This window comes from uncultured Tateyamaria sp. (assembly GCF_947503385.1).
Lineage (GTDB): Bacteria > Pseudomonadota > Alphaproteobacteria > Rhodobacterales > Rhodobacteraceae > Tateyamaria.
Window position 1 is genome coordinate 452,940 of record NZ_CANNDO010000001.1, and the last position, 55,795, is coordinate 508,734.

Sequence of the window (55,795 nt, forward strand, 5' to 3'; positions counted from 1 at the left end):
GCGGCAAGCTGCGCCCCGAAGCCAAGCTGGACCTGCACGGTATGACGCTGGACCGCGCGCACCCCGCGCTGACGCGGTTCATCCTGTCGGCACACGCACAGGGCAAACGGCTGGTGCTGGTGGTCACGGGCAAGGGCAAGGACCGTGACGAAGGTGGGCCGATTCCCGTCCGGCTGGGTGTGTTGCGTCATCAGGTGCCGCAGTGGTTGTCGGTCCCGCCCCTGTCCACGGCTGTGTTGCAGGTAAGTGCTGCGCACAATCGCCACGGCGGCGGCGGCGCCTACTACGTCTATCTACGCAAGCGTCGGTAGCGCGCTCCGGGACCGCGAAATCCCGATCCACATCATCACGGATGTAAAGATGAAAAAGGCTGCGACGCCGATATACTGCGTCTCCAGCCCCACGCCCGCGTCGATCAGAACACCGGTCAGCCCCGGCCCGATGGCCGAGCCAAGGACCATGACCGCCGCCGCCATCGCTTTGATCGACCCGATGTGTTGCGTACCGTAAAATTCGGCCCAAAAGGCATTGGGCAAGGTGCTGTTGGCCCCTGTCGTCAGCGCGAGAAAGGCAAGGCCAAGCCCCGCCACCCAGAACCCGTCCGCCACGGCAAAAGTGACAAAGGCCGCAACCAGCGGCAACTGGAACCACGGCATCAGCCGCGCGGTGCCCAGACGGTCCAGTGCGATGCCAGACAGGAACATCGCGCCGATGGACACCACCGTGTAGATCGGGAACAGGGACACAAGGGCGATATGGCTCAACCCTTTGATCCCGGCGAAATGCACCTGCTGAAAAAAGAATGCGGTGTTGAACGCGGATGGCCCCAGCAGCGCAGGCACCATGAACCAAAAAAGCGGGTGGCGCATCGCCTGCCCCCGCGTCCAGTGTTGCCCGCCCATCCCGAGGGACTGGTTTTCCTGCGCCATGGATTGCGGCGTGCGTTCCTGCCGGAGCAGCGACATCAGGATCGGGATACCCCCCAAGGCTAGCCCCGCGGCAACCACCCACAAGACGCGCCAATCAAGGATGGTGAGCAACGCCACAAAGGTGATCGGCAGCACCGCCTCTCCGACAGAAAACCCGAGCGTTGCAATCGACAGGGCGCGGCCCCGTGTGGCGACGAACCAGCGGCTCATTGCAACAACGGCGATATGGCTGGTCATCCCCTGCCCGGTCAGCCGCAGGGCAAAGATGATCGCGGGCAGCAGAACGGCATAGGGGTTCACGGCCATGGCAAGGCAGGACAGCGCCAGCAGCGCCAGAACGATCACACCCAAACTGCGGGCACGCCAACGATCCGTCAGCCCGCCGGCCCAGATCATCACCGCTGCGGATGCCATCGTGCCGGTGGCATAGATCATGCCCCACGCGCCGTGCGACAGGTCAAACGCGCCCTGCACTTCGGCCGCAAAAAGCGAAATGAAAAAGGTCTGTCCAAAGGATGACAGCAAGGTCAGCAACGCGCCCGCCGAAAGCCAACGCGCGTTTTGCCTGAGGAACGGACCCCAAGGCTCAATGACGCGGCGCGTTGTCACTAGCGGCTGCGGCGCGACGGAGCGGTAAGCTCGATCTCGGTTGCGCGGGTCAGGATACGACGCTGGCCCGGAATGACGAGGGTCGCGCCCGTGCGCCCGCGCACAAATTCGCGGTCCAGATCGGCGCTGCGTTTCAGGATCTGGATCAACGCGGGCGACCCTGCGGCGATAAAGTGGTTGCCGGATTGTCGGTCCGAAAAGGCGGAGACATCCAGAACCGTGACCGGCAGATCACCGATATCTTCGGCGTCGTTTATATTGCCCAATTGCGAGCGTTCCCCCCGCAACCGCGCGGACAAGCGCAGCACGATATCCTTACGCGACACGACAACGACAAAGGGGTCCGGCACCGTCTGGAACCGGGCAATCTGGGTGCGGAACAGGTCGACGTTCAGGTCAGGCGACATCAGGATCACACCGCTGAGCGACCGTTCCGCCCAACCGGGTTCCGCGATTTCCAGTTGGCGCAGGGTTTCCATCACCAAATAGCTGCCCATGGAATGCGCAACGAGAAGGATATCGGGATTGCCTGCCGCCTCTACCGCGCGCAGCAAATCGGCCAGACCGTCGCGCGCAAACAGCGCGCTGTCCTGATCGTATTCGTAGCCCAACGGGTTGGCGCGGCTGGGCCAGGAATAGCTGACCAGCGCGCCGGGGACCTCAAGGTCATGGCCCAGCTGCGCCATACGAAAGGCCGAATCGGCAAAGCTGTTGTTGAAGCCGTGCACAAACACAGTGACCTCGCGCCGCCCGGTCGAGGATCGGGTGATTTCTTGGCTGAGCGCTGCGGCAAAAGACTGTGGATTGCGGTGCTGATCCAGCGACGCAAGGGCAAAATCGCGCTCCGGTTTCGGCTTGTCGAACCCGTCCGACACGGTGCCGACCTCACGTTCGGGCGGGATCGACACCTGACTTTGCAACAGGGTCAGTGACGGGCTACGGCCAATGCCAAATTCACCGGCATCGTTCATGGCGCGGGTTGTGCCGATGAACACGGTGCGGTTGATGCCGACGTTCAGCGCTTCGGGCACGACGGGGGCTGCGGTTCTGTCGCTGCACCCAATCAGCAGGATCATCGTTAACAGCGAAAGCCAGCGCATGTCGGTTGTCCCAGTACATTACTGAACTGAGGCGTACGCCAATTGTCTGCGCGAGGCTAGAGCACGTAGCGGCTCACATCCGCCGATTTGACCAATTCTCCCAGATGCATGTCCACAAAGGCGGCATCGACCGTGATCTCTTCGCCGCCGCGGTCGGGGGCGGTGAACGACAGTTCCTCGAACACACGTTCGAGCACGGTGTACAGACGGCGCGCGCCGATATTCTCGACGCTTTGGTTCACCTCGGCGGCGATGCGGGCGAGCGCCTGAATGCCATCGGGGTCAAAGGTCACGGTGACCGCCTCGGTTGCCATGAGGGCGGTGTACTGCCGGGTCAGCGCATTGTCCGTCTCGGTCAGGATACGGACAAAGTCCTCTTCGGTCAGGGCGCGCAGTTCAACCCGGATCGGCAGCCGGCCCTGCAATTCGGGCAACAGGTCCGACGGTTTTGCGATATGGAACGCACCAGACGCAATGAACAGGATGTGGTCGGTTTTGACTGCGCCGTGTTTGGTGCTGACGGTTGTCCCTTCGATCAGGGGCAGCAGATCGCGCTGCACCCCCTCGCGACTGACATCCGCGCCGCGCGCATCCGACCGGGCACAGACCTTGTCGATTTCGTCCAGAAAGACGATGCCGTTTTCCTGCACCGCCTCAAGCGCGGCCTTGGTCACAGTTTCATCGTCCAACAGTTTGTCCGCCTCTTCGCCGATCAGCACCTCATAGCTTTGGGCGACGGTCAGCTTTTTCTTAACAGTGCGCCCGCCCATGGCTTTGCCCAGCAGATCACCGATATTCATCATGCCCATGTTGCCGCCGGGCTGGCCGGGGATGTCCATCATGGGGAACGGGCTGGAGGTGTCGGTCACCTCCAGTTCGATGATTGTGTCGTCCAGCTCTCCGCTTTTGAGCTTCTTGCGGAACATCTCGCGCGTGGCGTCGCGGGCGTCGGTGCCTGCGATAGCCTCGATCACGCGGTTCTCGGCGGCGGCGTGGGCGTTCGCCTTGACGTCTTCGCGCATATGCTCGCGGGTGTCGATGATAGCCGCGTCCACCAGATCGCGGATGATCTGTTCCACATCGCGGCCAACATAGCCCACTTCGGTAAACTTGGTCGCCTCGACCTTGAGGAACGGCGCGCGGGCCAGTTTGGCAAGGCGGCGGCTGATCTCGGTCTTGCCCACGCCGGTGGGGCCAATCATCAGGATATTCTTGGGATAGACCTCGTCCCGCAAATCATCGCCCAGCTGCTTGCGCCGCCAACGGTTGCGCAGGGCCACAGCCACGGCGCGCTTGGCGTCTTTCTGTCCAATGATGAACCGGTCAAGCTCGGATACAATCTCGCGGGGGGTCAGATCAGTCACTGGCAGCTTCGCTTTTGTTACAATGTGCCGCTGATACCTAGGCAAATTCGCAGCAAACGCAACCTGAGCGCCGGATTTCGCGCGCAAACCATCACGTGCGCGAGAGGTCGGGTTCTTTTGTCGCACCTCTGGCGTACCTTGGCCCCGTCACACGCAACGGAGATTCCCCGATGACCAACCGCCGCTCATTCCTGATCGCCTCGTCCGCCTTGCTGGCGTCCACCGCCCTGCCCGCCTTTGCCGGTGGCCATGGCCGCATCGGGGAATTCACCGGGGCCAGCAACCACGTCACCAAAGGCCGCGCCGAGGTGGTGACCAAGGGCGGCATGAGCGAGGTGATCCTGCTGGATGACTTCTGGTTCGATGGTGCGCCCGATCCCAAGGTTGCGCTGGGCCGCGATGGTTATGACCCCGCAACGCTCATGGGCAAATTGTCCAAGAACGCGGGCAAGCAAAGCTATGCCGTGCCCGCAGGCATTGATGCCGCGCAATACAACGAGGTCTGGATCTGGTGCGAAAAGTTCAACGTGCCGCTGGGCGTGGCCAAGCTGAACTGAACCGTCTCTAACACGCGACATTTCAGGCCACCCTGTTGCCGGGGCGGTCTTTTCCATTGCCGTCAGGCGCTGATCGTTTCGACGGTCAGGTTTCCGTTGGTGTAAACGCAGATGTCGGCGGCGATGGCCATGGCATCGCGCGCGACCGCCTCGGCATCGCGGTTGCTGTCCATCATCCCGCGCGCGGCCGCCAGCGCGTAGTTGCCGCCCGAACCAATCGCCGCCACGTCATGTTCCGGTTCCAGCACGTCGCCCGCGCCGGTGATGACGAACATATCGGCACCGTCCGTGACAATCAGCATAGCCTCCAGCTTTTGCAGGTATTTGTCGGTACGCCAGTCCTTGGCCAGCTCCACGCTGGCGCGGGCCAGTTGGCCGGGCGTCGCTTCCAGCTTGGTCTCCAGCCGTTCCAACAAGGTGAACGCATCCGCTGTGGACCCGGCAAACCCCGCCACGACGTCATGCCCACCGGGTGACAGGCGGCGCACCTTGCGGGCCGTGCCCTTGATCACGGTCTGACCCAGCGACACCTGCCCGTCGCCCGCGATGACGACTGTGCCGCCTTTTTTGACGCCGATGATCGTGGTGCCGTGCCATCCGGGAAAGTCTGTGTTTGCCATGTCCGCCTCATATTCTGATCTTCGCCTATATGCGCCTTTGCGCGGGCGGCTTCAATCCGAGGGCGGGATGTGGTCAGGTGCCGTCATGGGCATCGGGCGAGATCCACGGGTAAAGCAGGCGCTGGCGGCATGGGCCGACATTGCGCCATCGCTTGATCTTGATCCGGTTGCGTTTCGGTCCAAGCTGATCTGGCAAAAGGATGAACCGACGCGCAGCCACGTTGTTTTGCGACTGACCGGACCGCGCCGGTTGATCCTCAAGATGGTGATCCGTGCCCCCGCAGCCGATCCGCTGGATGCCGCCGTGTCCGCGTTGCGCGACGCGCATCAGCGCCTTGGTGATCAACCCAAGGCCCATGCGCCCGAAGTGTTGTTTGCCAGTGACAGTGTGGTGTTGATGACCGAGGCCAAAGGCAAAACGTTGGAGGATCATCTGACCACAGGTCGCGCGCCTGCCCCGCTGTTGCGCCGCGCTGGCGCGTGGCTTGCCGCCTTTCACGGGACGGGGCCGGTGGAACACCGGACCTATCAGCCACGCTTTATGCTGGAACATGTGGGCAGAATGGCGCAGGCCGTCCGCGCGGGCGACCTAGACGTGGCGGAGCCTGATCTGTTCCTCGGCTGTTGTGCCGCCCTGCCCACGCGCGCGGTCGAGGGTGCGCAGACCATCTCGGCGGCCAAGCACGGCGATTTCAACATCCGCAATCTGTTGCTGGGGCCCGACGGTGAAACCGGTCTGGATTTCAAACCACTGTCGACTGCCCCAGTGGGTTTTGACATTGCAAGGCTGCTGATGGATTACGCCGAGTTGCATCAGCCGGGCGACGCTGTGCCCGCCGGTGCGGTACTGTCACCTGCCACCTGTGCTGCGTTTTTTGAGGGGTACACGCTGGTCGGTCAGGATGATCCGGCGGTGCAGTTCCTGCCGCATGTGCAATTGCTGAATGACTGGCGATTGATCCCGGCGCAGCCATCGCGCCGCAGTTGGCGGCAGGCGGCGCGGATGGACGCGATTGCCGCCTTGGCCCGAAACGTCTTGGCCCAAACGTAAAAAAGGCCCCGCGACGGGGGCCTTTTCATCACCATCGGTTAGCGGCTCAGATCGACTCTTCGATCCAGCTTTGCAAGGTGGATTTGGGTGCAGCACCAGCCCTGTTCGACACGACTTCGCCGTCTTTGAAGATGAACAGCGCGGGAATGCCGCGCACCCCCATCTGGGCAGGTGCGTTCGGGTTCGAATCTACGTCGACCTTTACGATCTTGACCTTGCCTTCCATCTCGTCGGACAGCTCTTCGAGCATTGGACCAATCTGTTTGCAGGGTCCGCACCATTCTGCCCAGAAATCGACGACGACCGGCAGATTGGACTGCCTCACTTCGCTGTCGAACGTGTCGTCTGTAACGGCCATCGTTGCCATGTCTATGTCTCCAGAAAGGGGCATCAAGCGTTGGACTGGCAAGGTAAGAACCCCACTAGCTGGCGTCAAGATATGGCGTGTCTCTCAACGTCTGTGTCACGATATCGTGCGGCAGAGGCATCAACGTGGCCGTATGGGTCCACAGGATCGCACAGGTGATCCGCCGGTCCGGGTAAATCTGAGCTATCGCATGGACATAGGCGCCCATCTGGCGCAACAGACCGTCCGGCACGTGTACCGGTCCAGACGGAACCACGCGGTTGGACTTGAAATCAATGATCTCGATACTGTCCGGGCCGACAATCAGCCGGTCGATCGTGCCGCGCAAAACGTGATCCCCCAGTTGCGCGACAAACGGCACCTCTGCCAGCGTTTCGGGATGAAATACCGGGCCAAGGTCGGGGGTGTTGAGGACGGTCAATGCCTCTGCCCGCGCGTCCGCAACCTCCGTTTCGGGCAAAACGGTGCCCGCGCAGATCCGGTCCGCGACTGCGACCTGCGCAGCTTGGGACACGCGCGGCAATTCTTCGAGCAGGGCGTGAACGAGAGTGCCATAGGCCGTTGCCGTCTCTGCGTCGCGGCCATCGCCGGGCAAAGCCTTTGCCCCGCCAAGGTCGGATGGCGACAGCGGTTCGAGTGCTTTGACCGGTGCGGGCGCTGGCCGGGCAAAGAGGTCGGGCAGCGTCACAGGTGCGGCGGATTGATCGTGCCTTTGCGGGGCTTTGACCTCTGGCCATGTGCCATGCGACAGGCGCAATCCCTGCCCCATCGGCGTCTCCAGCGTCACCGCGCCGCCTGACTGCATCCCGGTTTCGACCCGTTGCCACCAGTCGCCTCCGGCCTTGCTCAATTCACCGGATGCGGCCACGATCAACCACTTTTCCGCCCGTGTTAGAGCCACATATAGCAGCCGCAGCGCCTCTGCCTCCTGTGCGGTGCGCATCGCATCCAGCCGGTTGCGCATCGCTTCGGGCCGTTGTCCGTCCGGCATCCGCCACACAGGTGTTGCGCCGATCTGGATCAGCGGGTCGTTGATACGCACCGTGCGCTTTCCACATTCGGGCAGGATCACGATTGGCGCTTCCAGACCTTTGGCGCCATGCACCGTCATCACCCGGATTTGGTTAGAGGCACTGTCGATCTGACGCTTGATCTCAAGATCGTCCGTTTCCATCCATGTCAGGAATCCGGTCAGGCTGGGGATCGACGCGCGTTCATAGGCCAGCGCCTGTGACAAAAGCGCGTCGATGCCATCCTCTGCCTCGGTGCCCAGTCGCGCCAGAAGGTTTTGCCGACCCCGGTGCCGGGTCAGCATCCGTTCGATCAGGTCGTATGGTCGCAAAAAGTCGATCTGCGACCGCATATCCTGAAGCACGGCAACGGTGTCGGTATGGGCCGCATCCGTCCGCAACGCCTGCCAGAGAAATTCTGTGTCGCGGTGATGCGCGAGCGTAAACAGCGCTTGCTCCGTCCAGCCAAACAGCGGCGACCGCAGCGCGGTGGCCAGCGACAGACTGTCTTCTGGCGTGGCGAGAAACGACAACAGCGCCCCCAGATCGCGCACGGCTAGTTCCGCGCCAACCTTGAGCCGGTCCGCCCCGGCGATGGGCAGCTCAAGCTCTTTGCAGGCGCGGATCAGATCGCCAAAAATGCCGCCACGCCGCTGGACAAGGATCAGGAAATCGCGCGGCTCTACTGCGCGCACCATGTCTCCGTCCGGGATCGGCGTCCGGTCATCCAGCATCCGCTTGATCTCGCGGGCGATGCTGTGTGCCAGCACCTTCTTTTCGTTCTCGGGGCCGCGCCGGTCCACGGGATCATACCAATCCCGCTCCGTCTCTGATTCTGGTTTTGGCACCACTGGCCAAAGATCGACACGGCCGGGCATGTCCGTGTGAAAGGCGATGTGCCTGCCATCAGCGGGAAACCCGGCGTCCGCGTCCTGTTCGAACACCATGTCCACCAGACGCAGGATCGCAGGGGACGACCGGAACGAATAGTCCAGCGTCAGCGGATGCAGTTTTTGACCCGAATCCGCTAGTTTAGAGCCGAATTCATCCTGCATCCGGTCAAATTCCTCGGGGTCCGCACCCTGAAAGGAATAGATCGACTGCTTTTTATCGCCCACAACGAAAATCGTCCGCTCGACCCCGTCACGTGCGCCGGTGCCGCTGGAAAATTCTTCGGCCAGTTTGCGGATCACGTCCCATTGCGTCGGGCTGGTGTCCTGCGCCTCGTCCACAAGGATGTGGTCGATCCCACCGTCAAGCCGATACAGCACCCAGGCGGCCACGTTGGGATCCGACAAAAGCTGGCGCGCCTTGAGGATCAGGTCGTCAAAGTCGAGCCACGCGCGCGATTGCTTAGCGTCGGCATAAGCATCGGCAAACCGCGCGGCAAAGCGGTGCAACTCAAAAGCGTGCTGCGCTGCGACCAAGGCCAGATGCGCCTCGCGTGCGTCCGCAATGCGCTGCATCAGCGCGTCAAGATCCGGCATCAGATGTGCGGCGATAACTTGCGTTGCCTTGGTCGGAAAGCTGCCGGTTTTTGCCTGACCCGCCTTTTGGCCGGAGCCAAAGGTGAACACCGGTGCCAGCGCGGGGATCGCGCCGATGTCCAGTGCTGTGATCATGGCGAGCCGCTGTGCTGCCTTTTGGTCGGCTGCCGATCCGGCGGCAAGCAGGGGGATCAGGCCCTGTATCAATGCCGCATCCCCCGGGCCAAAGGTTTCGGCCACCAGCGTGTCGGGCGTCATGTCGGCAGGCAGGCCAAAGACCTGCATCGCCTCGCCCAAGGTTTTCAGACCAAACTGACCTGTGTTAGAGACGATTTGCCCCGTGATCTTGACGATTTCATCCCCGCTGTAAATCTGCGCAAAGGATGTGAGCAGCGCTGCATCCGGCCCCTCGGCCATTTGGTCCAGCAACTCGCCCCGCAGCAATTCAGCGGCACGATCTTCGATCTCGGTGAACTGTGGGCTTACGCCAGCCTCAAGCGGAAAACGGCGCAGCAACGCCGCGCAGAACGAGTGGATGGTCTGGATTTTCAGCCCGCCCGGCGTTTCAATCGCGCGGGCGAACAGGGTGCGGGCGCGGCGCAGGTCGTCGTCTGCCGTCGCGCCTGTGTATCCCAAAGCCTGCAAGGCCGCGCGCAGGGCATCGTCGTCCAGCATCGCCCATTCGCCAAGCCGTTTGAACAGACGGTTCTGCATCTCTGAGGCGGCGGCTTTGGTATATGTCAGACACAGGATGTGCTGCGGCTGAACCCCGCCCAGCAACAGCCGGGCCACCCTGTCGGTCAATACCCGCGTCTTGCCGGACCCGGCATTGGCAGACAGCCATGTTGAGTGTTTGGGTTCTGCCGCGTCATGCTGGCGGCGGCTCGCCTCGTCCAGCGGTGTCATGTCAGGACCTGCGGAATAGGATCGTCCGTGACGTCCCATTCGCCAAATCGTGCCAGTTGATCAAAGTCCCGCGTTTCCCGATCCTCATACAGGGCGCGACGTGATGTGTAGCCCTTATAAGGCTCTAAATACGCGGAAAGCAGGCTGACAAGATCGGCCAGCACCTTTGTTGGCGGCTCTTCGTCCAGCGGTACGTCAGCGGTTTTCTGACCGCTCAGCCCAATGAACTGTGCGGCGACAACGGGCCGCGGGCCAAGCGTGGCAAAGCCGCCCGCCTCGACCATCGCCGCCTCAATCAGCAATTGTTTGTCGAAAAAGCGCTGTTGCACAGCGCTGGGTGGCAGACTGCTTTTGTAGTCGTAAAGGATGGCGTTGCCGCCCGGATCAAGGTCGATCCGATCCGCGCGCCCTTCGATTGTTGTGGCGATGGCGGGCAGTTCCAGTCGACCTATGGCGTCTTTTTCCATCGCGACGGGGGTGCCGCGCGATTGGCGCAGCCCTTCGGTATCGGTGATCCATTGGGCCGCACGGGCAATGCGGGCGTGCCACAGGGTGCGGGCAGCGGGCCATGGTACGGCACTGGCCAGAACCTCTTGCGCGTGTCGCATCAGCACGTCGGCGCGTCGGGCATCGGGTGCGTCCACCGTTTCACGCACAAACCGCTCCATCACGTCATGCAGCAGAATGCCCCGCAGCAGCGCGTCTGCCGAAGGCACCAGCGGGCGCAGGGGCCGCAGGCGCAGACTGTGCTTTGCATAGATCGCGTAGGGGTCGCGGATCAGCGTCTGGATTTCTGTGACGGTCAGGCGGCGCGGTCGCGCGGCAACCGGCGGGCACGGGGCGGGGCGGGGTGCCTTGGGAATGCCGGGTGCCGCGTCCAGCACGCGCGCATGAGCCAGCCATGCAGCACCCCGGGTCTGCATATCCTGCCAACAGGTGGCACCGATGCCTTGCGGCAAGCCCGTCATCAGATTGCGCAGCCGGTTGATCCAGCGTGAAGGCACAGTTTCGGCATCATCCGAGCGGATAGCGCGCGTCAGCCACACGTCGGGCGCGGCGACCGCCTGCTGAAAATCGTGCGCCGACAGGCCCACCCGCCGTTCCGGCAACAAAAGGCCCGCATCCGCCCGCATCTTGCGGTTCAACCACGGGTCGGGCGGCGGCGCTTCGGGCCATGTGCCGTCGTTCAGCCCGGCAAGGATCACGAGGTCAGCGCCCTGCACCCGCGCCTCCAAAGTGCCCCAGATCATGATGCTGGGATGCGGTGCATCCGGGTTGCGCACCTCGCCACCGGCCAGCAGCCCTGACACCAATGCGCCGTAATCGCGCGCTGACAGGACCCCACCATGTTCCGCCTGCGCGGCAAGGTCCTGCATCATGGCAAGTGCCGCTTCGCCCGCGTCCTTTTGCCAAAGCTCCGACGCTCCGTCCGGGGTTGGGCCATCGGCGAGCGCCTCTGCCAGCGACAGGTGGCGGGCGACCCAGTCGGTCAGGGGGCGCGCAAGGTCGTCATGGGCTGTGTCGAGGGTCGTGGCCAACCATGTGGCCCATGCCTCCATCGCGGCGCCGTCACGGGGCGCTGCGCGGGCCGCGCACGCGATGAGCAACGGGCCAGTCGGGTAGGGCAGCCCATCCCTGCGCATCCGCAGTTCGAGCCGCTGCGCGTTGATCTGGTGATCAGGCCGCCCACCGGCCGAATGGGTGAGCGGATGTTTGAGCAGGGTGATCAGCGTTTCGGCATCCAGCGGTCGCTGCATCAGGTCGGCCACGTGGCGCAGGAACCGACCCGGCGGCGACAGGTGCAGGGGCACGCCTGCACTGTCATCCGGACGAATGCCCCAGCGGTCCAGCGCCGCCGTAACCTGCCGGGTCAGCATCCGGTCGGGGGTAACAAGGGCGGCGCGCTCGCCGTCCTCTGCTGCTTGGCGCAGACGCAGGGCGATGGCCGTTGCCTCGGCGCGGGACGTTTCCGCTTCGATCAGGGTGACGGCTTGTGTGGCGTCGGGCAATTGCGTCTCTAACGCGGGGCCTTCTGCGCGCCAGGCGTCGGTGATCGGCGCAGGCCGCAGCGCCAGCGACACGAGCCGGTTGCGTGCGGGGGCGGGGGCGGCAATGCCCGACCACGCGGCGATGTCGGCGCGACTTACGCCCATGGCGTGCATCATCTGAGCAAAGCGGAACTGCGGGTGATCCTCGTCCCGTGACAAATCGGGATCGGTGATGCTGCGCGTGAGCCGCGCCCAGACGTCATCCGGGCTGTCAAAGTCGAACCCCGGCAGGATCAGCGCGCCCTGCGGCAGCCGCGCCACCGCCTCCATCAGCAATTGCGTGGTGCCCCGCGATCCGGTCGAACCGGCGATCAGGATCGGATCGCGCGGCGCGTCATTGGCCCAATGCGCGGCAAGTCGCAGGACCGTGGCGCGTTGGCGCGCCTCGGGGTCGGGGGCATCGCTGGTCGCGTTGATGTAATCCTGTGCGATGCCAAAGAACTTCTGTGCGCGTGCCCAATGACCCGATTGGTCTGACACGTCCAGCCCCATGATCCGGTCAGCGCTCACGCCTTCGCCCTGCATTTCGTCCATCAGTTGGGCAAGGCTGCGCGCAAGGTCAAAGCTGGCACTGCTGGTGTTCAGGTCGCGCTCTTGTTCGATCAACTTGGCCACCAGCGGCTCCAGTTCCAGCAGACGGCGCAGGGCGGGGGTGGCCGGGGCCAGAGGTGCGTCCGGCAACAGCGTATCAAGCTGCGTCAGCAACCCGATGCGCGGCAGCAGGCGCGGCGGTCCCGCCTCGAACAGATCGCGCAGGCGACGGGCCATGCGCTGTGTGTTCACAAGGATCGTGACGCGTGCCATGGCATCGGGGGACGTACCCACCATCCGCGCGGTCAGCCCATCCAGCAGGGCGCGGGGGAAATCGACGCCGGGGGCACAACCGAACAGGCGGGGCTGATCGCTGGGCTCAAACATTGTGATCCGCCAGCATGGCCTCGGCGGCGGCGATGCCGTCGGGGTGGCCGACATCGCACCACAGGCCGGGATAGGAAACGCCGTGCAGACGCCCGGTGTCAGCCATCGCATTCCACACGACGTTGAGGGAAAACGCAGCCTCGGCCACGTCGTGCAACCTGTCGGTCTTGAGGATATGCGCCCCGGCATAGACCGGCCCGCTGCCGCGCACGATCTGCCCGTCGTCCTGTAGGGCAAAGTCACCAGTGCCGTTATAGCCGCGCGTTTGATCAACCGGCACACAGAGCAGCAGCGCATCCATCCGGGCGGGGTCCCATGCGTCCAGCAATAACCTCAGCGGGTTGGGTCCGGCCCACACCGCGTCGCTGTTCAGGGTCATCACCGTGTCACCGCCAAGCAGCGGCAGGGCGTGGCGCAGCCCGCCGCCGGTTTCGAGGATGTCTGGCACTTCGCGGATCGTCTGCACATTGCGCCCCGCCAGATGCGCTTCGATCATCTCCGGGCGGTAGTGGGTGTTGGCGACGATGCGGGTGACGCCCGCGTCGTCGGCCAGCGCAAGGGCGTGGTCGATCAGCGGACGGCCTGCGACCTCGATCAGTGGCTTTGGCCGGTCCTTTGTCAGAGCGCCCATACGGGTGCCGAACCCGGCGGCAAAAAGCATGAGGGGCAGGGTCACAGCGTCACGCTCCCGCATTTGTCCTTGAGGCTGGCAAGGACAGCAGGGTCCGGGGCAGGGAGGTGGTCTGTGATCAGCGGCGCGACGGTCGCCAAGGCGGGATGCGCCAGCGCGGTTATTAGGTGCCCCCAGACGCGCGGTATCAGATCCACGTAATGCGGTTTGCCATAGGCCATGGACAGCCGGGCAAAGACACCAAGGATGCGCATGTTGCGCTGCATCCCCAAGCAGGCAAAGGCGGCGCCAAAGGCATCCGCATCCGCGCCGGTCGTCGTCACATAGCGTCGGACCATCGCGACAGCGAGGGCAGGGGGCACATCCCGGCGGGCGTCCTGCAAGATCGACATGAGGTCATAGGCGCGATGCCCGCGCATGGCGTCCTGATAGTCCAGCAACCCAACCCGCGCGACGCCGGTCCGGTCCGGCAGCCACAGCAGGTTTTCCGCGTGGTAGTCCCGTTGGATCAGCACATCCAGCGCCGGATCAAGCGGGGCCAGAACCGCATGGCAGGCGCTGTCAAATGCCGCCTTGGCACCGGGGTCAGGCGTGCCGGTGGCGCCGGGCAAGTACCAGTCAAATGCCAGCGCGGCGAGCGGTGTCGCCGTGGCGGCGTCATAGGGCGGCAGGCTGGGGGGCGGCGCAGTGTGCAGATGGACCAGCAGGTCCACCGCTGCCTCGTATAACGGCTGTTCCAGCGCCGGTTTCGCCTGCACAACCTTGGCAAACAGATCGTCACCAAGGTCTTCGAGCAGGAGAAAGCCGTGGTCGTCATCCTCTGCCAGAACCTGCGGCGCGGACAGACCCAGATCGCGCAGCGCATGGGTGATCCGGACAAAGGGGCGGACGCTTTCGCCCTTGGCTGGGGGCGCATCCATCAGCACGGCAGTGCCGCCATCCGCATCACGCAGCCGATCATAGCGCCGGTTGGACGCGTCGCCTGCGATGTTCACCCGGTGCGCAGCGCCCCATCCCGTCGCGGCAAGGAAGGCCGCCGCCAGATCGGCGCGCGTATCAGACATCATTCAATCCCACCTGCACCCGGTCTGCCCAATCGCCCGCCTGCCATTCCATCGTCACCTTGCGCCCATCACCGGCATCCGCAAAGCGGAGCAACAGCGCCTGCGCGGGCGGCGTGCCCAGACGGTCGGGCCATTCCACGAGGCAGATCGCCGTTTCAAAGGCTTCGGTCAAGCCCAGCTCTTCGATCTCGCTGCTGTCGCTGAGCCGATACAGATCGGTGTGCCACAGCGTGCCGCGCGTCGTGTCGTAGACTTGCACCAGCGTGAATGTGGGCGATGGCACGTCTTCGGGTTCGCTCAGGATGGATTGGATCAGCGCGCGGGCAAAATGCGTCTTGCCCGCGCCCACGGGACCGTCCAGCAAAAGCGTGTCGCCGGGCCGCAAGATGTGTCCAAATGCGACGCCCAAAGCGGCTGTCGCATCGGCATCCGGAAGGTCGAGTTCGAAGGGAGAGGACAGCATGGGGCCACCCTATCGGCCCCTGCGCCCACCGCAAGCGAATGGTTACGCCGCGGGGGTCGAAACCGGCACAGGCTCCGTTACGGTGAAACGGATCATCGTGGCGCCTGCGACGACCGGCGACAGGTACACCCGCATCCGGCGCCCATCGATTTGCTGAACCTCGGTGTCCCATTGCGCCCGCTCGCCAATCCGCATGACAAAGTCGCGGATATCGGCCCAGGCCGGATCGGGTGTAGACCGTTCCTGCCACACGCGCTGCGAGTCGATGATGGTGATGTCGGCAAAGGTCTTGTCCGGGTCCATTTTCCACATCTCGCGATAGGCCGCGTTGCAAAACGTCAGCACACCCGTGGACGAAAACACGACCAGCGCGTCGTCAAAGGAATCCATCATGGATTGCCCCAGTTCCAGCTCTGCCCGGAAGTTGCGGGTCAGCGAAATTTCGGCGGTGATATCCTCGATCAAAAAGGCGACCGCACCGTCGGGGTGGGGCCTGCCGCTGACCCGGTAGGTGTGTCCGGTGTCGAGGCTCCATGTTTCTTGGTAGCTGCTTTGCGTGGCGGCGGCGATGACGTCCGAAATCTCGTGCCGCCACGAGGTGTAATTCTTGGGCTCCGGCATGACGCGATTGTCGCGCAGCTTGTCAAAAAAGGACAAAAGCTGTGGGCGCGCAGACAGGAACTCGACCGGCAGCGAGGTCAGGTCAACCAGCGCCGGATTGAACAGCGCCAGCTGGCCGTTGCGGTCGAAAATGGCAAGGCCAATGGACAGTTGGGCAAAGGTTTTGGCCAAGGTCTGGACGAAATTGCGCTGGGCAATTTCCGCCTGGATCACGGCGTTGATATCGACCGCGTGGCAGATGGACCGGTCGTTCCGTTTGGTGATGGTCACGTCGTACCACGTTTCGCGGTCTTCACCTGATGACCGGATGGATGCCCGCGCCGACCCGGACCCGGTGTGGTCCAGCGACGGGATGTCGAACAGCGGTTCTGCGGCATCGGTCGCGCCATGTGTGCCCAGCAACGCGCCATAGCGCGGATTGTGCCATGTGACGGCACCGTTTCCGTCCAGCATCCAGATGGGGTAGGGCGCGGCCTCTGCCGCCAGTTCCAGAACCTCGTTTCGTGATTGCAACGCGCGGATCGTATGGATGGTGGACACGTCGCCCGGTTCGCTGTCGGACACTTCAACATGCACCATTTCGTTCTCGCGGGACAGGCGGACAAGGCCGGTGTCCGAAGGCGATTTTGCCGGGATGACAACTGTGCCGATGTTGCGCAGCGCGTCTTCATCCGGCAGGTCGGGGAACCGATAGGCCAGCGACGCGCGCAGGGCGTGCCAATCGGTCTCGGCGGTGTTGGTGGACAGCAGGGCCGCACCCGCCGGTGTGGCATGTTGCAGGTCGCAGTCGCGAAACAGAAAAGACACATCGGCCTGACCCATATCCGCAACCGGCGCTGGCCTGCGTCGGCCCGCACCCACAAATGCGATCCCAGCCGTTGCAGCAAGTGCGGCGCAGGCCAGTACAATGACAAATTCGAAAACAGACACGCCGGGATTCCCTATCACTCGGGCAATCCGCACGCTCTCAGAAACCGGTTAACAGGTTGTTAATACAACCGGTCAAATTGTATCTTTTTAGACGGTAATGGGTTCGTTTTGCCCCTGCGCAACCGCATTTTCACCTTCGCGCGCATCAATTTTGACCCGCGGCCAGCTGACTTCGACAATTGCACCAACATGAGGTAGTTCGGTGTTTTCGCGCGCAAACGGGTCAGCGCCATTGGCAAATGTCAGTTCAGCGCCAGAGCGTTCCAGCAGTGTTTTCGCGATGAACAGACCCAGGCCCATGCCCTCGTATTCGGGGCGTTGCTGGCGGTCGTCACGGGTCTTGCGGCGGCGCACAAACGGATCACCGATCCGGCCAAGCAATTGCGGGGGAAATCCGCGCCCGTCATCCATGATGCGCAGCGTGATGGTGTCCGCCGTCCAATGCGCCTCGATCCAGACATTTGCAGCAGCAAAATCCACCGCGTTTTGCACAAGGTTGCGCAGGCCGTGGATGATCTCGGGTTTGCGCAGAATGGCGGGTTGATCAATTTCGTCACCGGCGTCTGGATCGTGGGTGTAATGCACGTATTTGCCACGGTGGGTGTGTGGCTCTGCCGCCTCTTGCACGACGGTCATCAGCGGGGCTTGGCGCAGGTGCAGGTCATCTTTGCCCGCGCGCCCCATGTCGCGCAGGATATCGCGGCAGCGGTCGGCCTGTTCCCGGATCAACGCGGCGTCCTCTCGCAATTCGGGGCGGTCGTCCAGTTCTTCGATCAGTTCGGCGCTGGTCAGTTTGATCGTTGCCAGTGGCGTGCCCAGTTCATGCGCGGCGGCGGCGACCACGCCGCCCAGATCGGTCAGTTTCTGTTCGCGCGACAGGGCCATTTGCGTGGCTGACAGGGCGTCGGACATGGAGTGAATTTCGGACGTCACCCGCCGCGAATAGGCTCCGAAAAAACAGATGGCGATCACCAGCGCAATCCAGTTGCCAAACACGAAAAGATCCGGGATGCGCAGGATAAAGCCCTGTTGCGTGCGCAACGGCAGGTGAAATTCGCCCAACAGCGTTACCAGCACAATTGCTGTGCCGCCCACCAGCAGGGTGGACCGCGTGGTCAGCACCGCCGCCGAGATCGACACCGGCCCAAGCAGCAAAAGCGCAAAGGGATTGTGCAGACCGCCCGTGAGGAACAGCAAGAATGCAAGCTGCAACAGGTCAAACATGACCATCAGCAGGTTCTCGGTCTCGGTCAGACGCTTGTTCTCTGGAAAGACAAAGATGGCGATCAGGTTGCCGATCACCGACACGCCGACGGCCAGATAGCACAGGCCCAGTTCCAGTTGCAGGCCATAATATCGCTGGGCCACGGTCAGCGCGACAAGCTGTCCGCAAATGGCGACCCAGCGCAGCAGGATCATCGTCCGCAGTCGGATCCAATTGGACCGTTGTTGCCCGGTCAGCAGGCTGATGTCTGGTTGCGCCATTGTGTCACTTTATCGTTGGTTGAACTGGGGCGAGGAATTGATAGCTAACACATAGTTCACCACGTCCAGAGGTTTGTCATGATGCGCTATGTCGCCCCGCTTGCCGCCATTGTCGTTGCCCTATTTGTAGGGGGCATCTGGTACGTGTCGCAAGGCGGAGGCGAAGAGACCGGCTTTGCCCAATGCGGAGCCACGCAGATTGCCGGCGATGGCAATCAGATTGGCGGACCCTTTGAACTGGTCAATGCCGACGGCGAAACGGTGACGGATCAGGATGTCATCACCGAGCCGTCGCTGATCTATTTCGGTTACACATTCTGTCCCGATGTCTGTCCGCTGGACACCGCGCGCAATGCCGAGGCGGTGGACATTCTGACGGAGCGCGGGCTGTCGGTCACGCCGATCTTTATCTCCATTGACCCGGAGCGGGACACGCCAAAAATTGTTGGTGAGTTTGCCTATAACCTGCACGAAAAGATGATTGGTCTGACAGGTTCGCCGGAACAGACGGATGCCGCCAGCAAAGCCTATCGAACCTACTACAAGGCGCATGACAAATCGGACGAATTTTACCTCGTGGACCATTCGACCTTTTCCTATCTGGTGCTGCCGGAACACGGCTTTGTCGAATTCTTCCGGCGTGATGTTTCGGCGGACGTGATGGCGGAGCGGGTCGCCTGTTTCGTTGAAAACGCCTGATTTTTTAGCAAAAGTTTGACGCGTGGGGGGTCGCGCGCCATAGTCTTCTCCAGCCAATGAAAAATGGGAACTGGAGAATTGCATGGCGGACGCCGCAGTGAACGAGATCGGCGAAGACCGGTCGCTCTTGCTGGTAGACGATGATGAGCCGTTTTTGCGGCGCCTCGCCAAGGCGATGGAAAAGCGCGGCTTTGAGATCGAGACAGCCGACAGCGTGACAGCGGGAAAGGCCATCGCCACAGCACGGCCCCCGGCCTATGCGGTGGTGGATTTGCGGTTGGAAGACGGCAATGGCCTCGACGTGGTTGAGGTGCTGCGCGACAAGCGGCCCGATGCGCGGGTTGTGGTGCTGACAGGCTACGGCGCGATTGCGACGGCGGTTGCGGCGGTCAAGATTGGCGCAACGGACTATCTGTCCAAGCCCGCGGACGCGACCGACATCACCAATGCGCTGCTGGCCACCGGTGATGATTTGCCGCCCCCGCCCGAAAACCCGATGAGCGCCGACCGCGTGCGCTGGGAGCATATTCAGCGGGTTTATGAGCTGTGCGACCGCAATGTGTCCGAGACGGCGCGGCGGTTGAACATGCACCGGCGGACATTGCAGCGCATTTTGGCGAAACGCTCGCCGCGCTGAGGTGTCGACTGGGGGCCAGCCCCCAGACCCCCGGAGTATTTTGCAAGAGAAGAAGGGCGCGGTTTTGGCCGTGCCCTTTTTGCGGCGTGAGGCGCGATGTCAGAGGTCGTAGCGTTTCAGGATCTTGTCGACGGTTTCGCCATTGTCCATCACGTAGTCTTCGATCCGGCCATAATCTTGAAAGCCGCGGGATTGGTAGTAGATCAGCCCGCCTTCATTGTCGGCGCGGATATTGGCGTTGATCCAGCGATAGCCAAAAGCCTTTGCCGCCTGCCGGGTTGCGTTAAAGAGCTTGGATCCGATGCCCAGACCCGTTTGGCCAATTTGGACAAAGGTGGCGATTTCAGCCGCGTCGTCGGGCAGATAGTCACCGCCCGGCGCGATCCATTGGAAGCCGACCACCTCTTCGGCATCATTGACGGCCACATGCCATGCCGTTTTGCTGTCATCTGCGTCCATACGCTCTTGGATATCGTCGCTGGTGACGGGTTTGGTGATGGCGGTTGTACCGCCTTCGCTGATGATGTCGTTCAGCAGGCGCGCCATGGAGGCAGCATCCAGTGCGATCGCGGGGCGGACGTTGATCATAACTGTTCCAGAAGAGCGTTGTGGCGGGCGGTATAGGCGTTGCGGGTTTCGACAGGTGGGCGCAAGACAATCTCGAGCCCATCCATCAAGGCCGGGTCCGGTTTGCCGAAAAACCGGTCTGCTTCGGCTTTGGTAAAGCCCGCGATCTGGGTCGCCTCCATCCAGGCGCTGATCTTGTCGGCTTTCTTGATCTGCCGTTTGATCTGCGCGGGCACTTTGGCGGGCAGGCCAAACCGGATATGCACCGCCGCCTCAAGCCGTTCATCCAGCGCGCCATAGCCGGGACCAACCGCGGCCTTGACCGGTGAGATCATGTCGCCGATCACATATTCCGGTGCGTCATGCAGAAGTGCTGCCAGCCGCCACTTGGCCGGAGCCTTGGGGGCCACACGGCCAAAAAGCGTCTCTACCAAAAGGGAATGTTCCGCCACTGAATAGGCGTAGTCACCCATGGTCTGCCCGTTCCAGCGCGCCACAAAGGCCAGGCCGTGGGCGATATCCTCGATCTCGACATCCATCGGGGTCGGGTCCAGCAGGTCGAGCCTGCGGCCCGACAGCATCCGTTGCCATGCGCGTGGTTGTTTCATGGCGCGACGGATACTAGGCGAGGCTGGGGCGGTAAACCGAGTTGTGGTCGAGCCGGCCCACGTGCATGTATCCCGCCGCTGGCGCGACCTCGTTCAACGTGTTGAGGTAGCCGCGCACCTGAAACGGTTTGGCGCCTTCGAGCACAACGATGGGCTTGGATTTGGCGAGGATGCGCGCGGACCCGCGCAAGGCGTCGGCCTCGAACCCTTCGACATCGAGGTGCAGCAGGCTGACATTGCGCGTCTTGGGCAGCAGGTCGTCGATGGGCATGATGGGCACCGTGATCGTGTGCAGGTCCGTGTCCGCGTCCCCGGTGATGTGCATACCCGCTGCGAGGCTGGCATTGCTTTTGCCCCGTGCGACGGCAAAAGCGGCTGAACCCGCTTCCTTGCCGACGGCGCAGCGGTGCAGGGTTACCCGTGTGAGGCCGTTCAACGCCATGGTGTAGGCGCAGGCATCAAAGCTGGTCGGGAAGGGTTCAAAGCTGTGGATACGGGCCTTGGATTGCAGCACCTCGTGCAGCGCGGGAAAGAAGTCACCGACAAAAGCGCCGCCGGTCACGATATCGCCTGTGCCCACGTGGCGGCGCAGGAAATCCAGCGTATCGGCCTCGTAGACCTGCCCGGCGCGCAGCAGCTTGGGCACTTCGCGTTTCTTGAAGTCATTGGGAATGCAATAGGTGCCGTAGCGGTTGGTGGCCAGCATATGCGGCATATCTGCGACCTTGCCGGTCTTGATGGTGATGTGTTCTGCGACGGTACTGCTTGGGTGCACGTTCATGGGCCTGATGCTCGCGTTTTTGACGGCTGCGTTTTTCTTGGGACGCAGGCTGCCACGGACGAACGCACAAAGATAGCCATGACAGCATTCGGGTTCTATCGTCGCACCCGTTGTCCCGGCGCGGTTGCGGTGCTATCTGCCCGCCTAACCCGGAACAAAGGACACCCGTTCAGATGGCAAAAGACTATATCGTCAAGGATATCGCGCTGGCCGATTTTGGCCGCAAAGAGCTGGACATCGCCGAAACCGAGATGCCGGGGCTGATGGCCCTGCGCGAAGAGTATGGTGAGACCAAACCGCTGGCGGGCGCGCGCATTGTCGGCTCGCTCCATATGACGATCCAGACTGCCGTTCTGATCGAAACGCTGGTGGTGCTGGGCGCCGATGTCCGCTGGGCCTCGTGCAACATCTTTTCAACGCAGGATCACGCCGCGGCGGCGATTGCTGCAGGCGGCACGCCTGTCTTTGCGATCAAGGGTCAGAGCCTTGAAGAGCATTGGGATTACCTCGACAAGTCGTTCATGTTCGAGGACGGACCGAACATGATCCTCGACGATGGCGGCGATGCGACACTGTACGTCCTGTTGGGCGCTCGCGCCGAAGCGGGCGAGGATGTGATCCCCGTGCCGCAATCCGAAGAAGAAGAGGTGATCAAGAAGCAAATCGCCAAGCGTTTGGCAGAAAGCCCCGGCTGGTTCACCAAGGTGCGCGACCAGATCAAGGGCGTGTCCGAGGAAACCACCACAGGTGTGAACCGCCTGTATCAGCTGGTGCGCGATGGTTTGCTGCCCTTCCCCGCGATCAACGTGAACGATTCTGTCACCAAGTCGAAATTCGACAATAAATACGGCTGCAAGGAATCGCTGGTCGACGGTATCCGCCGCGCCACCGACACCATGATGGCGGGCAAGGTGGCCGTGGTCATGGGGTACGGTGACGTTGGCAAAGGGTCGGCGGCGTCGCTGGCCGGTGCCGGTGCCCGCGTGATCGTGACCGAAGTGGATCCGATTTGCGCCCTGCAGGCCGCCATGGACGGGTTCCAAGTGACCACGCTCGAAGATGTTGTGTCGACCGCTGACATCTTTGTCACCACCACCGGCAACAAGGACGTGATCCGCATCGAGCACATGCGCGAGATGAAGGACATGGCCATCGTCGGCAACATTGGCCACTTCGACAACGAGATTCAGGTGGCGAACCTGAAGAACCACAAGTGGACCAACATCAAGGAACAGGTGGACATGATCGAGATGCCGAATGGCAATCGTCTGATCCTGTTGTCCGAAGGGCGTCTTTTGAACCTTGGCAATGCCACGGGCCACCCGTCTTTTGTGATGTCTGCCTCCTTTACCAATCAGGTGCTGGCGCAGATCGAACTGTGGACCAAGGGTGAAGACTACAAGAACGAGGTCTACATCCTGCCCAAGCACCTCGATGAAAAGGTCGCGCGCCTTCACCTTGACCGGATCGGCGTCAAGCTGACCCAGATGGACAGTGAGCAGGCGTCTTACATCGGCGTGAAACCCGAAGGCCCCTACAAGCCCGAACACTACCGCTACTGAGCCGGTTCACATTCTGACGCAAAAGGCTCCGCTGTGCGGGGCCTTTTTGTTTGGCGATTGCCCCGGTGGACTGCCGATTACGGTGCAATTCAGTACAACCGGCGCTTGCAATTCCGGTGGCGATCATATGACCTGTAGGCTCTGTCCCACTTGTCACTTGGGGTGCGATGTCACGACATTTGCCTGTTCATGCGGCCCTCGCCCACGCGGTGCGGGATCAAGGAACCGACACGTTGTACGGCCTGATGGGCGACGCGAATCTGTTCCTGGTCGATCACTATGTGCGGGCCTGTGCCGGGCGCTATGTCCCCGCTGTTCACGAGGCGGGCGCGGTTCTCATGGCGCTGGGTCACGCGTCGGTCACAGGCGGGGTGGGCGTTGCGACAATCACCCAAGGGCCAGCCGTATCCAACGCGACCACCGCGCTGATCGAAGGGGTCAAGGGCAAACTGCCCATTGTGCTGTTGGCGGGCGACACGCCGGAGGCCGATCCAGATCACCTACAGGCGGTGGCCCAGCAGCCGATCATTGAGGCGACGGGCGCCGGGTTTCAACACCTCGGATCGCCGGACACGGCTGTCCGTGATCTGACAACCGCATTTGACCGGGCGCGCGCAGAACGTCGGCCCATCGTTCTCAACATGCCATCGCCCTTTATGTGGGAACAGACAGAATATGCCGGGGTGCAAGACCCGGAGGCGGTTCACGCCACGGATCCCGTCGAGGGGACGGCGCTGGACGACGCGATTGGCATACTGGCGGCCGCCCGTGCGCCACTGATCCTCGCCGGGCGGGGCGCCATTCATGCCAAAGACAGCCTGACAACACTGGCCGACCGGATCGGTGCGCCAGTGGCCACCACGCTCAAGGCCAAAGCGCTGTTTGACGGCGCGCGTTACGATCTGGGCGTATTCGGCACCCTCAGCACGCCCGCCGCGTCCGACGTGATTGGTGCAGCCGATTGCGTGGTCGCCTTTGGTGCCAGCCTCAACCGGTTCAGCACTGCCCATGGCGGATTGCTCAGCGGCAAAAGGCTTGTGCAAGTTGATGACGATGTACGGCAACTGGGCCGGTATCAGGCGGCGGATGCCGCGCTGGCTGGTGATCCGGCAGCAGTGGCCGACACCTTTGTGCATTGGCTCGACGCAGCCGAGATTCCATCGTCACAATTTACCGATACCATTGACGCTGATGCCCTTCGCGCCCCGTTGCCCACGCTCAAGCTGGCGCATGAACCGGGGACGCTGAACTATTTCGATGCGCTCGACCGCATTGACCGCGCACTGCCTGCGGACCGCATTTTTGTCACCGATGGCGGGCGTTTTATGACCGAAGCGTGGTGCCGCATCGGCGTATCCCAACCGCTGAACTTTGTGCAGTCAGTGCATGTCGGCGCGATTGGCATGGGCATGGGATATGCCATTGGCGCATCCATCGCGCGACCTGCGCAACAGACGTTGTTCCTGTGCGGGGATGGCGGCTTTATGATGGGCGGGCTGGCCGAATTCGCGACAGCGGTGCGCGAACGTCTGAACATGGTGACGGTTATCTGCAACGACTCGGCGTATGGTGCGGAATACGTGCAGTTTGAGGATCGGCAGATTGACCCGGCCCTGTCGACATTTGCATGGCCATCCTTTGCCGCGATGGCGGACGCAATGGGGGCAACCGGTCTGCGCGCCACCAATACAGACGAATTGCAAGCCGCGTTGGAGGTTGCAACGGTGACCCAAGGCCCCGTTCTTGTGGAGCTTATCCTTGATCCCGCGGCCATGCCACGGATGCACCTCTAGGCCATTCGCGGGCAAGCCACGTTAGAACGCGCTTGGGTCTGACCCTGTGCCCGGTACTGACACTTGACCCACAGAAAACGATCGGGCGGCGCTAGTCCCCGGTGACAGCCCGGCTGACACCAACTGCCGCACCGATCAGGCCAAAGACCGTCCGGACCGAGTTGACCGGGCTTTCCGTGGCAACCACCAGATCGCGCGGGTTCACCTGAAATTTGTTTGCGGCAAACAGACCGTCGGCGGATGTCAGGTCGATGGTGAACACCACCTGCCGCTTGTCCGGGCCCGAGCCATCCGTGCGCAACTGCTTACCGCTGTATTCGCGCAGGATCAGAACCCCTTGTGGGTTGGCACGATTGTCCGAAATGCCACCCAGCAGGGCCAAGGCCTCGATTGCGGTGATGCGTTCGCGGTTGAACGGCACGATGGTTTCCGTCCCTGTGGCCCCAAGCGCCACAAAGTACCGTTCGTCCTCTTCGACGATGATCTTGTCACCGCCGCGCATGACAACATTCGTCGATGCACGTTCAAACAGGGTGTCGGCGCGAATCTCAAAGGTTTTGCCCTCGCGGATCACACGGACCAGCGGATTTTGCAGGCTCTCCGAAATCCCGCCGGCGGCGGATATCAGGCTGAGCAGGGAATAGTTGCGATTGGGCAGCGGGTAAGTGCCGGGGCTGGCAAACCCGCGCACCGCGTCAATCGAATTGTCCGGTCCGGGGGACACCGACAACTGTACCTGTGCCGCAGGCACCACCAGCTCAAGATCGGAGGCGATCCGGTCGCGTGCAGCTTCGGGCGTTTTGCCACGCACCGGCACCTCGTTCAGATAGGGCACAAAAATCGTGCCGGTGGACGACACGGTCAGACCCGTCATTTCGACGCTCTTTTGTTCCGCCGAGGTCAGCAGCGAGTTTTGCTGATTGTCCCAGATCACAAGGTCGATCCGGTCGCCGGTGCGGATCAGATTCGACTTTGGACCGCGCGGATTGCTGAACCAATGGTAGTGCCCGGCCCAACCAGTCACTGGCCATTCGCGCAGCGACGCGATGTTTTCACGGTTGATCGGCACAACGGAGAATGGCGCGTCTTCGGCGTTCTTGTTGCGGGTGATTTCGCTCTGGATTGCGGCGCCGCGCGGCAAAGTACACGCTGTCAGCGCAGCACAAGAAACGCAAAAAAGAATGATGCGGAAAAATCCGTGCACGATATGTCCCCCGAATGGCCTTGCAGCTTTGGCCTTTGATTGGTGTTTATCGGGAATTGCGGCGCAGACCTAGGGCGAATTTTACCTGTCCGGGGTCTGCGCTGGTGTTTTTTGCGTCCAAGCCCGCTCTTAGGCAGATTTTTGCGTGGGATTGCCAAGATCTTCGGCCTCGATAACGTCGCTGTCGGCCTGTGTCATGGGCACAACGGCGTCGTCGTCGGCCTGGTCAGCCTTGGTGCCGATCAGCAGCGGCAGCATTTCCGATCCGCCGGGCATCGCCACCTCGCTGTTGGGCGGGCGGGTCCATGCCATGGTGTCGAACGCATCGCAATTGCTGCAAGTGGGGGACCATTCAGCGTGGATGCTGTGGCAATTGTCGCAGACCCATTGCGGGCCGCGCGGTGCCGTGACAGCCCGCGCCAGCCAGCCTTGCACAACCGCATCACTGGCACCCTCGCCCCGTTCGATGGCGGCCATCAATGTGGCGGAACGTGTGGTCAGATCGGTCTCAACCAAATCTCCCAGCGCGCGTCGTGCCGCCGGGAAATCTTCTGCGGCGAGGTTCAATTCGGCCAGCAGCATCTTGGTCTCTGCATCGTCGGGCTTGGCCCGGGTCAGCGGTGCAAACCGTTTGATCCGTGCGGACGGCGTCTCGTCCGGTTCGATCTTGGCAAAGGCGGCGGCCACATCCGGGTGCGGCTGTGCCTCCCATGCTTTCTTGAGAACGCGGGTCGCGTATTTCTTTTGCCCCTGCTCGATATATCCCTCTGCGGCCATGATCGCTGCCGGGATCAGATCGGGCGACAGGCGGTTGGCTTCGATCGCAGATTCGCGCGCCTCGATGGTTGACCCTTCGGCAACCACCGCCTTGGCTTGGCTGAGCGCCAAAACGGCATCGCGGCGCTTGTGGACGTCGCGGGGCAGGCTGCCATGCTTCAGCTTGGCGTTGAGCGTTTCGCGGGCACCGGTCCAGTCTTCCTTGTCCGCTTGCAGCTTGAGCAGGACGTCCTGCGTTTCTTCATGTTTGGGCTTCAGCGCAAAGGCCTTTTCCGCCAGTTTCAAAGCGGTATCGGTTTCCCCATCCGCCAGCTTTTGCTTGAGAATGCCGCGCACGCCCACAAAGCGGGTCGCGTCGTTTTCCACCAGTTTGCGATAGGTTTCCTCGGCCTTTTTACGGTCGCCCGCCATCTCTGCGGCCTGCGCCGTCAACAGGTTCGTCAATTCTGGCCGATCCAGATAGCGGTTGGCCTTTTCCGCCTTGGCCAGCGCCAGACGCCCCTCGCCAGAGGCCAGCGCCATCATGCCCTGCGCCAGAGCATCGAACCCTTTGGAGGCGCGATTGCGGTCGAAATAGCGCGACATCGCTGTTTCATCGCCGTTCAGGAACTTCCACGTTGCAATCAGCAGGCCCAGCAGCTTGAGCCCGATCCAGACCGCAATCACCAACAGCGCAAGCCCGATGACGGATTGCAGTGGGCCAAACGGGTATTCCGTGCCTGCGATGACAACCGTGATGCCACCGTCGCTTTCCAGCAGCCACCCGGCCCCAAGGGCCAGCGCCGCGACAACGACGACGAAAATGACGATTTTCAGGAGTGACCAGATCATGAACAGGGCCCCTTTCAGAGTGCCGACAGGCGTTGTGCGAGTGCGTTTGTGGCCGTAATGGCCTCGTGACGCTGCCGCGCCTGATTAAGCCATGTGTCCATGGCTTGTTGTGCTGCGTCCGGTAGGGCGTCGGCTTCGCTCAGCGCGGTGCTGAGGTCACCGGTCTTTGCGGCGGCTTCGACACGCGACAGGACGGCATCGGGGTCCGACCCTTCACGCGGGACCACGGACCGGCCACCCAACTGACGTTCAAAGAATGCGCCCAAACCACCATCATCATTGGCCGCACGTGCCGCTCTGAGCGCGGATCGGGCTGCATCGGGAATTTGCCCCTGTAGTTCGGACAATTGCGCCACGCCGTCGCTTGCAACAGTGCTGATCGCATCGGGCACCTCAACCAGACCGGTGTCGGTCAGTGTGGTCAGCGCTTCGTTGAAACCGGCGCCGCTGTCGAGTGCTGCAACGATCTGCGCCACCGCAGCGCGGGCCAGCGTGGCCTTTGCGGCGGTCTCATTGGCCGCGCGGGCCGCTTCGGCCTCAGCGATGAGTGCGTCGATTTCCGACTGTTGCGCCTGCGCCGTGGCGCGCAATTCACCCAGCGCTGCGTCAAAGGCGGCTGCGGGCAGGGTCCCGTCAGCGGCGGGCTGGGTGGCCAGCGTATCGACGCGGTTCGACAAGGACGCAATGGCGTCCGCCTGTTCCGAAAGGGCAGTTTCGACAGGTGTCAGGTCCACGGGGTCGGGAATGTCCGGCATGACCGGTTCCGGCAGGTTCTCCACCGTCTCTTCGAGCGTTTCGATCCGGGCGAGAGCAGCGTCAAGCGCCTGCGCGGTGTCAGAATTCGAATCAAGGGCCCGCGCGGCGATAAAGCCCAAAGCCGCCGCAATCACCCCGCCGATGAGCATCGGGATCACAACACTGCGTTGTTCGGGCTGGACAGGAGACTGCGTGACCTGAGCCTTCTCTGGCTCTGGCTCTGGCTCTGGCTCTGGCTCTGGCTCTGGCTCTGGCTCTGGCTCTGGCTCTGGCTCTGGCTCTGGCGTTTTGACCGGGGACGCGTCGGTACCAGCCTTAGCGTCTTCCGCATCGGGCGTCACATCTGTCGCCACACCATCTTTTGTGGCGTCCGGCGCATCGCCTTTGTCGGTGTCGGCCAATTTGTCCGCATCCACAGACGGCTCGGGCACCACGACGTCTTCGGCAATCTTTGCGTCGTCGGTGCCGGTGTTGTCTTTCTGCGCGGAGGGCTTATCCGAGCGTGTCTTTTTGGCCAAGGTCATCCCCTCCGATTCTCGCTGGGCGCGACATACCGGGCAACTCTACTCTGCCCCTACTTGCCCCTCAACCCGCTGCCAGCCGATCTGCTGTATCTTCCAAGGCTTTAGCCATCGCAGACGCATTCGGTGCTGCCGAAACAATCACCGCACCGCGTATGGATGCGGGCGCGCAATCCGCCACCGCATGGCTAAGCGCCAACAGGACGGCGCGGTCCAGTCTGGGCGCTTGCGCAAAAAACTGCGTCGCGGTGCGCGGTGAGAAAAGGGGAATGAGCACATGCCGGTCCCCATCCAGCGCATCGCGCGCCGCATCGGTAAGATCACACCGCGCCTGATCATAAAGCGCCACGCGGGTTATGTCCGCACCGGCCTTGCTCAAGCGTGTCACGATATCGCCACGGGTGTGGGTGCCCGACAGGTGAAACAGTCTCTGTTCCGGGGGATTTGCGGCGAGTGTCTGAGCAAGCTCATCCGCCGTCTCACCGCATTGCGACGCAGCCCAGCCGCAGTCACGCGCGGCTTGTGTAGTAGCCGGACCCACACAAAATGCGATCCGACCGGCCCCGTCCTGCGCCCACCGCACGCCATTGGCCGATGTGAAAACAGCGGCGTCTGACGGGCCCAATTCCGCAGCCGCCCCGGTTGGCTCAACCCGCAAAAGAGGCGTTTCGATGACCTCGATCCGGGCCAGAAGGTGATCCGGCAACGCAGCGACAAAGCGTTGGCCCGCCGCCAGCGGTCGGGTCATCAGCAATGGAAAGCGGGGCGGGGATGGATTGTTTGACACGGGCCATGGTGATACCCCGCCCGGGTCCCCAACGCAACGCAAGCGCCCCATGACCCGTCCCGTTACCATCCTCGGCATCGAAAGCAGCTGCGACGACACCGCAGCCGCTGTGGTGCGCGGCGTGCCGGGCGACATGTCGATCCTGTCGTCTGACGTTCACGGGCAAACGGATTTGCACGCCGATTTCGGCGGTGTCGTGCCCGAGATTGCCGCCCGCGCCCACGCCGAACGGCTGGATGTGACGGTCAAGGCGGCGCTGGACGCGGCGGGCGTTGCGCTCACTCAACTGGACGCAATCGGCGTGACCTGTGGTCCGGGGCTGATCGGCGGTGTTGTGTCTGGCGTAATGACGGCCAAGGGGCTGTCGGCAGCAACGGGCCTGCCGCTTTATGGAATCAATCATCTTGCGGGGCACGCGCTGACCCCGCGGCTGACCGACGGCGCTGCGTTTCCCTATCTGATGCTGCTGGTGTCGGGCGGTCACTGCCAATTCCTGATTGCCCATGGTCCGACCCGATTTACGCGGTTGGGCGGTACCATAGACGACGCCCCCGGCGAGGCGTTCGACAAGGTCGCCCGCCTGATTGGCCTTGGCCAGCCCGGTGGACCAGCGTTGGAGGCTGCCGCGCGTGCGGGCGATGCGACGCGGTTCGCCTTTCCCCGACCCTTGTTGAACAAGCCCGATTGCAACCTCAGTTTTTCCGGCCTCAAAACTGCAGTGCTGCGCGCGCGTGACGCGGTTGTCGCTGAACATGGTGGATTGCCGCGTCAGGCGCAGGCGGATCTGGCGGCAGGATTTCAGCAGGCCGTGGCAGACAGTCTGAGTGGCAAGACGCGGCGCGCGCTGGATTTGTATCTGGCCGAAGAACCTTCCCTGCCGACCCTGTGCGTCGCGGGTGGGGTGGCGGCGAATATGGCAATTCGGGCTGCATTAGAGACTGTATGTGCGGATTTGGGCGTGGCTTTTCTCGCCCCGCCGCTGGCGCTGTGCACCGACAATGCGGCGATGATTGCCGCCGCGACCATCGAACAGATGCCGTATCGTGATCCCGATGGTATGAGCCTGTCCGCGCGTCCCCGGATGCCACTCGATACGTCAAGCGCGCCTATGATTGGCTCCGGGAAAAAGGGGGCCAAGGCATGAGCATAGCCGTTCTCGGGGCTGGTGCCTTTGGCACAGCACTGGCAATCGCGCTGGGCAAAGCGGGAACCGTGACATTGTGGGCGCGCGACAGCGACCACTGCGCAGAGATGTCCCGCGACAGGCAGAACACGCGCCGCCTGCCAGATTGCCCTTTTCCGCCCGATCTACGCGTTTCCGCCCATTTAGAGACTGTTTTGGACACCCAAACCCTCCTCCTCGCGCTTCCGATGCAGGCGCTTGCCGGGTTTGTCCAAAGGCATGATCTGCACGACAAGACCGTCGTTGCCTGTTGCAAGGGGATGGACCTGACGACGGGGTACGGCCCTTCGCGCATCCTTGGCGGTGCCAGCCGTGTCGCGGTTTTAACCGGCCCGAGTTTTGCCAGTGACATTGCCCGGGGCTTGCCCACGGCGTTGACACTGGCCTGTGCAGACGCGGCAACGGGCGTCGCGCTGCAAGAACAGTTATCGACTGGGACATTGCGTCTTTATCGCAGCACGGATGTGACCGGTGCGGAACTGGGCGGCGCGTTGAAAAACGTGATCGCCATCGGCGCAGGTGCGGTGATGGGCGCCGGTCTTGGCACCAGCGCGCGCGCGGCATTCATGACGCGCGGTTTTGCTGAGATGCAGCGCGTCGCCGTGTCGCGCGGCGCGGAGGCGGAGACGCTGATGGGGCTTAGCGGCTTTGGTGATCTGGTCCTCACCTGCACGTCGGACCAGTCGCGCAACTATCGGCTGGGTCACGCATTGGGTGCCGGTCAGCCCTTTGACGGTGCGATCACGGTCGAAGGCGCGGCCACGGCACAGGCCCTCGTTGAACTGGCCGCCGCGCACGCATTGGACATCCCAGTCTGCGCAGCCGTTGCGGATTTGGTGGCAGGACGCATAGATGTACAGGCGGCGATGGCCCGCCTCTTGGCCCGCCCGTTAAAGGAGGAATGAGATGTTTTATGCCCTGATGGCTTGGGACAAGTCAGGCGCGCTGGACCTGCGGATGGCACATCGGCCCGATCACCTTGCCTATCTGAAGGACAGCGGTGTGGTCCGGCAGGCGGGCCCATTCCTTGATGCGGATGAAAAACCGTGCGGGTCGCTGATCGTGCTGGATGTGCCGGACATGGCGGCCGCCCAAGCGTGGGCCGATGCGGACCCCTACGCCAAGGCAGGCCTGTTCGACACAGTGCGCATCGCGCCGTGGAACCGGGTGTTGGACGCATGAAGTACTGGCTGTTCAAATCCGAACCCTCCACCTGGAGCTGGGACGACCAAGTCGCCAAGGGCGACGCGGGCGAAGAGTGGGATGGCGTGCGCAATTATCAGGCGCGCAATTTCATGCGCGATATGGCCGTGGGCGACCGGGGTTTTTTCTATCACTCGCAATCCGAAAAGGCCGTCGTCGGCATTGTCGAGGTCATCGCGGAGGCGCATCCCGACAGCACCACGGATGACGACCGCTGGGACTGTGTGGACATCAAGGCGGTCGGCCCGGTCAACACGCCGGTGACATTGGCGATGGTCAAAGAGGACCCGCGCCTGTCCGACATGGCCCTGATCCGCAATTCACGCTTGTCGGTGCAACCCGTCACCGCAGACGAATGGCGCATCGTGTGCGAGATGGCCGGCGTCGATCCATAAACCTGTTTGAAAATGCCGGGCGGTCTGGCACCCTCTTATGCAGGATAATGCCAAACGGAGGGGCAGATGGGTTTTTTAGCGGTGGTGGCCGCCGGTGTGGCGGCGTTTGTCTTTGGCGCGATCTGGTACACGGCGCTGGCCAAACCGTGGATGGCCGTGTCAGGGGTCGAGATTGACGAGGCGACGGGTCAACCGGCCAACCGCGCCAACCCGGTGCCCTATATCACCAGCATTGTTGGCGCGATCCTCGTGGCGGGCATGATGCGCCACGTGTTTGTGCTGAGCGGGATTGATACGGTGGGTGAAGGGCTGGTGTCTGGCCTTGGCATCGGCCTGTTCATGTCGGTGCCGTGGCTGGCGACGAATTACGGGTTTGCGGGGCGTCCGTTTCGCCTGACGGCCATCGATGGTGGGTATGCCGCGATTGGCAGTGCCGTGATCGGGACAGTCCTGACCTTGTTTTGAGTTCGGATGTAAAAAAGGGTTCTGACCGATGTGATCAGAACCCTCACTCACCCAGACGTGCACTCCCCAGAGCCACCGCACGATCTATAGAATTTCGGGTCTGACCTTCTGGCCGGACATCACTTGTCTACATATTCCCGCTCAATACTTCAAATGCGAAGTAATTTGCATTGGACCCAAAATAGAAACGCCCGCTTAACGAGCGGGCGTTCAAATTCATAACGGGTTAACCCAGTTATCCGTAGACGGATTCTTTGCCGAAGTGCTTGGTCAGCATGTAGTAGACCACAGCGCGGTATTTGTTGCGCTCGGACTTGCCATAGGTTTCGATCACCTTGTTGATCGCATCCATCAGTTCGGGACCGTCCTTGAGGCCCAGCTTCTTGATCAGGAAGTTGTCCTTGACGGTCTCCAGCTCGGACTTTTGGCTGCCGGCGACGGTGGCTGCATCTGCGTTGTAAATCGCGGGGCCGCACCCGACAGTGACCTTTGTCAGCAGGTCCATATCCGGTGTCATGCCGCACTTTTTCTTCAGATCGTCGGCGTATTGCGCGATCAAATCGTCCCGTTTGCCCATTGAATTTCCCTTTTGTTGGACTTGGCCATGGCTCTGACCTTGGCGCAAAGGTTAATTCAGCAAGCCAGCCGGAACAAAGGAAAAAATATTCGGAAATTCCCCGTAGGCGGGATCCCGACGTCAGAAGCGGTTGATCTTGATCTCGGGCTTGTCTGTTGCAGCGGGTTCCGCCGCTATCGCACCGCTGAATTCAAAGCTGTAGCCGCGGAAATAGAACGACCGGGGTTCGGTCATTTCAGTTGTCCGTTCGACCCAATCTTCCGAAAATGCCGCCGCCCAAAGGTCGGGATAATCGTGGACGAGATTGTGCATACAGGTCAGCGCAATCCAGATGCCCACAGTCTTGGCGGCAAGGTGTACCTTGTCGCTCATGTAAAAGGCCATGCGCAGCACAAAGGCGATGCCAAAAGCCAACGCGCCGTCGATGATCATGGTTAGGTCAGCATCGGCACCGGGATCGGGCGCGCCGTTGATGTGGAACATGCAGTAACGCGCAAGGACCACGGCCAAAAGCCCAAGGAAACAGGCCCCGACAATGGATGCCGGATAGCCAAGGTTCGTGACCCACTCCGGGCGCGTGCCCCGCGCCGCCTGCGCTTTTTGCGTCTGCAACTCGGCGCGCTGGCCGTGTTCGGCCCCGAGCCGGGCAAGCCGTTCTGCAAATACGTCCTGTCCCATGAACGTGTGTCCTTGCTACTTTTGCGGGCAAGGTGCTGTCCGAGCAGGGCGAAATTATGGCGGTGTTTGGGAAATGACGCGGCTTAGCGGCAGAGGCCCCAGCCGGTATGTTGCAGGTGAAAGTGGTCTGCGTGCAGGCGGTTGTAGTCGGGGCCAAGGGACAGCCGGAACCACATGCAGGCGCTGTCGCGCAGATCGCGGAAAAACGCGCCACGGTTATCCGCCGCAGGCCAGCCGTCCAGCAGCGACAGCTTGCGCCCATCGGCCAGCGTCACGCCCGATATGTCGATGGCGTCCGCCGTGGCATGTGTGCTCATCCGGCCTGTGCCGCCAGCTGTCGTCCGCATTTCGCGGCAATTGTAGCTGGAGGCGTGGTGGATCGCAGACACGCCTTGGGCAAAATGGCGGCGTGCGGCGGGTGTGATCCCGTGGTGGTGCCACATGGCGGTGCGCAACGCGGTCTGGCACCGGGTTTCGACCGGGCGCAGTCGGGCCGCCCCTATTGCGGTCAGGCGCACGCGGTCCGCGATCCCGCATTGCGGTGCGGTGACAAGGTCTGCCATTGGCTGAAACGTGGCCCCGGTGGTCAACGCGGCCTTGCATGACGCGCCATCCGCCAAAGCACGCTGGAGTTTGATGCGGGTCATGGGCGTCACCGGGTCGGTCACGTCGAGCGACAGGGTTGGATTCCATGCAGGCGGCAACGGCGTGTTGGGCACAAACAGAAGCAGGACAAGCCCTGCGCCCCCCATCAGCATCAACGTCAGCAGTGCATAAAGGACCGAAATCAGGCGCATTCAGCGAATGGTCAGAATGTCTGCCAGCGGTTTCTTGATCTTGGCCATTTTGGGCACAGTCGCGTCCTGCGCCGGGTGACCTGCGGCGATGATCATTGTCGCCTTTTCATTGTCGGGCCGCCCCAGAAGGTCGCGCAGGAACCCCATGGGGTTTGGCGTGTGCGTCAACGTCACGAGACCCGACATATGCAGCGCGGTCAGCAACATGCCCGTCGCGATCCCCACGCTTTCGGGCACGTAGTAGTGCTTTTGCTTGCTGCCGTCTTCCTTGGTGCCCCAACGCTGGGCAAAGACGACGATCAGCCACGCGGCGTCCTCTAGGTGCGGCTTGTCCGCATCGGTCCCGATGGGTGCAAGCGCATCAAGCCAGTCCTGTCCCGCACCACCTTCGTAAAAGCGCCGCTCTTCTGCTTCTGCCGCCGCGCGGATTTTCTGCTTGGTCTCGGGGTCACGCACGGCCACGAAATGCCAGGGCTGCTGGTTGGCGCCGGATGGCGCCGTGCCGGCGGCGGTAATGCACGCTTCGATCACCTCTTGGGGCACCGGCGCGGGATCGTAGTCGCGCACCGTGCGCCGGGTCGAGATTGCGGCGCGGAACTCATCGGCCCGTTTCAGGGCCTCTTCGTCGCTGACCTTGGCGCTGTTGAGAATGTCGTGTCCGTCAGCCATTGCGTCAGAAGTCCAGGTTTTCGACGCTCAGCGCGTTTTGCTGGATGAACTCGCGGCGTGGTTCCACCACATCGCCCATCAGCTTGGTGAACAGATCGTCGGCCTCGGCCATGTCTGCCACCTTGACCTGCAACAGCGTGCGCGCGTCCGGGTCCAGCGTGGTTTCCCACAGCTGGTCGGGGTTCATCTCGCCCAGACCCTTGTAGCGTTGCAGGCTCAGGCCCCGCTCGCCCTCTTCGAGGATCGCGGCCAACAGGTCGAGCGGCCCAAGGATGGCTTGCACACGTTCCTTGCGGACCAGCGTGGCAGGCGTGCCGTAGACGTCTTGCAATGACTGGGTGAATGACCCTGTGCGCCGCGCCTCGCCGGATCGCAGCATAGGGCCGTCCAGCGTGCGCACCTCTTCGACACCGCGTAGGATGCGTGCCAGCCGCACGCCCTTGTCCTGCGTGATCCGGCCTGTCCAGCCGCGTTCGTATTCCAGCGCGATCAGGTTCAGCCGTTCGGCCACGCGATCCGCCACACCTTGCAGGTCGGCATCCACCGCACCGGGCACAAACGCGCCTGCAATAGCGGCCTGTTCAAGGATATGGCGCGGATAATGCGTCGGGAACGCATCAAGGATGCGCTTGAGCTGCCGCGCCTCGTCCACCACGCGGACAAGATCCTGACCGATGATCTCTTCGCCGTTGCCCTGACGCAGCATCGCCCCTTCGATGCCCTGCTGGATCAGGTAATCCTGCATCTCGGCCTCGTCCTTGAGGTACACCTCGGACTTGCCACGCGCCACTTTGTAGAGCGGGGGCTGCGCGATGTAGAGGTAGCCGCCTTCGATCAGTTCGGGCATCTGGCGATAGAAGAACGTAAGCAGCAGCGTGCGGATGTGCGCGCCGTCGACGTCGGCATCCGTCATGATGACGATCTTGTGGTAGCGCAGTTTGGAGATGTCGAATTCGTCCCGACCGATCCCGGTGCCAAGCGCCATGACCATGTTGCCGATTTCCTGAGAGCTGAGCATCCGGTCAAAACGGGCGCGCTCCACGTTCAGGATCTTGCCCTTCAGCGGCAGGATGGCTTGTGTTTTCCGGTCGCGCCCGGTCTGGGCAGAGCCGCCAGCGCTGTCACCCTCCACAAGGAAAATCTCGGTGTTTGCGGGGTTCTTGTCCGAACAATCCTTCAGCTTGGAACTGAGGAAATTCATGTCCATCGGATTCTTGCGGCGCGTCAGTTCGCGCGCCTTGCGCGCCGCCTCGCGCGCCATCGCCGCCTCGATGATCTTGCCGACGATGATCTTGGCCTCGTTCGGGTTCTCCTCGAACCACTCGGCCAGTTTCTCGTTGACCAGACCTTCGACGGCGGGGCGCACTTCGGAGGACACAAGTTTGTCCTTGGTCTGCGAACTGAACTTTGGGTCCGGCACTTTGACCGACAGCACGCAGGTCAGACCCTCACGCGCATCGTCACCGGTAAAGTTAACCTTTTCCCGTTTTGCGATGCCGGACGTCTGTGCATAGTTGTTGATCGTCCGCGTCAACGCCCCGCGAAAGCCCGCCATGTGGGTGCCGCCGTCGCGCTGCGGGATGTTGTTGGTGAACGGCAGGACATTCTCGTGGTAGCTGTCATTCCACCACATCGCGACCTCGACTCCGATGTCGTCCTTTTCGCCTTGGATGAAAATCGGCTCGGGCATGACAGAGGATTTAGAGCGGTCGAGATACTTCACAAACTCACGCACGCCACCTTCATAGAACAGTTCGGACCGCAGATGTTCGACAGGCCGTTCGTCTACCAGAATGATCCGCACACCGGAATTCAGGAACGCCAGTTCACGCAGCCGCTTTTCAAGCGTCTCGAACGAGTATTCGAGGTTGGAGAATGTGTCGGTCGAGGCCAGAAACCGCACCTCGGTCCCTGTCTTGCCGTCCGCGTCGCCGACAACCTTCAGATGCTCCACCGTGTCGCCATGCGCGAAACGGGCGACATGTTCCTTGCCGTCGCGCCAAATGCGCAGTTCCAGCCACACCGACAGGGCGTTCACAACCGACACCCCCACGCCGTGCAGACCGCCCGACACCTTGTAAGAGTTGCTGTCGAACTTACCGCCCGCGTGCAGTTGGGTCATGATAACCTCAGCCGCGGACACGCCTTCTTCTTCGTGGATGCCCACCGGAATGCCGCGCCCGTTGTCGCTGACCGACACCGAGGAATCGTCGTGGATCGTGACCGTTACGGCGTCCGCATGGCCTGCCAGCGCCTCGTCGATGCCGTTGTCCACAACCTCGTAGACCATATGGTGCAGACCGCTGCCATCGTCGGTGTCGCCGATATACATGCCCGGACGCTTGCGCACTGCCTCCAAGCCCTTGAGAACCTTGATGGAATCCGCGCCGTAGTCTTCGGGCGTTTGCTCGTTATCTGCCATAAATGGGCCCTTTGTATTCTTGGCCCAAATATACGGTTTTTTGGGGGGAATGTCACGCAACTGACACAAGATTTTGTGGCGCGGCCAAAGGGGTTACCCCAACTGCCGCGCCGGGTCGGTCATACAGCCTGCGCACCGATTTTTTGCACCTGAGCGGTCCATCGGTCGATGAGGCCCGGCTTGGGGTGGCTGGCCCCGGCAAAGTAGGTGAACCGCGTCGGCTTGATCCCGACAAAGCCAAAGACCTGGCCCGTCAATTGCCGCAGGATTGCGCTGCCATAGGCCAGCCGCATGAACCAGCGCGGGCTGTCCGAGGTCAGGATAATACGCCCGGTTTTGCCCGTCAGCATGGGTGACGGCATTCCCAGTTTGTTCAGGTTGCGCGTGTCATAGGCACGCCCGGGCAACAGGATCCGGTCGATCAATCCCTTGAGCTTGGCAGGCAGTCCGCCCCACCAGATTGGCGCGGCCATCACCACGTGATCCGCCCATTCGAGGTCCTTCAGGACCGCTTCGATCTGCGGCTCCAACGGCTTCCAGTTGGTATAGCCGCCGTCGCCGAAATCCATATCGAACTCCAGATCAGACAGGCGGACAACGCGGACGTGGTGGCCCGCGTCCTGCGCCGCCTGGGCATAGGTGTCGGTGAACAGGCGCGACAGGGAATTTGCGCCGGGATGTCCGTCAAGGACGGTGATGCGTTTGGGGGTCATGTGAGGCTCCGAATCTAAAATTGACCATGGTCAGTTTAATAGACCTTAAAAATGACCATGGTCAATAAAAAATTTGACCTCGGTCAATTTTTCTGACAAACCTGACCCATGAACAAACCTGTCCAGGCCCGTACCCTCAAAACCCGCGCCAAGCTGATTGACGCAGCCAAGGCTGTTGTCGCTGAATCCGGTTACGAGGCGTTGCGCGTCGAAGAGGTCGTCCAACGTGCGGGCGTGGCCAAGGGCACATTCTTTGCCCATTTCCGCGACAAGGACGCGCTGATGGATCAGCTGTTGGGTGCGCAGCTTCGCGAAATTCTGGACGACATCGCCGCAGGTCCCCAGCCACGCACAGCCGCCGAAATGGTCACAGCGCTTGCGCCGCTGATCGCGTTTGCCACGTCTGAACGCTATGTTTTTGATGTTGTGATCCGCCACAGTGGGGCCGCCGCCATCACCGAGATTGGCCCCATCGCCCTAGCGTTTGAGCAGCAGTTCCGCCTGTCCCTGCAATGGGTGACCCATCCCGACCTGCCGGTCCGCGATGACATTCCGCCCGAATTGCTGGCCGAAGGTATCGGCGCCTTTCTGATCCAAGCGATTTCGCTCGCCTTCTGCGCCCTGCACAGTTCTGTCAGTGTAGAAGAACGGCTGGAGCCTTACTTGCGCGCGTGGCTCAGGTAAACGGGATCACAAGGCCCACAAGGATCAGCAAGACACCCGCACTCAGGTTCATCCGGCGCAGCGCTGTCGGCGACGACACCAACCGCCGCGCCCGGTCTATGAACACTGCCATACCCAGATTGCCCACCAGCGGGATCAGCGCCGACAGCCCGACAATCGCTCCCACATCCCAGGCGGTCAGCCGGGTCAGGTCAAAGAACCCCGGCAGCATCCCCATATAGAACAGGATCGCCTTTGGATTGCCGAGGATCACGGCCAGCCCCGCCACAAACCCTGCCCACATGCCGGGCCGGGTCAGACTGCTGTCGGCACCGATGGTCTTGTCCGCGTTGCGGATCACGGCCGCACCCATCAGGATGAACACACCTGCCGCGACCCATTTCAGCACCTCCAGAATGTCACCATACAGCGACAGGATCCACGTGATGCCAAAGATCGCGAGCAGCGACCACAGCACGTCCCCGATCACAACACCCAGCGCCAAAGGCCACGCCGCGTGAAATCCGCCCGACAGGCTGCGTGCAATCAGACCCACCCAAACCGGTCCGGGTGTCAGAAACAGCACCGCCAGCGCACCCGCATACAGCGCGACGTCAAAGGGCGACAGGGTCATGCCTGCACCGCCGTACTGACCCCGTCTGTTTCCGTCACATGCAGGTATTGCGCCCGGTCCCCCAGCGTATCGAACAATTCAGGTCCGGTTCCCGTCATCCATGCCTGTGCCCCCAGCGCGCAAATCTCATCATACAAAGCCGCACGCCGATCCGCATCCAGATGTGCGGCCACCTCGTCCAGCAGTAACAGCGGCGGCGCGCCAAAATCGCGCGCCAGTGCCCGCGCATTGGCAAGGATCAATGATACTAACAGCGCCTTCTGCTCACCGGTCGAACAATCTTTGGCGGGCACGCCCTTGGCCGCATAGACCGCATATAGATCCGCCCTATGCGGCCCCATCAGCGTACGCCCCGCCGCCAGATCGCGCGCGCGCCCGTCGGCCAAGGCCCGTGCCGCATCCTCCACCGTGTCTGGCATTCCCAACTCACCGGGGAGCAATGTCAGTTCCGCCGCCGGAAAGGCAGTCTGTGCCCCGGTTTGCGCCTCGGCGAGGTCACTGAGCGCCTGCAACCGGTTCCGATGGATCGCCACGCCCGTCTCTGCCATCCGCTTTTCCAGTGCAGCGTACCAATGTCCGTCCCGCACCATATCCTTGAGCAGCCGGTTCCGTTCCCGCATTGCTTTGTCATAGTCGAGCGACAATTGCGCATGATCGGGCAAAAAGCTCAGCGTCATGCGGTCCAGAAACCGCCGCCGCCCCTCGGCCCCCTCGATCCAGAGCCGGTCCATGGACGGGATCAGCCACAACACCCGCGCGATCCGCCCCAGCGCGGTCTGCGCCGCCGCCTTGCCGTCAATGCGCACCTGACGCGCAGCACCGCCTTCGGACCACGTCTCGACCTCGTGGATCTGGGCCAGTGAATGCAGCACGCCGGTCAGCTTCCAGCCCACGGCCTCGGGCCGCCGCGTCATGTCTTCGGCCGAGGCGCGCCGCAATCCCCGACCGGGGGACAGCAGCGATACGGCTTCCAGCACATTGGTCTTGCCCGCCCCGTTGGGCCCGTAAATCGCTACGGGCCGCGCATCCAGCGACAGGCGCGCCACCTTGTGCGACCGAAAATGCGAAAGCGTCAAAGAAGAAAGGGACAGTGTCACCCCTGCCCCTCACTTCTTCTGACCAGAAATACCACCGCCGGAGGCAAAAATCTTAAACGCGCATCGGCATGACCACATAGATCGCGGATTGGTCGTTGCCTTCGCGCATCAGGGTCGGATCGCCGGACGAGTTGAACATGAACACCGCGTTCTCGCGGTCCACCTGGCTTGCGATTTCCAGCAGGTACTTGGCGTTGAACCCGATCTCCAGCCGCTCATCGCCATAGGCAACGGCCAGCTCTTCTTCGGCGGCACCGCTGTCGGGCGCGTTCACGCTCAGCACCAGCCGGTCCTCGTCCAGTTGCAGCTTGACCGCACGGGACCGTTCCGAACTGACGGTGGCCACACGGTCCACAGCCTTGGCAAAATCGCCCGCGTCCACTTCAAGTTTGCGGGTGTTGCCCACCGGGATAACCCGCGTGTAATCCGGGAACGTGCCGTCGATCACCTTGGACGTCAGCGTGATGTCAGGCGTGGCGAACCGCACCTTGGTCTCCGATACGCTCACGGCAATCTGCATCTCGTCGTCGTCCAGCAGCTTGCGCAGCTCGCCCACAGTCTTGCGCGGAACAATCACGCCGGGCATATCCGCCGCGCCTTCGGGCAGGGGGCTGTCGATACGCGCCAGACGGTGACCATCGGTTGCCACACAGCGCAGCGACTTTCCATCGTCGCCGTCGGACACGTGCATATAGACACCGTTGAGGTAATAGCGCGTTTCCTCGGTCGAAATCGCAAATTTCGACTTGTCGAACAGGCGGCGCAACTGTGGTGCGGGCACAGAGAAGTTAGAGGCGTATTCCGACGACGCCATGACCGGGAAGTCTTCTTTTGGCAGGGTCGCCAGCGAAAAGTTTGACCGCCCCGCCTCGACCGTTACGCGACCGGCGGCAACATCGGCGTTCAGGGTGACCAGCGCGCCATCGGGCAGCTTGCGGACAATTTCGTGCAAGGTGGTGGCGGCGACCGTTGTGGCCCCCGCGCGTTCGACCTGCGCGGGCGCCTTGTCGACCACTTCGATATCAAGGTCGGTGGCGCGGAAAGTAACGTCAGACCCTTCGGCTTCGATCAGGACATTGGCGAGGATCGGGATCGTGTTGCGCCGCTCGACCACCGATTGCGCTTGGGAGACGGCCTTGAGCAGCACGCCGCGTTCCACACTGATCTTCATTAGTCCCTCTCCCACCAGACGTCCGGGATGGGCACACTAGCCCAAAGCCCGCCGTTCACAAGCATTTTATTGCTTGTCGAGGGCGCGCGCTCAGCCGTCAAGATCATCGCGCGCCGTTGCCTCGAAAAAGCAATCCCGTCTATCGTTGCCGCCACATAAATCAACGACGCACCGGTTCTCCCGGATGTCGGCAACAGGGCAATGACACATGGCCAGACGCAAGACCGACACAAAGCTGCCCGCGCCTTTCTTGCAGCGCTTGACCGTTTTGCCGTCCGGGCTTGCCGACAAGGCCGGATACCCCTTCGATACACCGTGGTTGCAGAACCCCGATTTCGAACTGGAATTCACAACGCCCGTGACGATCATCGTGGGCGAGAATGGCACAGGGAAATCAACCCTTATCGAGGCGATCGCCGCGCTCAGCGGTTACGACGAGGCTGGCGGCGGCAAAGGATACCGCCCGGTGGATCACACCACCGCAATCGACAAGAGCGGCGCACTGCTTGCAGATGTATTGCGGGCCGGGTGGCTGCCCAAGATCACCGATGGCTGGTTCTTCAAGGCGGAATCCTTCTTTTCGGTTGCCCGATACCTCGACGATGCTGCGCGCGAAGGCGGCGGCAGGGCGCCGGATTTTCTGTCGTGGAGCCACGGCGAAGGCTTTGTCCGCTTTTTTCAGGAACGCATGTCGCGTCAGGGTATCTACTTCATGGACGAACCAGAAAGCGCGCTGTCACCGCGGCGACAGTTGGAACTGTTGCGGATTCTGGATGGGGTCCAGCGTGCGGCAACATCTCAGGTGATTATGGCGACGCATTCGCCGATTCTCATGGCCACCCCCGGCGCGCGCGTTCTGGAGGTGACGCGCCACGGCCTTGCGGAAACGGATTATCGCACCACGTCGCATTTCAAACTTTACCAGTCCTTTACCGTGGACCCGGATGAATTCGTGTCCGATGCCCTGCGTGGCGAAGAAGACCGGCACCTGTAGCAAAAAGGGCGCCCATCAGGACGCCCCCGATACCTATCGCGGATCAGGACGGCTTCACCCCTCAAGCGACCGACGCAGCAATTCGAGGTCTTCGGCAATCTGGCCATCGGATTGGCGCAGTTCCTCGATCCGGCGGACACCGTGCATCACAGTGGTGTGGTCGCGCCCGCCAAAACGGCGGCCAATCTCGGGCAAAGACCGCGATGTCAGTTGCTTGCACAGATACATCGCCACCTGACGGGGCCGGGCATAGCTGCGCAGCCGTTTGGGGCCGATCATATCGGACAGACGGATGTTGTAATGCTCGGACACTTTGCGCTGGATTTCCTCGACGGTGATCTTGCGCTCGGACGCGCGCAGCACATCCGCAAGGCAGTCATTGGTCAGGTCCATGTCGATCTTGCGACCAACCAAAGAGGCAAAGGCAAACAGACGGGTCAGCGCACCCTCAAGCACACGCACGTTGGTCGAAATGCGCATGGCGAGGAATTCCAGCACGCCATCCTCGACCCGCAGATCGGGATAGGTCGCCATCTGCTGTTCGACCTTGGATTGCAGGATTCCAAGACGCAGTTCGTAATCGGTAGGGTGCAGGTCGACGACAAGGCCACATTGCAGACGGGATTTCACCCGGTCCTCAAGGTCCTTGATCTCGCCGGGGGCGCGGTCGGCGCTGATGATGATCTGCTTGTTCTGATCCACAAGCGCATTGAACGTGTGAAAGAACTCTTCCTGCGTGCTGTCCTTACCGGCGATGAACTGGACGTCATCGACCATCAGCACATCGACGGAGCGGAAGATCGATTTGAAATCCATCATCTTACGATCGCGCAGCGCTTGGACAAAGCGATACATGAACTGTTCGGCAGACAGATACAGCACGTTGAGATCGGGGCGGCGGGTTTGCAGTTCCCACGCAATGGCGTGCATTAGGTGTGTTTTGCCCAAACCGACGCCGCCGTACAGAAACAGCGGGTTGAATGTGACCGGACCACCTTCGGCCACGCGTTTGGCGGCGGCATGGGCCAGTTCGTTGGGCTTGCCCACGACAAAGCTGTCGAATTTGAACCGTCGGTCCAGCGGCGCGGCAGACAGCAACGAATGAGCGGGAGCAGGTGTTTGCGATATGATCGGTGTTGGGTTTGTCACGGCGGCGGTCGGTTTCGCTTGAGTGTTGGCGGGAACGGCAAAGCTGAGACGACGGATGGAATCGTCCTCGGATTTCAGCTCGTGCAGGATCAGGTCTGAGAAATTTTCACTGACATATTTGCCCATGAAATTCGTCGGCACATCAAACGTGGCCACACCATCCTGAAGTTTTCGGAACTTCAGCGGTTCGATCCATGTTGTGTAGTTGTTCTGCCCTACCGTCTTCAGCAACCGTTGCCGCAGTTGCCCCCACTTTTCTTGCGTCATGCGAACATTCCGTCCCTTCTGCCAACCATTTTCCCATCAGCCCGCGTATCGGGCCACACGATAAACTCAGGTCGATCAAGCTCACCCCGCTGCCTGTGGCGCGAGCCGATCCATTCGGATAGAAACAGACAGCGCACTCCGTCATGCCAGAGAATGCCCCTGGTTCGACGTTACGTGCTTTCCGCACACCAAATTTTACGACAGGTCAGTGGACGAAATTGCATCGTCTCTACCAATTACAGGCCCATTGCCAATGTGCCCGCACCAACCGGAATGAAGAGTGTTGAAACCCTATCGGTTGGCCTGTCCCCCCAAGGCGACACGAGTCGCAAGAAGGGTGGTAGCAAGTTCGTGAGCGGGCCGTCCACAGAACTTAATAATTGACTCGGGCTTTTTCGACAAAGAATCGCTGCACCCCTTGTTTTCATGGCAAAAACGAAAAAAGCGCCGCGAAGCCGCAGCGCTTTTCCGCGTCCCGTTATGAGGGAATCAGCCCAGAGCCTTCACCCGTGCCGAGAGCCGCGACATTTTGCGCGACGCTGTGTTTTTATGATACACACCCTTGGTCACACCGCGCATCAGTTCGGGCTGAGCCACTTTGAGTGCGGTGTTTGCAGCGTCTTTGTCACCGGAGGCAATCGCCTCTTCGACTTTGCGCAGGTAGGTGCGAATCCGCGAACGGCGCGCTTTGTTAACGGCGAAGCGTTTTTCGTTTTGACGGGCCCGCTTCTTGGCCTGAGGCGAATTTGCCATGATTATCTCGTCCCAATGATTGGTGCGGTAGTTACAGAAGCCGTGCGCATAGGCGGATTCCCGACCCAAGTCAACGATGTGTTCAGCGCCTGACCGCGCATGTGCCGAAACCCGGCCCGAAACGTGCTATACTGCCCGGTACTCACGCACCACATGGAGGATGTCACGATGCAACCGATGGCCGTTTCCCAACACGCCCGCGCGCTCTATCGCACCCATGGCGACAAGGCGGAGGCCGAAGCCGCGCAACGTGCGCGCAGCGCCGAGGACGAAGGCAAGCAGGCAATTGCCGCCGACTGGCGCAAAATCCGCGCCTCGATTCGCCAGATGCGCGGCGCCAACCAAACCTGACGCGTGCCCACAGGGCCTATCTGTCGCGGAACTGCGCCTCGCGCTTTTCGAGGAAGGCGGCCATGCCTTCCTTCTGGTCTTCGGTTGCGAAGAGCGAATGGAACACGCGGCGTTCGAACAGCAGCCCCTCTCGGAGGGGTGTTTCGAACGACCGGTTCACCGCTTCTTTCACCGCCATGACCGACACCATGGATTTCTCGGCGATCTTTTCGGCGGCGCTCAACGCTTCGTCCATCAACTTTTTCGTCGGGACAACGCGGCTTACCAGCCCGGCGCGCTCTGCCTCTTCGGCGTCCATGAAACGGCCCGTCAGGTTCATGTCCATCGCCTTGGCTTTGCCCACGGCGCGGGTCAGCCGCTGTGTGCCGCCGATGCCCGCCATAACGCCCAGATTGATCTCGGGCTGGCCAAATTTCGCGGTCTCAGACGCGATGATGAAATCGCACATCATCGCCAACTCGCACCCGCCGCCAAGGGCGTAACCGCTCACTGCGGCAATCACGGGTTTGCGGACGCGCACGATTGCATCCGTTTCGGGGCCAAAGAGGTCTTCGGTGAACACCTCGACATAGGATTTGTCTTTCATCATCGCGATGTCGGCCCCGGCGGCAAACGCCTTTTCGGATCCGGTCAGCACGATGCAACGCACCTTGTCGTTGGACTGACATCCGGCCATGGCATCGGCCAGCTCGCTCATCAGCTGGTCGTTGAGCGCGTTGAGCGCATCCGGTCTGTTCAGGGTGATTTTCGCAATGTGGTCTTCGACGTCGAGGATGATCGTCTCGTAGGCCATGGGTGCGCTTTCTGTCGTTGCAACTGGCCTATCTGCTTATCACGCACAGGGCGTGTTTCAACCTATGTTTGGCATGTCTTGCAGTAGAAGGACGACCGGCCCGATTGCACGATTCGGGCAATGGACGCGCCGCATCCCGTTGCGCGGCAGGTTTCGCCCTCGCGGCCATATACGTCAAAGCGGTGTTGAAAATATCCAAGTTCACCATCGGCTTGCCGGAAATCACGCAAGGATGACCCGCCCGCCTCAATCGCTTCGGCGAGGACTTGCCGGATGACGGGGACAAGGGCGGCGACACGTTGTGTTGCGATCCTTCCGGCCTTGCGCGTCGGCGAGATGCCGCAACGGAAGAGCGCCTCGCACACATAGATATTGCCCAGACCGGCAACGATTCTCTGATCCAGCAGGGCGGATTTCACCGGCGTGTTCTTGCCCTGAAAGGCGTCAATCAGGTGCGCCTCGTGGAAATCATTGCCCAGTGGCTCGGGCCCCAGAACCGCCAGCAGCTTGTGCTGATCGGCTGTTGCCGTGTCCATCAGGTCCATCGCACCAAACCGGCGCGGATCGTTAAAGGTAACGCGCGCGCCGTTTTCCATGTGCAGCACCACATGGTCATGTTTTTCGGCTGCCGGGTGGTCGTGCACGAACTGCCCCAGCGGATCACCGGACACGGTCATCCGGCCCGACATGCCCAGATGCACCAGCAACGTCTCGCCCGAATCCAGATCGGCGAGGATGTATTTCGACCGTCGCCGCAGCCGTTCCACACGCGCGCCAGTTAGACGGTCCGCCATCCCGGGCGGAAACGGCCAGCGCAGATCGGGCCGGTTCACATCGGCCCGTGCAATCACCGCACCTTCCATCGCGGGGGTCAGCCCCCGGCGGACGGTTTCAACTTCGGGCAATTCGGGCACGGGCGGCACTCCTTTCGATCGCCCACACATAGGGCGCAGGCTGCGCCCCTGCAATCAGTGCCCGTTGTCCTCCAACTGGCCGATCAGGAAATCCCTGAGCAGGTCATGTCCTTCGAGGAACCTGGGTATCGAAATTTTGCGCCCGTCCTCAAAGGTCAGCTGGTAGCCGTCGCGGGTGGTCTGGGCGCGGATCAGCTCTGTCAGGTCAAAATGCTTGGTCATCAGCGTGCCCGTGGTGCAGGACATGTCGATTCCATCAATGACCAGCCGGAACCGCCACATGTAGACCCCGCACCAGATCAGCAGCCCGCCAATCAGCAGATACATTCCCACCGGTGTCTGACCGGCGACGTTGCTGCCAAGCTCAAGGTGGATTGCAAAGGCGATCAGGAACGGCATCAGGATCAGATAGCCATAGCGCCAGCCCGCCGCCGCGCGAAACACGGTTGCGGTGCCTTCGGTCCGCGCGTCCTTACGTCCAAGCGCAAAGATGGTGCCCAGATTCTCCTCTGGATTGCCGACGGGGGACAGCACGCCAAACACGGCTATAAAGATGCGCTGGAACAGACCTTTCTCTTCGCGGATGTCGCGCGGGCCATGGATCAAGGCGCCCAGCTTTTTTTGCACGAACATCATGCCGACCGAGATTATGCCAAAGAGGATGAGATAGAGGATCATGGCCTGCGTCCTTTGCGCCGATTGACGATTTCGTTCTTGTCCCTCACGTCATTAGGGACAAATGAGACATGACAAAGACGCAATTGGACCGTTTGCATGACTGAAAGCCCTGAAAACAAGACGCATTTCGGCTTTGCCGATATCCCCGAAAGCGAAAAGGCCGGGCGCGTGCAGGGCGTGTTCAACTCGGTTGCGTCCAAATACGACGTGATGAACGACGTAATGAGCGTGGGCATCCACCGCGTCTGGAAAGAGGCGATGATGGACTGGCTCGCGCCGCGTCCGGGGCAAAAGCTGCTGGATGTGGCGGGCGGAACTGGCGACATCTCGTTCAAATTCCTCAAACGCGCAGGCCACGGGCACGCCACCGTGCTCGACCTTACCGAACCGATGCTGATCGAAGGCCGCAAGCGGGCCGAGGCGGAGGCGATGCAGGACAGCCTCGATTGGGTGGTGGGTGACGCTATGGCGTTGCCCTTTGATGACAACACGTTTGACGTCTACACCATCAGCTTTGGCATCCGGAACGTGACCCGCCCGCAGGACGCGCTGAACGAAGCCTACCGCGTGCTGAAACCCGGTGGCCGCCTGATGGTGCTGGAATTCAGCCAGTTGCCCAACGAAGGGATGCAAAAGCTGTACGACCTGTACAGTTTCAACGTGATCCCGGCGATGGGCCAACTGATCGCAAATGACCGCGACAGCTATCAGTACCTCGTGGAAAGCATCCGCAAGTTTCCCGATCAGGACACGTTCCTGTCGATGGTTCGCGCGGCGGGGTTCGAGAATGCCAAGTACCGCAACCTCAGTATGGGCATTGCCTGCCTGCATTCGGGGTGGAAGATCTAGGTGCGCGGCCCTCACAACATCATTCGACTGATCCGCACCGGCGCCACCTTTGAACGCACCGGCGCGATGAATGTCGTTCTCGACGCGTTCGACGCGCCCAAACCCCTGCGGTTCGTGGCCAAGCTCTTGGCCAAGCCCTTTGCGTGGCTGGGCGAAAAGGGTGACCCGAACATGCCGCCCGCGACGCGGGCGCTTACCGCGCTTGGTCCGGCCTACATCAAGTTTGGGCAGGTGTTGTCGACGCGGCCGGACGTGGTGGGTCCTGACGTGGCGCAACAACTGCGTGTCCTTCAGGACAAACTGCCACCCTTTTCAATCGAAGAGGCCAAGGCCGAGGTGGAGCGCGAGCTTGGCGCACCCATCGACACGCTGTTCTCCGAGTTCAGCGAACCGGTTGCTGCGGCCTCCATCGCGCAGGTCCACAAGGCGCGTCTGGCCGACAGTGGCGAAGAGGTCGCGGTCAAGGTGCTGCGCCCCGGCGTCGAACGCGCCTTTTCGCGCGATGTCGACGCCTTTTATTTCGCGGCCAAGTTTGTCGAAGTGTTTGCCCCCGGTGCCCGCCGCCTGCGCCCTACGGATGTGATCGAACATTTCGACAGCGTCGTTCAGGGCGAATTGGACCTGCGTCTGGAATCCTCCGCTGCCGGGGAATTTGCCGCCAACACACAAAACGACAAAGGCTTCACCCTGCCGCAAATCCGCTGGGATTATTCGGCACGCCGGGTGATGACATTGGGCTGGGCCGACGGCGTGCCCATGGGTGACAATGACGCCATTGACGCCGCAGGGCACGACCGCCGTGATCTGGGCGAGCGGGTGCTGCGCCTGTTCCTGCTGCACGCCTTGCGCGACGGGTACTTTCACGCCGACATGCATCAGGGCAACCTCAAGGTTGCGCCCAACGGGGACATCATCGCCTACGATTTCGGTATCATGGGGCATATCGACGAATACACACGCCGGGTCTATGCCGAGATTCTCTTTGGCTTTATCCGCAAGGATTTCAAACGCGTGGCCGAGGTGCATTTCGAGGCCGGGTATGTCCCCGCCGACCGCGACGTGGACGAATTTGCCCGCGCCTTGCGCGCCGTGGGTGAGCCGATCTTTGGCATGGACGCCTCCAAGATTTCCATGGGCCGGTTGCTGGCCTATCTGTTCGAGGTGACCGAGCGGTTCGGGATGGAAACGCGAACCGAACTGATCCTGTTGCAACGCACCATGGTGGTGGTCGAAGGGGTGGCGCGGTCGCTCAACCCCAATATCAACATCTGGCAGGTCGCCTCGCCTGTGGTCAGCGACTACATCCAGCAATCCATCGGCCCGCGCGCCATTGTCAGTGACCTTTACAAGACCGCCCGCGTGCTCACCCGTTTCGGCCCGCGCCTGCCACGGCTGGTGGAACAGGCCCTGATCGCCCAAGCCAACCCCGCCCCCCCAAAACGCCGCGGCTTCTGGCGGTGGATCGTATTGACCGGGGTGCTGGGCGTGGCGGCAGGGGCCGGGCTGCTTGCCGGTATCGACGCGCTGCTCTGACCGTACAGGCGAATCGTGCTATAACACTTACCATTGTTTGCGCGATTTCGAGACTGCTATGCAGCACCCACACCACGAACCCAAACCGACCTATCCGGTGCTCATCTGGATTGCGCTCTCCTTTATCGTTGGTCTGGCGCTTTGGGCCGGTGTTTACTGGCACACGGATGGTGGTGTGACCGGTCCGCCTTTGCTTGTGTCCGTGGGCAACGCGGGCCTGACGCTGGCCTTTGGCGGCGTGCTGGGCGGGCTGATCAAAAAGCTCTTTGACGACTGGGATGCGCGCAGGACCGCCGCCGAAGCGCAGACCGCCTATTTCGCTCAACTGCTGGAGGATTTCAAAACCGTCTACAACACGGTGGAACGCGCGCGCTTTCTGATCATGGCGCATAAATCGGCCAAAACCTATGGCGAACAAATGCGCGATTTGCCGGACGCGATCATCCTTTTGCACAACGTCAAACGTGCGACCGAACAAGGGTTTCCAAGGCTCTATGATGATCTTGAAGGGCCGATATTCTACTGCACGATCTTCCTCAAAGGCTTGGTCGACGAATATCGCGACGCATACCTGACTGCGTCCCGGCTGCAATCGCAGGACGAATTGGAGAACAAGTATCTGCGCGAAAAGATCGCGGACGGGTACAAGGAAATCGAGTCAGGTTACGCCCATCGTGGATGGGACAAGATCATGTCGCTGCCGCACATGCGCACCTTGCTCGATGCCACGCAGGACAGCGTGTCAGACGCCCAAACCTCGGCTTTCAAGACCTATGAGGACGCGTTCGGCACTTATGTTGATCTGGCCAGTTACGCGCTCATGCTGCGGATGCCCGGAAACGAGGATGGTGTGCGCGACCCGGAACTCGACAAAAGGCTTGTCGAATGCCGGGATGCGGCGCGCGCGGCCAAAGCCAAGATGACGCCCAGACGCGCGGCTTAGCTCATCCGCTCAATCGCCAGCGCAATGCCTTGACCGCCGCCGATACACATGGTGATCAGCGCTTTGGAGCCCTGAATGCGCTCCAGTTCATACAGCGCCTTGACCGTGATGATGGCCCCCGTCGCCCCCACCGGATGGCCCAGCGCGATCGCGCCGCCGTTCGGGTTCACGCGTGCCGGGTCAAAGCCGAGGTCCTTGGACACCGCCAGTGCCTGCGCGGCAAAGGCTTCGTTCGACTCGATGACGTCAAAATCTTCGGGGCGCAGGCCGGTGCGGTCCAGCAGGTTGCGCACCGCTGGAATAGGGCCGATGCCCATCACCTCTGGTCGCACACCTGCATGGGCATAGCCCAGAACGCGCGCCCGTGGTTTCAGCCCTGCCTTTTCCGCCGCTTGCGCCGATGCCAGCACCACGGCGCCCGCGCCGTCGTTGATGCCGGAGGCGTTGCCGGCGGTCACGCTGCCGTCCTTCTGGAACACCGGGCGCAATCCGCCCAGTGCCTCCATCGACGTGGCTTTGGGGTGTTCGTCCACCTCGAACGGCACCATGTCCCGTTTGACCCGCACCTCGACCGGCGTGATCTGGCTGGCAAAGCGGCCCTCGGCGATGGCCTGTGCCGCGCGCTCTTGGCTTTGCATGGCGAATGCGTCCTGTTGCTCGCGGGTGATCTGGTGTTCAGCGGCCACGTTTTCCGCTGTGACCCCCATATGCCCGGTGCCAAAGGGGCAGTTCAGCGCGCCCAGCATCATGTCGAGCGTTTTGACGTCACCCATCTTTTGCCCCCAGCGCTGGTTGGGGATGATGAACGGGCTGCGTGACATATTCTCGGCCCCACCGGCGAGGCCAAAGTCCGCGTCACCCAGCATCAGCGATTGGATCACAGACACAATCGCCTGAACTCCCGATCCGCACAGCCGGTTCACGTTCATTGCAGGGGTCGTGTCGGGCACGCCCGCCCCTATCGCCGCCACGCGGCTCAAGTACATGTCGCGGGGTTCGGTGTTGATCACGTGGCCAAAGGCGACATGTCCCACCTGTCCGCCCTCAACTCCGGACCGTTCCAGCGCCGCCTTGGCCGCCACTGTCCCAAGGTCGATGGGTGTCGTTGCCGCCAGCGATCCGCCAAAGGTGCCAATGGCGGTACGCGCGCCGTCGAGGATAACGATGTCTTGAGTCATGAGTGTCTCCTTTGCGCCCACCATGCCCTTTGCGCAGGCCGGAGTCAGCCCTTGGCCCTTGACGGGGACGCAACGGCACGTACACCTGTCCGTTATGACGGATGATACGGACGCTATACTCGCACGCCTGCCCGCGCGGCTGAAAGAGGCCCGGCAGGCGCAGGGCCTGAACCTTGACGCGGTGGCCAAACTGTCCGGTGTGAGCCGGTCGATGGTCAGCCAGATCGAACGCGGCGAAAGCTCGCCCACGATTGCGACGCTGTGGAACCTGACGCGCGCGTTGCAGGTGGATTTCGCGGGCCTCCTGGAAGAGTCGGGTTCGGATGCCATCGAGGTGCTGCGCGCCAAGGATGTGCCCAGCATCGACAACCGTGGCTCCGGCTGCACGATCCGCATCCTGTCCGCGCCCGAGGACGCCGGGCGTCACGAGGTCTACGAGTTACGGCTGGCGGAGGGCGGCGTGCTCGATAGCCAGCCGCACCGGCGCGGCGCGCGCGAACAGCTGACCGTGATTGAGGGCAAGGTCGACGTCACCAGCGGCGGCGCACAGGACACGGCGCGGCAGGGCGATACCCTGCGCTACGCCGCGGACGTGCCGCATAGGATTTCTGCCGACCGACCAAGCCGGGTATTCCTGATTGTGCATGACGCCTGATAATCCGCTGTAACGGATTTTTGTCCGATATTGTGTAATCCTCTATTTCGGAATCACATCCGACATGTTAGATGCTCTGGCAAAGGAGCATCCCGATGACGCACGCATTCCTCGCCCACGTGACCGACACCTTGGCCCAGATCGAGGCCGACGGCATGACCAAGCGCGAGCGCGAAATCACAGGACCGCAGGGCGCGCGGACGCGGGTGGGCGACCGCGAGGTGCTGAACCTCTGCGCCAACAACTACCTTGGGCTTGCGAACAACCCTGACCTGACCCGTGCCGCGCAGACGGCGATGGACAGCAACGGGTTTGGCATGGCCTCGGTCCGGTTCATCTGCGGCACACAGGACCTGCACCGTGAGTTGGAACAAAAGCTGGCGGCGTTTCTGAACAAGGACGATGCCATCCTTTTTGCCGCGTGTTTCGACGCCAATGGCGGGCTGTTCGAGCCGCTGCTGGGACCCGAGGACGCAATCATCTCGGACGCGCTGAACCACGCGTCGATCATCGACGGCATTCGGCTCTGCAAGGCGCAGCGCTACCGCTATGCCAATTCGGACATGGACGATCTGGAGGCGCAACTAAACGCGGCGCGGCAGGCGGGCGCGCGCCACATCATGATCGCGACGGACGGCGTGTTTTCCATGGACGGCTACTTGGCCAAGCTGCCCGAGATCACGGCGCTGGCGCAGCGCTACGACGCCGTGGTGATGGTCGACGATTGCCACGCGACCGGCTTTATGGGTCCCAAGGGCGCTGGCACGCCTGCACATTTCGGCGTGGATGTGGACATCCTGACCGGAACGCTGGGCAAGGCGCTGGGCGGCGCCATTGGCGGGTACATCGCGGGGCCGCAGCCAGTCATTGACCTGCTGCGCCAGCGGGCGCGGCCATACCTGTTTTCCAACTCCCTGCCGCCCGCGATTGTCGCTGCGGGGATCGAGGCGATCCGGCTGGTCGAAGCGGGCGACGCCCTGCGCGCGCAACTTTTCGACAATGCCAGCTATTGGCGCATGGGGCTGACCGAACTGGGTTTCAATCTTTTGCCCGGCGAACATCCCATCATCCCCGTGATGCTGGGCGAGGCGCAACTGGCGCAGGACATGGCTGCGCGGCTCTTTGATGAGGGCGTCTATGTCTCGGGCTTTTTCTTCCCGGTGGTGCCCAAAGGACAGGCGCGCATCCGCACCCAGATGAATGCCGCCCTGACGCGCGACGATCTGGATCGCGGACTGGACGCGTTTGGCACCGTGGGCCGCGCACTGGGGGTGATTTGATGCGCGTCGCACAGCAAGCCGTTGCAGGCTATGTCACCCACGCCCCGGCGCTGATTGCGCAGTACAATGCCGTGCCGTCGGACACGATTTACGCGGGCGTGCGGGACCTGTTGCCGGACACACCGGTCAAGGTTCTGGACGTGGGCACAGGCAGCGGGCGCGATGCCGAATGGTGCGCCAGCCTCGGCCATACGGTGACGGCGGTCGACCCGGTTGCGGCCTTTGTGGCCGAGACCATGCGCCGCGTCCCGGCGGCCACGATCCTGCGCGACCGGCTGCCCACGCTTGCATCCGTGCGCGGTCACTACGGCCTGATCCTTGTGAATGGCGTGTGGCAACATGTCGACCCGCAGGATCGCGCAGCGGCGTTGCGGCGCTTGTCTGGCCTGCTCGACCTTGGTGGGCGGCTGATCCTTTCGCTGCGGCACGGACCGGGGCACCCGGACCGGCCTATTGTGCCCATCGACACGGGCGCAACGCTGGCACAGGGCGAAGCCCTTGGCCTGAAGATGTTGCGCCGGGTTGAGACCGGGTCGCTGCAAGCGGGCAATACCGCCAACGGCGTCACGTGGACGTGGTTGGTCTTCGAACGGGACGGCGAGGCATGAACCAGATGATCGCATTGGAAAAGACCCACCCGCGCGAAGGCTTGTGGCGGGTCGAGGCACCGGTGCCCGAGATCGGCCCGGATGACGTGCTGATCCGCATCACCAAGACCGGCATCTGCGGCACGGATATCCACATCTGGAATTGGGATGATTGGGCGGCGGCCACAGTTCCCACGCCGATGATCACCGGGCACGAATTCGCGGGCGAGATCGTTGACATTGGCGCAAACGTGCGCGATCTGGCAGTTGGCCAGCGCTGTTCCGGCGAGGGCCACCTGATTGGAAAAACCTCGCGGCAGAGCCGGGCGGGCAAGTTCCACCTCGACCCCGCCACGCGGGGGATCGGCGTGAATGAACAGGGCGCTTTTGCCCAATACCTGCGGCTTCCCGCGTTCAATGTGGTGCCACTGCCGGATGAGATTGACGACGACATCGGGGCGATCCTTGATCCGCTGGGCAACGCGGTACACACCGCGCTGTCCTTTGATCTGGTGGGCGAG

56 protein-coding genes (2 of these 56 only partly in view) are annotated in these 55,795 nt (G+C 62.1%); 22 read left to right on the top strand and 34 right to left on the bottom strand.

The window, feature by feature from the left end; genetic code table 11:
• Positions 1-311 carry the 3' portion of a Smr/MutS family protein gene (locus tag Q1A85_RS02230; RefSeq protein WP_299684608.1) on the top strand. Its footprint begins 286 nt before the window's first position, so only the last 311 of its 597 coding nucleotides appear in the window; the start codon falls outside the window, past its left edge; its stop codon occupies positions 309-311.
• Here Q1A85_RS02230 and Q1A85_RS02235 read toward each other — a convergent pair.
• The 3 genes from Q1A85_RS02235 to hslU are packed head-to-tail and all read right to left on the bottom strand — an operon-like array spanning position 294 to position 4,002.
• Positions 294-1,538: an MFS transporter gene (locus Q1A85_RS02235; RefSeq protein WP_299684610.1), complete on the bottom strand. Its 1,245-nt coding sequence runs from the start codon at positions 1,536-1,538 to the stop codon at positions 294-296. The genes Q1A85_RS02230 and Q1A85_RS02235 overlap by 18 nt on opposite strands.
• On the bottom strand, positions 1,538-2,638 hold the full coding sequence (locus Q1A85_RS02240) for an alpha/beta fold hydrolase (protein ID WP_299684612.1): 1,101 nt from the start codon (positions 2,636-2,638) through the stop codon (positions 1,538-1,540). The genes Q1A85_RS02235 and Q1A85_RS02240 overlap by 1 nt, the downstream gene beginning before the upstream one ends.
• 56 nt (positions 2,639-2,694) lie before the next feature.
• Positions 2,695-4,002 (bottom strand): ATP-dependent protease ATPase subunit HslU, encoded by a 1,308-nt coding sequence (gene hslU, locus Q1A85_RS02245; protein ID WP_299684614.1) that lies wholly within the window; start codon positions 4,000-4,002, stop codon positions 2,695-2,697.
• A gap of 170 nt (positions 4,003-4,172) precedes the next feature.
• On the opposite strand from hslU, the gene Q1A85_RS02250 reads away from it, so the two are divergent.
• Entirely contained in the window at positions 4,173-4,559 is a 387-nt protein-coding gene (locus Q1A85_RS02250; RefSeq protein ID WP_299684616.1) for a DM13 domain-containing protein, read from the top strand.
• A gap of 62 nt (positions 4,560-4,621) precedes the next feature.
• On the opposite strand, the gene hslV is transcribed toward Q1A85_RS02250, so the two are convergent.
• Complete coding sequence (gene hslV / locus Q1A85_RS02255) at positions 4,622-5,179, bottom strand: ATP-dependent protease subunit HslV (RefSeq protein WP_299684617.1); 558 nt, start codon at positions 5,177-5,179, stop codon at positions 4,622-4,624.
• Between the two features lie 85 nt (positions 5,180-5,264).
• Between hslV and Q1A85_RS02260 the strand changes: the two genes are divergently transcribed.
• Positions 5,265-6,230: a phosphotransferase gene (locus Q1A85_RS02260; protein ID WP_299684619.1), complete on the top strand. Its 966-nt coding sequence runs from the start codon at positions 5,265-5,267 to the stop codon at positions 6,228-6,230.
• A gap of 46 nt (positions 6,231-6,276) precedes the next feature.
• On the opposite strand, the gene trxA is transcribed toward Q1A85_RS02260, so the two are convergent.
• From trxA to regB, 8 genes are all read right to left on the bottom strand, one after another.
• Entirely contained in the window at positions 6,277-6,597 is a 321-nt protein-coding gene (gene trxA, locus Q1A85_RS02265) for a thioredoxin (protein ID WP_299684621.1), read from the bottom strand.
• Between the two features lie 55 nt (positions 6,598-6,652).
• Positions 6,653-10,000, bottom strand: a complete 3,348-nt coding sequence (gene addA / locus Q1A85_RS02270) for a double-strand break repair helicase AddA (RefSeq protein ID WP_299684623.1) — start codon at positions 9,998-10,000, stop codon at positions 6,653-6,655.
• On the bottom strand, positions 9,997-12,966 hold the full coding sequence (gene addB / locus Q1A85_RS02275; protein WP_299684625.1) for a double-strand break repair protein AddB: 2,970 nt from the start codon (positions 12,964-12,966) through the stop codon (positions 9,997-9,999). Before addB ends, addA begins: the two co-directional genes overlap by 4 nt.
• Positions 12,959-13,660 (bottom strand): nucleotidyltransferase family protein, encoded by a 702-nt coding sequence (locus tag Q1A85_RS02280; protein WP_299684627.1) that lies wholly within the window; start codon positions 13,658-13,660, stop codon positions 12,959-12,961. Before Q1A85_RS02280 ends, addB begins: the two co-directional genes overlap by 8 nt.
• Positions 13,639-14,661, bottom strand: coding sequence for a phosphotransferase (locus Q1A85_RS02285; RefSeq protein WP_299686332.1), 1,023 nt, complete (start codon positions 14,659-14,661; stop codon positions 13,639-13,641). Before Q1A85_RS02285 ends, Q1A85_RS02280 begins: the two co-directional genes overlap by 22 nt.
• On the bottom strand, positions 14,654-15,124 hold the full coding sequence (gene tsaE, locus Q1A85_RS02290; RefSeq protein ID WP_299684629.1) for a tRNA (adenosine(37)-N6)-threonylcarbamoyltransferase complex ATPase subunit type 1 TsaE: 471 nt from the start codon (positions 15,122-15,124) through the stop codon (positions 14,654-14,656). The genes Q1A85_RS02285 and tsaE overlap by 8 nt, the downstream gene beginning before the upstream one ends.
• 42 nt (positions 15,125-15,166) lie before the next feature.
• A complete protein-coding gene (locus tag Q1A85_RS02295) occupies positions 15,167-16,675 on the bottom strand; it encodes a PAS-domain containing protein (RefSeq protein ID WP_299684631.1) in 1,509 nt (502 codons plus the stop codon).
• Positions 16,676-16,762: 87 nt separating this feature from the next.
• A complete protein-coding gene (regB, locus tag Q1A85_RS02300) occupies positions 16,763-18,160 on the bottom strand; it encodes a sensor histidine kinase RegB (protein WP_299684633.1) in 1,398 nt (465 codons plus the stop codon).
• A gap of 78 nt (positions 18,161-18,238) precedes the next feature.
• Here regB and Q1A85_RS02305 point away from each other — a divergent pair, with 78 nt between their 5' ends.
• Both Q1A85_RS02305 and Q1A85_RS02310 read left to right on the top strand, forming a co-directional pair.
• Entirely contained in the window at positions 18,239-18,859 is a 621-nt protein-coding gene (locus tag Q1A85_RS02305; protein WP_299684635.1) for an SCO family protein, read from the top strand.
• Positions 18,860-18,941: 82 nt separating this feature from the next.
• Complete coding sequence (locus Q1A85_RS02310; RefSeq protein ID WP_299684637.1) at positions 18,942-19,496, top strand: ActR/PrrA/RegA family redox response regulator transcription factor; 555 nt, start codon at positions 18,942-18,944, stop codon at positions 19,494-19,496.
• Between the two features lie 99 nt (positions 19,497-19,595).
• Here the strand turns inward: Q1A85_RS02310 and Q1A85_RS02315 are convergent, their stop codons facing one another.
• The 3 genes from Q1A85_RS02315 to Q1A85_RS02325 are packed head-to-tail and all read right to left on the bottom strand — an operon-like array spanning position 19,596 to position 21,452.
• The gene (locus Q1A85_RS02315; protein ID WP_299684639.1) at positions 19,596-20,084 is read right to left on the bottom strand and encodes a GNAT family N-acetyltransferase; all 489 of its coding nucleotides are present in this window, start codon (positions 20,082-20,084) and stop codon (positions 19,596-19,598) included.
• Positions 20,081-20,671 (bottom strand): HD family hydrolase, encoded by a 591-nt coding sequence (locus Q1A85_RS02320; RefSeq protein ID WP_299684641.1) that lies wholly within the window; start codon positions 20,669-20,671, stop codon positions 20,081-20,083. Before Q1A85_RS02320 ends, Q1A85_RS02315 begins: the two co-directional genes overlap by 4 nt.
• Positions 20,672-20,684: 13 nt before the next feature.
• Entirely contained in the window at positions 20,685-21,452 is a 768-nt protein-coding gene (locus Q1A85_RS02325; RefSeq protein ID WP_299684643.1) for an FkbM family methyltransferase, read from the bottom strand.
• A gap of 173 nt (positions 21,453-21,625) precedes the next feature.
• Between Q1A85_RS02325 and ahcY the strand changes: the two genes are divergently transcribed.
• Both ahcY and Q1A85_RS02335 read left to right on the top strand, forming a co-directional pair.
• Entirely contained in the window at positions 21,626-23,014 is a 1,389-nt protein-coding gene (gene ahcY / locus Q1A85_RS02330; RefSeq protein ID WP_299684645.1) for an adenosylhomocysteinase, read from the top strand.
• 167 nt (positions 23,015-23,181) lie between these two features.
• Entirely contained in the window at positions 23,182-24,807 is a 1,626-nt protein-coding gene (locus Q1A85_RS02335; RefSeq protein ID WP_299684647.1) for a thiamine pyrophosphate-binding protein, read from the top strand.
• Positions 24,808-24,898: 91 nt separating this feature from the next.
• Here the strand turns inward: Q1A85_RS02335 and Q1A85_RS02340 are convergent, their stop codons facing one another.
• From Q1A85_RS02340 to Q1A85_RS02355, 4 genes are all read right to left on the bottom strand, one after another.
• Complete coding sequence (locus Q1A85_RS02340; protein WP_299684649.1) at positions 24,899-25,948, bottom strand: polysaccharide biosynthesis/export family protein; 1,050 nt, start codon at positions 25,946-25,948, stop codon at positions 24,899-24,901.
• Between the two features lie 192 nt (positions 25,949-26,140).
• The gene (locus Q1A85_RS02345; RefSeq protein WP_299684651.1) at positions 26,141-27,619 is read right to left on the bottom strand and encodes a heme biosynthesis HemY N-terminal domain-containing protein; all 1,479 of its coding nucleotides are present in this window, start codon (positions 27,617-27,619) and stop codon (positions 26,141-26,143) included.
• A 14-nt stretch (positions 27,620-27,633) separates the two neighbouring features.
• Positions 27,634-28,899 carry a hypothetical protein gene (locus Q1A85_RS02350; protein ID WP_299684653.1) on the bottom strand — a complete coding sequence of 422 codons (1,266 nt, stop codon included), beginning with the start codon at positions 28,897-28,899 and terminating at the stop codon, positions 27,634-27,636.
• Positions 28,900-28,960: 61 nt separating this feature from the next.
• Positions 28,961-29,644 carry a uroporphyrinogen-III synthase gene (locus Q1A85_RS02355; protein WP_299684655.1) on the bottom strand — a complete coding sequence of 228 codons (684 nt, stop codon included), beginning with the start codon at positions 29,642-29,644 and terminating at the stop codon, positions 28,961-28,963.
• A gap of 88 nt (positions 29,645-29,732) precedes the next feature.
• Between Q1A85_RS02355 and tsaD the strand changes: the two genes are divergently transcribed.
• The 5 genes from tsaD to Q1A85_RS02380 all read left to right on the top strand — a co-directional run bounded on the left by tsaD (position 29,733) and on the right by Q1A85_RS02380 (position 32,929).
• Positions 29,733-30,827 carry a tRNA (adenosine(37)-N6)-threonylcarbamoyltransferase complex transferase subunit TsaD gene (gene tsaD / locus Q1A85_RS02360; RefSeq protein WP_299684657.1) on the top strand — a complete coding sequence of 365 codons (1,095 nt, stop codon included), beginning with the start codon at positions 29,733-29,735 and terminating at the stop codon, positions 30,825-30,827.
• On the top strand, positions 30,824-31,771 hold the full coding sequence (locus Q1A85_RS02365) for an NAD(P)H-dependent glycerol-3-phosphate dehydrogenase (protein WP_299684660.1): 948 nt from the start codon (positions 30,824-30,826) through the stop codon (positions 31,769-31,771). Before tsaD ends, Q1A85_RS02365 begins: the two co-directional genes overlap by 4 nt.
• 1 nt (position 31,772) lies before the next feature.
• Positions 31,773-32,048, top strand: coding sequence for a YciI family protein (locus Q1A85_RS02370; RefSeq protein WP_299684662.1), 276 nt, complete (start codon positions 31,773-31,775; stop codon positions 32,046-32,048).
• Entirely contained in the window at positions 32,045-32,464 is a 420-nt protein-coding gene (locus tag Q1A85_RS02375) for an EVE domain-containing protein (protein WP_299684664.1), read from the top strand. The genes Q1A85_RS02370 and Q1A85_RS02375 overlap by 4 nt, the downstream gene beginning before the upstream one ends.
• 66 nt (positions 32,465-32,530) lie before the next feature.
• Positions 32,531-32,929, top strand: a complete 399-nt coding sequence (locus Q1A85_RS02380) for a DUF1761 domain-containing protein (protein ID WP_299684666.1) — start codon at positions 32,531-32,533, stop codon at positions 32,927-32,929.
• Positions 32,930-33,164: 235 nt separating this feature from the next.
• On the opposite strand, the gene Q1A85_RS02385 is transcribed toward Q1A85_RS02380, so the two are convergent.
• From Q1A85_RS02385 to Q1A85_RS02410, 6 genes are all read right to left on the bottom strand, one after another.
• Complete coding sequence (locus tag Q1A85_RS02385; RefSeq protein WP_299684668.1) at positions 33,165-33,506, bottom strand: DUF2853 family protein; 342 nt, start codon at positions 33,504-33,506, stop codon at positions 33,165-33,167.
• A 120-nt stretch (positions 33,507-33,626) separates the two neighbouring features.
• A complete protein-coding gene (locus Q1A85_RS02390; RefSeq protein ID WP_299684670.1) occupies positions 33,627-34,184 on the bottom strand; it encodes a hypothetical protein in 558 nt (185 codons plus the stop codon).
• Between the two features lie 83 nt (positions 34,185-34,267).
• Positions 34,268-34,981 (bottom strand): extensin family protein, encoded by a 714-nt coding sequence (locus Q1A85_RS02395; RefSeq protein WP_299684672.1) that lies wholly within the window; start codon positions 34,979-34,981, stop codon positions 34,268-34,270.
• Positions 34,982-35,650, bottom strand: a complete 669-nt coding sequence (locus tag Q1A85_RS02400) for a nitroreductase family protein (protein WP_299684674.1) — start codon at positions 35,648-35,650, stop codon at positions 34,982-34,984.
• Between the two features lie 4 nt (positions 35,651-35,654).
• The gene (gyrB, locus tag Q1A85_RS02405) at positions 35,655-38,072 is read right to left on the bottom strand and encodes a DNA topoisomerase (ATP-hydrolyzing) subunit B (protein WP_299684676.1); all 2,418 of its coding nucleotides are present in this window, start codon (positions 38,070-38,072) and stop codon (positions 35,655-35,657) included.
• Between the two features lie 119 nt (positions 38,073-38,191).
• On the bottom strand, positions 38,192-38,785 hold the full coding sequence (locus Q1A85_RS02410; protein ID WP_299684678.1) for an NAD(P)H-dependent oxidoreductase: 594 nt from the start codon (positions 38,783-38,785) through the stop codon (positions 38,192-38,194).
• A 108-nt stretch (positions 38,786-38,893) separates the two neighbouring features.
• Between Q1A85_RS02410 and Q1A85_RS02415 the strand changes: the two genes are divergently transcribed.
• Positions 38,894-39,469 (top strand): TetR/AcrR family transcriptional regulator, encoded by a 576-nt coding sequence (locus Q1A85_RS02415; protein ID WP_299684680.1) that lies wholly within the window; start codon positions 38,894-38,896, stop codon positions 39,467-39,469.
• Here the strand turns inward: Q1A85_RS02415 and Q1A85_RS02420 are convergent.
• The 3 genes from Q1A85_RS02420 to dnaN are packed head-to-tail and all read right to left on the bottom strand — an operon-like array spanning position 39,462 to position 42,350.
• Positions 39,462-40,082: a LysE family translocator gene (locus Q1A85_RS02420; protein WP_299684682.1), complete on the bottom strand. Its 621-nt coding sequence runs from the start codon at positions 40,080-40,082 to the stop codon at positions 39,462-39,464. The two genes, Q1A85_RS02415 and Q1A85_RS02420, sit on opposite strands and share 8 nt — an antisense overlap.
• Positions 40,079-41,179, bottom strand: coding sequence for a DNA replication/repair protein RecF (gene recF / locus Q1A85_RS02425; RefSeq protein WP_299684684.1), 1,101 nt, complete (start codon positions 41,177-41,179; stop codon positions 40,079-40,081). The genes Q1A85_RS02420 and recF overlap by 4 nt, the downstream gene beginning before the upstream one ends.
• A gap of 52 nt (positions 41,180-41,231) precedes the next feature.
• Complete coding sequence (gene dnaN / locus Q1A85_RS02430) at positions 41,232-42,350, bottom strand: DNA polymerase III subunit beta (RefSeq protein WP_299684686.1); 1,119 nt, start codon at positions 42,348-42,350, stop codon at positions 41,232-41,234.
• 208 nt (positions 42,351-42,558) lie between these two features.
• Here dnaN and Q1A85_RS02435 point away from each other — a divergent pair, with 208 nt between their 5' ends.
• Positions 42,559-43,344 carry an AAA family ATPase gene (locus tag Q1A85_RS02435; RefSeq protein WP_299684688.1) on the top strand — a complete coding sequence of 262 codons (786 nt, stop codon included), beginning with the start codon at positions 42,559-42,561 and terminating at the stop codon, positions 43,342-43,344.
• Between the two features lie 54 nt (positions 43,345-43,398).
• Here the strand turns inward: Q1A85_RS02435 and dnaA are convergent, their stop codons facing one another.
• Positions 43,399-44,760, bottom strand: a complete 1,362-nt coding sequence (dnaA, locus tag Q1A85_RS02440; RefSeq protein WP_299684690.1) for a chromosomal replication initiator protein DnaA — start codon at positions 44,758-44,760, stop codon at positions 43,399-43,401.
• 489 nt (positions 44,761-45,249) lie between these two features.
• Positions 45,250-45,513: a 30S ribosomal protein S20 gene (rpsT, locus tag Q1A85_RS02445; protein ID WP_299684692.1), complete on the bottom strand. Its 264-nt coding sequence runs from the start codon at positions 45,511-45,513 to the stop codon at positions 45,250-45,252.
• A 153-nt stretch (positions 45,514-45,666) separates the two neighbouring features.
• Between rpsT and Q1A85_RS02450 the strand changes: the two genes are divergently transcribed.
• Positions 45,667-45,864, top strand: a complete 198-nt coding sequence (locus tag Q1A85_RS02450) for a hypothetical protein (protein ID WP_299684694.1) — start codon at positions 45,667-45,669, stop codon at positions 45,862-45,864.
• A 16-nt stretch (positions 45,865-45,880) separates the two neighbouring features.
• On the opposite strand, the gene Q1A85_RS02455 is transcribed toward Q1A85_RS02450, so the two are convergent.
• The 3 genes from Q1A85_RS02455 to Q1A85_RS02465 form a co-directional block, all read right to left on the bottom strand.
• Positions 45,881-46,657, bottom strand: a complete 777-nt coding sequence (locus Q1A85_RS02455) for an enoyl-CoA hydratase (protein ID WP_299684696.1) — start codon at positions 46,655-46,657, stop codon at positions 45,881-45,883.
• A 62-nt stretch (positions 46,658-46,719) separates the two neighbouring features.
• Complete coding sequence (mutM, locus tag Q1A85_RS02460) at positions 46,720-47,571, bottom strand: bifunctional DNA-formamidopyrimidine glycosylase/DNA-(apurinic or apyrimidinic site) lyase (protein WP_299684698.1); 852 nt, start codon at positions 47,569-47,571, stop codon at positions 46,720-46,722.
• Positions 47,572-47,625: 54 nt separating this feature from the next.
• The gene (locus tag Q1A85_RS02465) at positions 47,626-48,249 is read right to left on the bottom strand and encodes a hypothetical protein (RefSeq protein WP_299684700.1); all 624 of its coding nucleotides are present in this window, start codon (positions 48,247-48,249) and stop codon (positions 47,626-47,628) included.
• 96 nt (positions 48,250-48,345) lie between these two features.
• Between Q1A85_RS02465 and ubiE the strand changes: the two genes are divergently transcribed.
• From ubiE to Q1A85_RS02480, 3 genes are read left to right on the top strand one after another with little or no spacing between them, the layout of a single operon-like run.
• A complete protein-coding gene (ubiE, locus tag Q1A85_RS02470; protein WP_299684702.1) occupies positions 48,346-49,098 on the top strand; it encodes a bifunctional demethylmenaquinone methyltransferase/2-methoxy-6-polyprenyl-1,4-benzoquinol methylase UbiE in 753 nt (250 codons plus the stop codon).
• Positions 49,099-50,631 carry a 2-polyprenylphenol 6-hydroxylase gene (gene ubiB, locus Q1A85_RS02475; protein WP_299684704.1) on the top strand — a complete coding sequence of 511 codons (1,533 nt, stop codon included), beginning with the start codon at positions 49,099-49,101 and terminating at the stop codon, positions 50,629-50,631. It abuts the gene before it with no gap.
• Between the two features lie 58 nt (positions 50,632-50,689).
• Positions 50,690-51,574 carry a hypothetical protein gene (locus tag Q1A85_RS02480; RefSeq protein WP_299684706.1) on the top strand — a complete coding sequence of 295 codons (885 nt, stop codon included), beginning with the start codon at positions 50,690-50,692 and terminating at the stop codon, positions 51,572-51,574.
• Here the strand turns inward: Q1A85_RS02480 and Q1A85_RS02485 are convergent.
• The gene (locus tag Q1A85_RS02485; protein ID WP_299684708.1) at positions 51,571-52,752 is read right to left on the bottom strand and encodes an acetyl-CoA C-acyltransferase family protein; all 1,182 of its coding nucleotides are present in this window, start codon (positions 52,750-52,752) and stop codon (positions 51,571-51,573) included. The genes Q1A85_RS02480 and Q1A85_RS02485 overlap by 4 nt on opposite strands.
• A gap of 94 nt (positions 52,753-52,846) precedes the next feature.
• On the opposite strand from Q1A85_RS02485, the gene Q1A85_RS02490 reads away from it, so the two are divergent.
• The 4 genes from Q1A85_RS02490 to tdh all read left to right on the top strand — a co-directional run.
• On the top strand, positions 52,847-53,407 hold the full coding sequence (locus Q1A85_RS02490; protein ID WP_299684710.1) for a helix-turn-helix domain-containing protein: 561 nt from the start codon (positions 52,847-52,849) through the stop codon (positions 53,405-53,407).
• A gap of 95 nt (positions 53,408-53,502) precedes the next feature.
• Complete coding sequence (locus tag Q1A85_RS02495) at positions 53,503-54,687, top strand: glycine C-acetyltransferase (RefSeq protein WP_299684712.1); 1,185 nt, start codon at positions 53,503-53,505, stop codon at positions 54,685-54,687.
• Positions 54,687-55,295 carry a class I SAM-dependent methyltransferase gene (locus Q1A85_RS02500; RefSeq protein ID WP_299684714.1) on the top strand — a complete coding sequence of 203 codons (609 nt, stop codon included), beginning with the start codon at positions 54,687-54,689 and terminating at the stop codon, positions 55,293-55,295. Before Q1A85_RS02495 ends, Q1A85_RS02500 begins: the two co-directional genes overlap by 1 nt.
• Before the next feature lie 5 nt (positions 55,296-55,300).
• On the top strand, positions 55,301-55,795 hold the beginning of the coding sequence (tdh, locus tag Q1A85_RS02505) for an L-threonine 3-dehydrogenase (protein WP_299686334.1). Its footprint extends 537 nt past the window's final position; 495 of the gene's 1,032 nt are visible here — the first part of the coding sequence; the start codon lies at positions 55,301-55,303; its stop codon lies beyond the right edge, outside the window.

Bases quoted from the DNA above. Each gene is read 5' to 3' on its own strand.
- Q1A85_RS02240 (WP_299684612.1), bottom strand. From the start codon at position 2,638: ATGCGCTGGCTTTCGCTGTTAACGATGATCCTGCTGATTGGGTGCAGC.
- Q1A85_RS02250 (WP_299684616.1), top strand. From the start codon at position 4,173: ATGACCAACCGCCGCTCATTCCTGATCGCCTCGTCCGCCTTGCTGGCG.
- hslV (WP_299684617.1), bottom strand. From the start codon at position 5,179: ATGGCAAACACAGACTTTCCCGGATGGCACGGCACCACGATCATCGGC.
- Q1A85_RS02260 (WP_299684619.1), top strand. From the start codon at position 5,265: ATGGGCATCGGGCGAGATCCACGGGTAAAGCAGGCGCTGGCGGCATGG.
- trxA (WP_299684621.1), bottom strand. From the start codon at position 6,597: ATGGCAACGATGGCCGTTACAGACGACACGTTCGACAGCGAAGTGAGG.
- addA (WP_299684623.1), bottom strand. From the start codon at position 10,000: ATGACACCGCTGGACGAGGCGAGCCGCCGCCAGCATGACGCGGCAGAA.
- addB (WP_299684625.1), bottom strand. From the start codon at position 12,966: ATGTTTGAGCCCAGCGATCAGCCCCGCCTGTTCGGTTGTGCCCCCGGC.
- Q1A85_RS02280 (WP_299684627.1), bottom strand. From the start codon at position 13,660: ATGCGGGAGCGTGACGCTGTGACCCTGCCCCTCATGCTTTTTGCCGCC.
- Q1A85_RS02285 (WP_299686332.1), bottom strand. From the start codon at position 14,661: ATGTCTGATACGCGCGCCGATCTGGCGGCGGCCTTCCTTGCCGCGACG.
- tsaE (WP_299684629.1), bottom strand. From the start codon at position 15,124: ATGCTGTCCTCTCCCTTCGAACTCGACCTTCCGGATGCCGATGCGACA.
- regB (WP_299684633.1), bottom strand. From the start codon at position 18,160: ATGGCGCAACCAGACATCAGCCTGCTGACCGGGCAACAACGGTCCAAT.
- Q1A85_RS02305 (WP_299684635.1), top strand. From the start codon at position 18,239: ATGATGCGCTATGTCGCCCCGCTTGCCGCCATTGTCGTTGCCCTATTT.
- Q1A85_RS02310 (WP_299684637.1), top strand. From the start codon at position 18,942: ATGGCGGACGCCGCAGTGAACGAGATCGGCGAAGACCGGTCGCTCTTG.
- Q1A85_RS02315 (WP_299684639.1), bottom strand. From the start codon at position 20,084: ATGATCAACGTCCGCCCCGCGATCGCACTGGATGCTGCCTCCATGGCG.
- Q1A85_RS02320 (WP_299684641.1), bottom strand. From the start codon at position 20,671: ATGAAACAACCACGCGCATGGCAACGGATGCTGTCGGGCCGCAGGCTC.
- Q1A85_RS02325 (WP_299684643.1), bottom strand. From the start codon at position 21,452: ATGAACGTGCACCCAAGCAGTACCGTCGCAGAACACATCACCATCAAG.
- ahcY (WP_299684645.1), top strand. From the start codon at position 21,626: ATGGCAAAAGACTATATCGTCAAGGATATCGCGCTGGCCGATTTTGGC.
- Q1A85_RS02335 (WP_299684647.1), top strand. From the start codon at position 23,182: ATGTCACGACATTTGCCTGTTCATGCGGCCCTCGCCCACGCGGTGCGG.
- Q1A85_RS02345 (WP_299684651.1), bottom strand. From the start codon at position 27,619: ATGATCTGGTCACTCCTGAAAATCGTCATTTTCGTCGTCGTTGTCGCG.
- Q1A85_RS02350 (WP_299684653.1), bottom strand. From the start codon at position 28,899: ATGACCTTGGCCAAAAAGACACGCTCGGATAAGCCCTCCGCGCAGAAA.
- Q1A85_RS02355 (WP_299684655.1), bottom strand. From the start codon at position 29,644: ATGACCCGACCGCTGGCGGCGGGCCAACGCTTTGTCGCTGCGTTGCCG.
- tsaD (WP_299684657.1), top strand. From the start codon at position 29,733: ATGACCCGTCCCGTTACCATCCTCGGCATCGAAAGCAGCTGCGACGAC.
- Q1A85_RS02365 (WP_299684660.1), top strand. From the start codon at position 30,824: ATGAGCATAGCCGTTCTCGGGGCTGGTGCCTTTGGCACAGCACTGGCA.
- Q1A85_RS02370 (WP_299684662.1), top strand. From the start codon at position 31,773: ATGTTTTATGCCCTGATGGCTTGGGACAAGTCAGGCGCGCTGGACCTG.
- Q1A85_RS02375 (WP_299684664.1), top strand. From the start codon at position 32,045: ATGAAGTACTGGCTGTTCAAATCCGAACCCTCCACCTGGAGCTGGGAC.
- Q1A85_RS02380 (WP_299684666.1), top strand. From the start codon at position 32,531: ATGGGTTTTTTAGCGGTGGTGGCCGCCGGTGTGGCGGCGTTTGTCTTT.
- Q1A85_RS02385 (WP_299684668.1), bottom strand. From the start codon at position 33,506: ATGGGCAAACGGGACGATTTGATCGCGCAATACGCCGACGATCTGAAG.
- Q1A85_RS02390 (WP_299684670.1), bottom strand. From the start codon at position 34,184: ATGGGACAGGACGTATTTGCAGAACGGCTTGCCCGGCTCGGGGCCGAA.
- Q1A85_RS02395 (WP_299684672.1), bottom strand. From the start codon at position 34,981: ATGCGCCTGATTTCGGTCCTTTATGCACTGCTGACGTTGATGCTGATG.
- Q1A85_RS02400 (WP_299684674.1), bottom strand. From the start codon at position 35,650: ATGGCTGACGGACACGACATTCTCAACAGCGCCAAGGTCAGCGACGAA.
- gyrB (WP_299684676.1), bottom strand. From the start codon at position 38,072: ATGGCAGATAACGAGCAAACGCCCGAAGACTACGGCGCGGATTCCATC.
- Q1A85_RS02410 (WP_299684678.1), bottom strand. From the start codon at position 38,785: ATGACCCCCAAACGCATCACCGTCCTTGACGGACATCCCGGCGCAAAT.
- Q1A85_RS02415 (WP_299684680.1), top strand. From the start codon at position 38,894: ATGAACAAACCTGTCCAGGCCCGTACCCTCAAAACCCGCGCCAAGCTG.
- Q1A85_RS02420 (WP_299684682.1), bottom strand. From the start codon at position 40,082: ATGACCCTGTCGCCCTTTGACGTCGCGCTGTATGCGGGTGCGCTGGCG.
- dnaN (WP_299684686.1), bottom strand. From the start codon at position 42,350: ATGAAGATCAGTGTGGAACGCGGCGTGCTGCTCAAGGCCGTCTCCCAA.
- Q1A85_RS02435 (WP_299684688.1), top strand. From the start codon at position 42,559: ATGGCCAGACGCAAGACCGACACAAAGCTGCCCGCGCCTTTCTTGCAG.
- dnaA (WP_299684690.1), bottom strand. From the start codon at position 44,760: ATGACGCAAGAAAAGTGGGGGCAACTGCGGCAACGGTTGCTGAAGACG.
- rpsT (WP_299684692.1), bottom strand. From the start codon at position 45,513: ATGGCAAATTCGCCTCAGGCCAAGAAGCGGGCCCGTCAAAACGAAAAA.
- Q1A85_RS02450 (WP_299684694.1), top strand. From the start codon at position 45,667: ATGGAGGATGTCACGATGCAACCGATGGCCGTTTCCCAACACGCCCGC.
- Q1A85_RS02455 (WP_299684696.1), bottom strand. From the start codon at position 46,657: ATGGCCTACGAGACGATCATCCTCGACGTCGAAGACCACATTGCGAAA.
- Q1A85_RS02465 (WP_299684700.1), bottom strand. From the start codon at position 48,249: ATGATCCTCTATCTCATCCTCTTTGGCATAATCTCGGTCGGCATGATG.
- ubiE (WP_299684702.1), top strand. From the start codon at position 48,346: ATGACTGAAAGCCCTGAAAACAAGACGCATTTCGGCTTTGCCGATATC.
- Q1A85_RS02480 (WP_299684706.1), top strand. From the start codon at position 50,690: ATGCAGCACCCACACCACGAACCCAAACCGACCTATCCGGTGCTCATC.
- Q1A85_RS02485 (WP_299684708.1), bottom strand. From the start codon at position 52,752: ATGACTCAAGACATCGTTATCCTCGACGGCGCGCGTACCGCCATTGGC.
- Q1A85_RS02490 (WP_299684710.1), top strand. From the start codon at position 52,847: ATGACGGATGATACGGACGCTATACTCGCACGCCTGCCCGCGCGGCTG.
- Q1A85_RS02495 (WP_299684712.1), top strand. From the start codon at position 53,503: ATGACGCACGCATTCCTCGCCCACGTGACCGACACCTTGGCCCAGATC.
- Q1A85_RS02500 (WP_299684714.1), top strand. From the start codon at position 54,687: ATGCGCGTCGCACAGCAAGCCGTTGCAGGCTATGTCACCCACGCCCCG.